The organism is Hyphomonas sp. (assembly GCF_046313735.1).
In the GTDB taxonomy this organism is placed as follows: domain Bacteria; phylum Pseudomonadota; class Alphaproteobacteria; order Caulobacterales; family Hyphomonadaceae; genus Hyphomonas.
Genome location: NZ_JBKBXW010000004.1, coordinates 1 through 55,929, shown reverse-complemented (window position 1 = coordinate 55,929; position 55,929 = coordinate 1). Strand labels below are relative to the sequence as shown.

General features: G+C 65.5%; 50 protein-coding genes and 1 pseudogene (1 of these 51 only partly in view). 23 read left to right on the top strand and 28 right to left on the bottom strand.

The genetic code is table 11. The features are described from left to right. Window positions 1–566: the final stretch of a 3-hydroxyacyl-CoA dehydrogenase NAD-binding domain-containing protein gene (locus tag ACK4SV_RS03315; RefSeq protein WP_409916375.1), read on the top strand. 1,666 nt of this gene lie to the left of the window's left edge; only the last 566 of its 2,232 coding nucleotides appear in the window; its start codon lies off the left edge, out of view; its stop codon occupies window positions 564–566. Between the two features lie 128 nt (window positions 567–694). On the opposite strand, the gene ACK4SV_RS03310 is transcribed toward ACK4SV_RS03315, so the two are convergent. Beyond that, window positions 695–3,499 (bottom strand): ribonuclease E/G, encoded by a 2,805-nt coding sequence (locus tag ACK4SV_RS03310; RefSeq protein WP_409916374.1) that lies wholly within the window; start codon window positions 3,497–3,499, stop codon window positions 695–697. A 427-nt stretch (window positions 3,500–3,926) separates the two neighbouring features. Here ACK4SV_RS03310 and ACK4SV_RS03305 point away from each other — a divergent pair, with 427 nt between their 5' ends. Genes ACK4SV_RS03305 through ACK4SV_RS03290 form a run of 4 tightly spaced genes read left to right on the top strand, consistent with a single transcriptional unit; the run spans window position 3,927 to window position 8,913 of the window. Beyond that, window positions 3,927–5,120, top strand: a complete 1,194-nt coding sequence (locus tag ACK4SV_RS03305) for an N-acetylmuramoyl-L-alanine amidase (protein WP_409916373.1) — start codon at window positions 3,927–3,929, stop codon at window positions 5,118–5,120. Between the two features lie 37 nt (window positions 5,121–5,157). Then, entirely contained in the window at window positions 5,158–6,900 is a 1,743-nt protein-coding gene (locus tag ACK4SV_RS03300; protein ID WP_409916372.1) for a tetratricopeptide repeat protein, read from the top strand. Between the two features lie 28 nt (window positions 6,901–6,928). Beyond that, window positions 6,929–7,810 carry a 4-(cytidine 5'-diphospho)-2-C-methyl-D-erythritol kinase gene (locus ACK4SV_RS03295; protein WP_409916371.1) on the top strand — a complete coding sequence of 294 codons (882 nt, stop codon included), beginning with the start codon at window positions 6,929–6,931 and terminating at the stop codon, window positions 7,808–7,810. Then, window positions 7,807–8,913, top strand: a complete 1,107-nt coding sequence (locus tag ACK4SV_RS03290; protein WP_409916370.1) for a glycosyltransferase family 4 protein — start codon at window positions 7,807–7,809, stop codon at window positions 8,911–8,913. The genes ACK4SV_RS03295 and ACK4SV_RS03290 overlap by 4 nt, the downstream gene beginning before the upstream one ends. Here the strand turns inward: ACK4SV_RS03290 and ACK4SV_RS03285 are convergent. Continuing rightward, window positions 8,907–9,920: a polyprenyl synthetase family protein gene (locus ACK4SV_RS03285; RefSeq protein ID WP_409916369.1), complete on the bottom strand. Its 1,014-nt coding sequence runs from the start codon at window positions 9,918–9,920 to the stop codon at window positions 8,907–8,909. The two genes, ACK4SV_RS03290 and ACK4SV_RS03285, sit on opposite strands and share 7 nt — an antisense overlap. Window positions 9,921–10,088: 168 nt before the next feature. On the opposite strand from ACK4SV_RS03285, the gene ACK4SV_RS03280 reads away from it, so the two are divergent. The 4 genes from ACK4SV_RS03280 (at window position 10,089) to ACK4SV_RS03265 (ending at window position 12,719) form a co-directional block, all read left to right on the top strand. After that, the gene (locus tag ACK4SV_RS03280; RefSeq protein ID WP_409916368.1) at window positions 10,089–10,586 is read left to right on the top strand and encodes a CC0125/CC1285 family lipoprotein; all 498 of its coding nucleotides are present in this window, start codon (window positions 10,089–10,091) and stop codon (window positions 10,584–10,586) included. After that, the gene (locus ACK4SV_RS03275; RefSeq protein WP_409916367.1) at window positions 10,587–10,793 is read left to right on the top strand and encodes a DUF2007 domain-containing protein; all 207 of its coding nucleotides are present in this window, start codon (window positions 10,587–10,589) and stop codon (window positions 10,791–10,793) included. Next, window positions 10,790–11,521 (top strand): tRNA1(Val) (adenine(37)-N6)-methyltransferase, encoded by a 732-nt coding sequence (locus ACK4SV_RS03270; protein ID WP_409916366.1) that lies wholly within the window; start codon window positions 10,790–10,792, stop codon window positions 11,519–11,521. Before ACK4SV_RS03275 ends, ACK4SV_RS03270 begins: the two co-directional genes overlap by 4 nt. 268 nt (window positions 11,522–11,789) lie before the next feature. Further along, on the top strand, window positions 11,790–12,719 hold the full coding sequence (locus ACK4SV_RS03265; RefSeq protein WP_409916365.1) for a glycine--tRNA ligase subunit alpha: 930 nt from the start codon (window positions 11,790–11,792) through the stop codon (window positions 12,717–12,719). On the opposite strand, the gene ACK4SV_RS03260 is transcribed toward ACK4SV_RS03265, so the two are convergent. Then, a complete protein-coding gene (locus tag ACK4SV_RS03260) occupies window positions 12,702–13,862 on the bottom strand; it encodes a glycosyltransferase family 4 protein (protein WP_409916364.1) in 1,161 nt (386 codons plus the stop codon). The genes ACK4SV_RS03265 and ACK4SV_RS03260 overlap by 18 nt on opposite strands. Window positions 13,863–14,067: 205 nt before the next feature. Between ACK4SV_RS03260 and glyS the strand changes: the two genes are divergently transcribed. From glyS to ACK4SV_RS03245, 3 genes are all read left to right on the top strand, one after another. After that, window positions 14,068–16,287, top strand: a complete 2,220-nt coding sequence (gene glyS, locus ACK4SV_RS03255; RefSeq protein WP_409916363.1) for a glycine--tRNA ligase subunit beta — start codon at window positions 14,068–14,070, stop codon at window positions 16,285–16,287. Window positions 16,288–16,449: 162 nt separating this feature from the next. Next, window positions 16,450–19,197, top strand: coding sequence for a pyruvate, phosphate dikinase (ppdK, locus tag ACK4SV_RS03250; RefSeq protein ID WP_409916362.1), 2,748 nt, complete (start codon window positions 16,450–16,452; stop codon window positions 19,195–19,197). Between the two features lie 447 nt (window positions 19,198–19,644). Then, window positions 19,645–20,781 (top strand): cell wall hydrolase, encoded by a 1,137-nt coding sequence (locus tag ACK4SV_RS03245; protein WP_409916361.1) that lies wholly within the window; start codon window positions 19,645–19,647, stop codon window positions 20,779–20,781. 16 nt (window positions 20,782–20,797) lie between these two features. Here ACK4SV_RS03245 and ACK4SV_RS03240 read toward each other — a convergent pair whose 3' ends face one another. The 10 genes from ACK4SV_RS03240 to xseA all read right to left on the bottom strand — a co-directional run bounded on the left by ACK4SV_RS03240 (window position 20,798) and on the right by xseA (window position 30,623). After that, window positions 20,798–21,607, bottom strand: coding sequence for an SDR family oxidoreductase (locus ACK4SV_RS03240; protein WP_409916360.1), 810 nt, complete (start codon window positions 21,605–21,607; stop codon window positions 20,798–20,800). Window positions 21,608–21,663: 56 nt separating this feature from the next. Next, window positions 21,664–22,518: a carboxylating nicotinate-nucleotide diphosphorylase gene (gene nadC, locus ACK4SV_RS03235; protein WP_409916359.1), complete on the bottom strand. Its 855-nt coding sequence runs from the start codon at window positions 22,516–22,518 to the stop codon at window positions 21,664–21,666. Then, window positions 22,515–24,053, bottom strand: a complete 1,539-nt coding sequence (locus ACK4SV_RS03230; protein ID WP_409916358.1) for an L-aspartate oxidase — start codon at window positions 24,051–24,053, stop codon at window positions 22,515–22,517. Before ACK4SV_RS03230 ends, nadC begins: the two co-directional genes overlap by 4 nt. 16 nt (window positions 24,054–24,069) lie before the next feature. Next, complete coding sequence (locus ACK4SV_RS03225; protein WP_409916357.1) at window positions 24,070–24,531, bottom strand: hypothetical protein; 462 nt, start codon at window positions 24,529–24,531, stop codon at window positions 24,070–24,072. Between the two features lie 80 nt (window positions 24,532–24,611). After that, window positions 24,612–25,754 carry a quinolinate synthase NadA gene (gene nadA, locus ACK4SV_RS03220; RefSeq protein ID WP_409916356.1) on the bottom strand — a complete coding sequence of 381 codons (1,143 nt, stop codon included), beginning with the start codon at window positions 25,752–25,754 and terminating at the stop codon, window positions 24,612–24,614. A 367-nt stretch (window positions 25,755–26,121) separates the two neighbouring features. After that, window positions 26,122–26,472 (bottom strand): DUF6614 family protein, encoded by a 351-nt coding sequence (locus ACK4SV_RS03215; protein ID WP_409916355.1) that lies wholly within the window; start codon window positions 26,470–26,472, stop codon window positions 26,122–26,124. A 307-nt stretch (window positions 26,473–26,779) separates the two neighbouring features. Beyond that, window positions 26,780–26,962, bottom strand: coding sequence for a CsbD family protein (locus ACK4SV_RS03210; RefSeq protein ID WP_409916354.1), 183 nt, complete (start codon window positions 26,960–26,962; stop codon window positions 26,780–26,782). A 154-nt stretch (window positions 26,963–27,116) separates the two neighbouring features. Next, on the bottom strand, window positions 27,117–28,415 hold the full coding sequence (locus ACK4SV_RS03205; protein WP_409916455.1) for a M20 family metallopeptidase: 1,299 nt from the start codon (window positions 28,413–28,415) through the stop codon (window positions 27,117–27,119). 215 nt (window positions 28,416–28,630) lie between these two features. Beyond that, entirely contained in the window at window positions 28,631–29,233 is a 603-nt protein-coding gene (locus tag ACK4SV_RS03200) for an FMN-binding negative transcriptional regulator (RefSeq protein WP_409916353.1), read from the bottom strand. Window positions 29,234–29,237: 4 nt separating this feature from the next. Beyond that, a complete protein-coding gene (gene xseA, locus ACK4SV_RS03195) occupies window positions 29,238–30,623 on the bottom strand; it encodes an exodeoxyribonuclease VII large subunit (RefSeq protein ID WP_409916352.1) in 1,386 nt (461 codons plus the stop codon). A gap of 43 nt (window positions 30,624–30,666) precedes the next feature. Here xseA and purD point away from each other — a divergent pair, with 43 nt between their 5' ends. Then, complete coding sequence (gene purD / locus ACK4SV_RS03190) at window positions 30,667–31,959, top strand: phosphoribosylamine--glycine ligase (protein WP_409916351.1); 1,293 nt, start codon at window positions 30,667–30,669, stop codon at window positions 31,957–31,959. 4 nt (window positions 31,960–31,963) lie between these two features. On the opposite strand, the gene ACK4SV_RS03185 is transcribed toward purD, so the two are convergent. Beyond that, the gene (locus tag ACK4SV_RS03185) at window positions 31,964–32,203 is read right to left on the bottom strand and encodes a DUF3297 family protein (RefSeq protein WP_409916350.1); all 240 of its coding nucleotides are present in this window, start codon (window positions 32,201–32,203) and stop codon (window positions 31,964–31,966) included. Window positions 32,204–32,255: 52 nt separating this feature from the next. Then, a complete protein-coding gene (locus ACK4SV_RS03180) occupies window positions 32,256–32,852 on the bottom strand; it encodes a murein L,D-transpeptidase catalytic domain-containing protein (protein WP_409916349.1) in 597 nt (198 codons plus the stop codon). 106 nt (window positions 32,853–32,958) lie between these two features. Between ACK4SV_RS03180 and ACK4SV_RS03175 the strand changes: the two genes are divergently transcribed. The 3 genes from ACK4SV_RS03175 (at window position 32,959) to ACK4SV_RS03165 (ending at window position 36,396) form a co-directional block, all read left to right on the top strand. Then, window positions 32,959–34,047, top strand: a complete 1,089-nt coding sequence (locus tag ACK4SV_RS03175; protein WP_409916348.1) for a phosphotransferase family protein — start codon at window positions 32,959–32,961, stop codon at window positions 34,045–34,047. A gap of 98 nt (window positions 34,048–34,145) precedes the next feature. Beyond that, window positions 34,146–35,423, top strand: coding sequence for an amidohydrolase family protein (locus ACK4SV_RS03170; protein WP_409916347.1), 1,278 nt, complete (start codon window positions 34,146–34,148; stop codon window positions 35,421–35,423). 112 nt (window positions 35,424–35,535) lie between these two features. Beyond that, a complete protein-coding gene (locus tag ACK4SV_RS03165; RefSeq protein ID WP_409916346.1) occupies window positions 35,536–36,396 on the top strand; it encodes an OmpA family protein in 861 nt (286 codons plus the stop codon). A 13-nt stretch (window positions 36,397–36,409) separates the two neighbouring features. Here the strand turns inward: ACK4SV_RS03165 and ACK4SV_RS03160 are convergent, their stop codons facing one another. The 5 genes from ACK4SV_RS03160 to ACK4SV_RS03140 are packed head-to-tail and all read right to left on the bottom strand — an operon-like array spanning window position 36,410 to window position 41,642. Then, window positions 36,410–37,480: a DUF2855 family protein gene (locus ACK4SV_RS03160; RefSeq protein ID WP_409916345.1), complete on the bottom strand. Its 1,071-nt coding sequence runs from the start codon at window positions 37,478–37,480 to the stop codon at window positions 36,410–36,412. A 50-nt stretch (window positions 37,481–37,530) separates the two neighbouring features. Further along, on the bottom strand, window positions 37,531–38,862 hold the full coding sequence (locus ACK4SV_RS03155; RefSeq protein WP_409916344.1) for a cytochrome P450: 1,332 nt from the start codon (window positions 38,860–38,862) through the stop codon (window positions 37,531–37,533). A 55-nt stretch (window positions 38,863–38,917) separates the two neighbouring features. Further along, window positions 38,918–40,255 (bottom strand): cytochrome P450, encoded by a 1,338-nt coding sequence (locus ACK4SV_RS03150; protein ID WP_409916343.1) that lies wholly within the window; start codon window positions 40,253–40,255, stop codon window positions 38,918–38,920. Window positions 40,256–40,281: 26 nt separating this feature from the next. Then, the gene (locus tag ACK4SV_RS03145; RefSeq protein ID WP_409916342.1) at window positions 40,282–41,205 is read right to left on the bottom strand and encodes a pseudouridine synthase; all 924 of its coding nucleotides are present in this window, start codon (window positions 41,203–41,205) and stop codon (window positions 40,282–40,284) included. 35 nt (window positions 41,206–41,240) lie between these two features. Further along, window positions 41,241–41,642 (bottom strand): hypothetical protein, encoded by a 402-nt coding sequence (locus tag ACK4SV_RS03140; RefSeq protein WP_409916341.1) that lies wholly within the window; start codon window positions 41,640–41,642, stop codon window positions 41,241–41,243. 212 nt (window positions 41,643–41,854) lie between these two features. Here ACK4SV_RS03140 and ACK4SV_RS03135 point away from each other — a divergent pair, with 212 nt between their 5' ends. From ACK4SV_RS03135 to ctrA, 3 genes are all read left to right on the top strand, one after another. Next, window positions 41,855–42,868 (top strand): flagellar biosynthesis protein FlhF-like protein, encoded by a 1,014-nt coding sequence (locus ACK4SV_RS03135; RefSeq protein WP_409916340.1) that lies wholly within the window; start codon window positions 41,855–41,857, stop codon window positions 42,866–42,868. A gap of 4 nt (window positions 42,869–42,872) precedes the next feature. After that, window positions 42,873–43,709 (top strand): AAA family ATPase, encoded by an 837-nt coding sequence (locus ACK4SV_RS03130; RefSeq protein WP_409916339.1) that lies wholly within the window; start codon window positions 42,873–42,875, stop codon window positions 43,707–43,709. A 149-nt stretch (window positions 43,710–43,858) separates the two neighbouring features. Continuing rightward, window positions 43,859–44,572, top strand: a complete 714-nt coding sequence (gene ctrA / locus ACK4SV_RS03125) for a response regulator transcription factor CtrA (RefSeq protein WP_409916338.1) — start codon at window positions 43,859–43,861, stop codon at window positions 44,570–44,572. Between the two features lie 84 nt (window positions 44,573–44,656). Here ctrA and rnhA read toward each other — a convergent pair whose 3' ends face one another. Genes rnhA through ACK4SV_RS03100 form a run of 5 tightly spaced genes read right to left on the bottom strand, consistent with a single transcriptional unit; the run spans window position 44,657 to window position 49,681 of the window. After that, the gene (gene rnhA, locus ACK4SV_RS03120; protein ID WP_409916337.1) at window positions 44,657–45,103 is read right to left on the bottom strand and encodes a ribonuclease HI; all 447 of its coding nucleotides are present in this window, start codon (window positions 45,101–45,103) and stop codon (window positions 44,657–44,659) included. Between the two features lie 42 nt (window positions 45,104–45,145). After that, the gene (locus ACK4SV_RS03115; protein WP_409916336.1) at window positions 45,146–45,700 is read right to left on the bottom strand and encodes a hypothetical protein; all 555 of its coding nucleotides are present in this window, start codon (window positions 45,698–45,700) and stop codon (window positions 45,146–45,148) included. 26 nt (window positions 45,701–45,726) lie between these two features. Then, window positions 45,727–46,713: a homoserine kinase gene (locus ACK4SV_RS03110; RefSeq protein WP_409916335.1), complete on the bottom strand. Its 987-nt coding sequence runs from the start codon at window positions 46,711–46,713 to the stop codon at window positions 45,727–45,729. A gap of 11 nt (window positions 46,714–46,724) precedes the next feature. Next, window positions 46,725–48,224, bottom strand: coding sequence for a spinster family MFS transporter (locus ACK4SV_RS03105; protein WP_409916334.1), 1,500 nt, complete (start codon window positions 48,222–48,224; stop codon window positions 46,725–46,727). Window positions 48,225–48,256: 32 nt separating this feature from the next. Then, complete coding sequence (locus ACK4SV_RS03100) at window positions 48,257–49,681, bottom strand: spinster family MFS transporter (protein ID WP_409916333.1); 1,425 nt, start codon at window positions 49,679–49,681, stop codon at window positions 48,257–48,259. A 269-nt stretch (window positions 49,682–49,950) separates the two neighbouring features. On the opposite strand from ACK4SV_RS03100, the gene ACK4SV_RS03095 reads away from it, so the two are divergent. Then, window positions 49,951–51,534, top strand: coding sequence for an ABC-F family ATP-binding cassette domain-containing protein (locus ACK4SV_RS03095; protein WP_409916332.1), 1,584 nt, complete (start codon window positions 49,951–49,953; stop codon window positions 51,532–51,534). Here ACK4SV_RS03095 and radC read toward each other — a convergent pair. Continuing rightward, complete coding sequence (gene radC, locus ACK4SV_RS03090) at window positions 51,527–52,213, bottom strand: RadC family protein (protein ID WP_409916331.1); 687 nt, start codon at window positions 52,211–52,213, stop codon at window positions 51,527–51,529. The two genes, ACK4SV_RS03095 and radC, sit on opposite strands and share 8 nt — an antisense overlap. Before the next feature lie 84 nt (window positions 52,214–52,297). Beyond that, window positions 52,298–52,864, bottom strand: coding sequence for a YqgE/AlgH family protein (locus ACK4SV_RS03085; RefSeq protein ID WP_409916330.1), 567 nt, complete (start codon window positions 52,862–52,864; stop codon window positions 52,298–52,300). Window positions 52,865–52,997: 133 nt separating this feature from the next. Here ACK4SV_RS03085 and ACK4SV_RS03080 point away from each other — a divergent pair, with 133 nt between their 5' ends. From ACK4SV_RS03080 to ACK4SV_RS03070, 3 genes are all read left to right on the top strand, one after another. After that, window positions 52,998–53,480 carry a peroxiredoxin gene (locus tag ACK4SV_RS03080; RefSeq protein ID WP_409916329.1) on the top strand — a complete coding sequence of 161 codons (483 nt, stop codon included), beginning with the start codon at window positions 52,998–53,000 and terminating at the stop codon, window positions 53,478–53,480. A 159-nt stretch (window positions 53,481–53,639) separates the two neighbouring features. After that, window positions 53,640–54,605 (top strand): SPFH domain-containing protein, encoded by a 966-nt coding sequence (locus ACK4SV_RS03075; protein WP_409916328.1) that lies wholly within the window; start codon window positions 53,640–53,642, stop codon window positions 54,603–54,605. 48 nt (window positions 54,606–54,653) lie between these two features. Further along, window positions 54,654–55,121: an NfeD family protein gene (locus ACK4SV_RS03070; protein ID WP_409916327.1), complete on the top strand. Its 468-nt coding sequence runs from the start codon at window positions 54,654–54,656 to the stop codon at window positions 55,119–55,121. A gap of 105 nt (window positions 55,122–55,226) precedes the next feature. Here ACK4SV_RS03070 and ACK4SV_RS03065 read toward each other — a convergent pair. Beyond that, window positions 55,227–55,796, bottom strand: a pseudogene (locus tag ACK4SV_RS03065) (DNA polymerase); the annotation flags it as partial. Window positions 55,797–55,929: the final 133 nt, after the last annotated feature.

Here is a 55,929-nt window from a genome sequence, read left to right as displayed (position 1 = left end):
CGGATTCGGTCGGCCTCGACACCGCCCTGAAGGTTGGCCGCGCGACGGCGAAGGCTGTCGGCTTCGACTATAACGAAGCGCCACTTGGCCGGATGATGGCCTGGATCGTGGAGGACAAGGGCCGTGTCGGGCGCAAGGCCGGCAAGGGCTTCTATGACTATAACGAGCAGGGCAAGCCGGACCGGCTGTGGCCGGGGCTGAACGAGCAGATCGAGGTGAAGATCGATGAATGCCCGCCGGCGCTGAAGAAGGAGCTGACCAACCGGCTGCTCATCCGGCAGGCCATTGAGGTCAGCCGCTGCTTCGAAGAGGGCGTCATCACCGATGCGCGCGACGCCGATATCGGCTCGATCCTCGCCTGGGGCTTTGCGCCCTACACAGGTGGCTGCGTCAGCTATATGGACCTGATCTGGGGCGTGCCGGCCTTTGTGGCCGAGGCAGACCGGCTGGCCAACAAGTATGGCGAGCGCTTCCGCCCGGGCAAACTCCTGCGCGAGATGGCAGAGAAGGGGCAGAGCTTCTATGAGCGCTTCCCGCCCGCCGGTGAGGCGAAGGCGGCCGCCTGATTTCCTGTTGAAGTTGCTACAGAAGGCCGGGGTCATGCCCCGGCCTTTTTTCTTGGATGGAAGACCCGGCCTGAATAGTGCGGAGGGCGGGGGCGGCCTGCCATCCGCTGGCAGGCCGCCGGAGCGGTTTACTTCTTGCCGCGATTCCACCAGCCGGATTTGCGCGGGCCAGGGGGCTCGGCAGGGGCCGGGGGTGGGGCTTCGGCGGCAGGCTCGGCGGCAAGCGGCGGTGCCTCTGCCATGGCGGGCGCAGGCTCAGCTTCCGGTTCAGGTTCTGGCGCAGCCTGCGGCGCGGGTTCCGATGACGTTGCTTCGGCGGCGGGTTCCGGGGCTGGCACAGGCACCGGCTCAGGAACCGGTTCTGGCGCGGGCGTTTCTGCCTCTGCGTCGGCGCTTGCCTCCGCTTCTGCTTCGGTCTCCGCCGGAGCGGCCTTGGCCGGGCGGCGGCTGCGGCTGCGCGGTTTCGGGGCGGGTGCTTCAGCCTCTTCTGCGGTGTCTGCAGCAGGTTCCTCTGCTTCGGCCTCTGCCGCCGGTTCGCCGGCGGGTTCAGGCTCAGCCGCTGGGGCCGACGTGTCTGCCGCGTCCACGAGGCCGATCGTGGGCTCCTCTTCGGAGAGCATCACTTCGGCGCTGACGGACAGGCCATCCAGGAAGGCCCCGCCATCGGTGATGCCGGCAAGCGCGGCGGCTTCCGGGCGGGCCTCGCCCGAGCGGCGGCGGCGACGGCCGCCCCGGCGTCCCCGGCGGCGGCGCTTGCGGCCACCCTCATCACCCTCTGCGCGCGATGCAGCGTCGCCATTGTCGCCAGCTTCGTCGCCGTCGTCATCGTCTTCGTCGCCGTCATCCTCGCCCTGGGAGGCGTCGGCATCGACCACTTCGAGGCCGGTGTCCCGGCTCTCTTCGCGGCCTTCCTCGCGCCCGCGTCCACCTTTGCGGCGGCGGCGGCGGCGCTTGCGGCCACCCTCGCGGGCCTCGCCATTGGCGGAGGCCGCAGGGGCGCCGTCTTCCTCGCCGGATTCGTCGTCTTCGGAGGCCTCGGCGAGATCCTCGTCCTCGATCTCCTCGCCGTCTTCATCCTCATCGCGCACCGAGGCCGGAGTCGGCTTCAGCAGCGAGCGCGGGGTCGCGCGCTTTTTCGGCTTCGCATTCGGATCGCGCTCGGCATCGAGATGGAAGTCGCCCGGCAGCATGTCTTCCGAGGAATGGATCGAGATGGCGAACCCCGCCACCCGCTCGATCTCGACCAGCGCTTCACGCTTGTGGTTGAGGATGTAGAGGGCGACATCGGTCGGCGCCTTGACGGAGATGGATTTGAGCCCGCCCATGGCGGCGCGGGCCTCGATGGCGCGGATCAGCTGCAGGGCTGCCGACGGGATCGAGCGGCGCCGCCCGGTGCCGTTGCAGGCCGGGCAGGGGTCGGAGGTCGCCTGCAGGACGCCCTGGCGGCGGCGCTGGCGGGAGATTTCCATGAGGCCGAACTGGGAAATGCGGCCATGCTGCACGCGCGCCCGGTCGACCTTCAGGCATTCCTTCAGGCGTTTTTCGACCGCGCGGTTGTTCTTGTTCTCCTCCATGTCGATGAAGTCGATCACGATGAGGCCGGCCAGGTCGCGCAGGCGCATCTGGCGGCAGGCCTCCTCGGCGGCCTCCAGATTGGTGCGCAGGGCCGTCTGCTCGATATTGCGCTCGCGCGTCGCCTTGCCGGAGTTCACGTCGATGGCGACGAGGGCTTCGGTCTGGTTGATGACGAGATAGCCGCCGGACTTCAGCTGGACAGTGGGAGAGTAGATGGAATCAAGCTGGTTCTCGACATTCTCCGCCACATAAAGCGGGTCTTCCTCTTTCCAGAGCTGAACCTTCTTGGACTGGCTGGGCATGATGATGCGGGCAAGGTCTTTCGCCTCGCGGTAAGCCGCATCGCCCTGCACCCAGACTTCCTCGATCTCCTTGTCGAACATGTCCCGCATGGCGCGGTGGACGAGGCCGCCTTCGGCATTGATCAGGGCCGGGGCTTCAGAAGCGAGCGTCTTCTCGACGATCTGCTCCCACAGCTTGGAGAGGTAATCATAGTCGCGCTTGATCTCGGCCTTGGTGCGCTTGGCGCCGGCCGTGCGCACGATGAGGCCCTGGCCCTCGGGCACATCCAGTTCGGAGACGATGGATTTGAGGCGCTTGCGGTCGGCCGAGTTGACGATCTTGCGGGAAATGCCGCCGCCCCGGGGGGTGTTGGGCATCAGGACCGAATAGCGCCCGGCGAGGGAGAGATAGGTGGTCAGCGCCGCGCCCTTGTTGCCGCGCTCTTCCTTGACGACCTGCACCAGCATCACCTGCCGGCGGCGGATCACTTCCTGGATTTTGTAGCGCTTGGAGATGGGGGTGCGCTGGGTCTTCTTCGGGCCATTGCTGCGGCGGGCGGGGCGGGCCGCGCGGCGGGGGGCTTCGCCGCCCTCGTCGCCGTCTTCGCTGTCCCCGGCAGAGGCGGCTTCGGACTCATCGTCTTCGCCCTCTTCGCCTTCGTCATCATCCTCGTCGGCAGAGAGGTCGTCCTCGGCGGGGACGTCGCCATTGCCTCCGCGCTCCAGCTCGGCGCTCATGCCGTGGGGCACATAGGGGCCGTCATCGTCTTCCTCGATGGCGGCAGCGGCCTCTTCGGCGGCCTCGCGCAGCAGGGCTTCGCGGTCTTCGGCAGGCAGCTGGTAATAGTCGGGATGGATCTCGCTGAAGGCGAGGAAGCCATGACGGTTGCCGCCATACTCGACGAAGGCGGCCTGGAGCGAGGGCTCCACCCGGGTCACCTTGGCGAGATAGATATTTCCGCGGAGTTGTTCGCTGCCGGTTGTCTCGAAATCGAAATCGTCAACCTGTCCGTTGTTGACGATGGCAACCCGGGTCTCTTCGCCATGGGCTGCATCGATCAGCATCAGTCTGCTCATGTAACAGAACCTTTCGGTCCGGCGCCGCCGGGCAGGGCGCAAGGCGCCTCTGGCGGGCTGGCAAGCCGGAATAAGTGGGGAGGAAAGCGCCTGCCGGACGCGGGGCTGCGAATCGCGGAAGCGATCCGGGCAAACCTGTAATCCTGGCGGCACTCGTGCGCATGTATCCTGCTTTCCGGAGCGCGCGCCTCCCGCTGCCGTTCCAGGGAAGCCGGGACGCAGGCGCGCTGTAAGGAAACCGATGGGCCGCCCGGATGGGACCGGCCACACCCAAATACTGCCCAATTTTGCCTTCAATTGAAAGAGGCAAATTCTGCAGGTGCGCGCCCGCTTCGTGCAGCAGGGTCAAGCCCGGGTTAATCTTCACGGGTTTATGGGGAGGAGGCGTGCTTTTTGCGGCCGCCTTGCCCCCGACCCGACAGAGCAGATGCTGAAACCCTTCCTCGCCGTTCTGTTAACCTTTTGCTTCAGCGCGGTTTTTGGCGCCGGGGCTGACATCACGCAGGTGCGCGTGGTGGGCGATGGCGCGCCGACACGGATTACCGCATGGTCAGATGTGGCGGAGCCGGGTGAGGCGTTCCTGGTCGAGACGGACGGGGTGCGGCGCATTGTAATACCGCTCGGGTTGAACGCCTATTCGGCGGAAGGCTTCGGGACCGGCGGGGTCGAGAGCTGGCAAGTGCGGCCCGGGCGGCTGGAATTCGTGCTCGACCGGCCGATGCAGGTCGCGCGGCTCCTGCGCCTGCCGCCGACCGGGGCCGAGCGCCAGCACCGGCTGATCCTCGACCTCGATACTGTTTCCGAGGCGCGCTTCTCACAGGCCGCAAGCCGGGATGTGCGCCGCCTTGCCGCCGCCGAAGCGCGCCCGGCGCCGGCTGCGCGGCCTGTTCAGCAGGCTGCGGCCCGCCCTGCGACGCCCGCACGTCCCGCTTCCGGGCGGGGCCATGTCGTGGTGATTGATCCCGGCCATGGCGGGCGCGACCCCGGCGCGCTGGCGATCAATGGCGGCGTGGAGAAGGAAATCACGCTGAAGGCCGCGCTGGAACTGAAACGCCTGCTGGAGGCCGATGGCCGCTACCAGGTGCGCCTGACCCGGGAGACTGACGTCTATGTCGACCATGAGGACCGGGTGACGATGGCGCGCAACTGGGGCGCGGAGCTGTTCATTTCGCTGCACGCGGACGCTGCCGGCTCGCCCAATGTGGCCGGTGCGTCGGTCTATACCATCTCTGCGCGCGGCGAAGGGCGGGTTGACCGGGAGGCACGCCGGAACAACTGGGTGATCCCGATTGAGGATGGCACGCCGGACCGGGTGACCGGCATCCTGACAGACCTCGTGAAGCGGGAGACACGGACCCGCTCGGCGGAGTTTGCCGAACTGCTGCTGCCGGAACTGGAGCGGGCAGGGCCTGTGCTGCGCAATACGCACCGGAATGCCGGCTTCTATGTGCTGCTGGCGCCGGATGTGCCGGCGGTGCTGCTGGAGCTGGGCTTCCTGACGAACGCCGCCGATGCGCGCCGGCTGCAGTCGGATGCGGGCCGGCGGGCGGCAACCGAGGCCATCAAGCGGGCCATCGACGCCTATTTCGAGCGCCAGGATGTCCGGCTTGCGGCGCAGTGACCAGCCGGAGGCCCTTGTGGGCTACCCCGGATGCTGCTTGTCTCTGCCGATGATCCTGCGCCTTTTCCTTCTACCGATCCTGATGGCCACCCTGCTGCTCGGGGGCTGTGCCAGCCGGGGTTTCCCGGGCAGTGCCTATGACCTCTGGGGCGATGACCGCCCGGCAGAGGCGAGCACCTATCGGGACTTCATGATCGCGCGGCTCGCCTCGATGTCGAACGATCCGCAATCGGCGGCGCGGCGCTATGCAGCGGTGATCGACCGGGTGCCGGAGCCGGCCGGGATTGCCGAGCGGGCGGTGTTCTCTGCGCTGCTCGCCGGGGAATATGGCACGGCGGCGGGGCTCGCCCGGCGGGCCGATGCGGCAGGCAGCGAGGCGGGCCTTGTCCGGCTGACGCTGGCGACGGACGCCATCGTGCGCGGGCGCCCGCAGCAGGCGGTGCCTTACCTGGATGAAACGCGCTTCATGGCGTTCAATCGCAATATTGCGCGCGGCATGGCGGCCTGGACGGCGCTGGACCGGCAGGGGATCGCGGCGGCGGAAGCGCTGATCGAGCCGGGACTGACCGGGGACGTGCGCTTCGACAGCCCGGCGCTCTACCAGCTGGCGCTTTTGCGCATTGCGGCGCGCGAGGATGACAAGGCGCTGGAAACGCTGGAGCGCATCTGGGACAGCGGCGCGCGCCTCGCCATCGGTGTGGAGGCCCATGCCGAACTGCTGGCAGCAAGGGGTGAGCGCGAACGGGCGCTGGAACTGCTGACCCGGTTCCGGAATGAGGTCGGCGCGAATACAAGCGTCACGGCACTGGCGGCGCGCATCGAGGCGGGACAGCGGATCCAGCCGCGCCGGCTGACATTGCGGCAGGGCGCGGCGCGGGCGGTGTATGTCTCGGCGGCGGCGCTGATGTACCAGACCGAGGACGATCTTTCCTCGGTCTATTTCGTGCTGGCCCTGGCGCTCGACCCGGACCTCGATGTGGCGCGCACGCTGTGGGCGCAGGCGCTCGACAATGCGAACCGGTATGACGATGCGATCCGGGTGCTGCAGGCGGTGCGGCCGGCGTCTGCCTATTATGCCAATGCGCGCGGCCAGATGGCGGGCGTGCTGCACCGGGCGGGCCGGAGTGAGGAAGCCCTGCAGGTGGCGGCGGTGGCCATCGCGGGCAATCCCGACCGGATGCTGAAGCTGCAGCTGGCTGACCTCTATATCGGGCTGGAACGGTTTGCTGATGCCGAGGCGGTGCTGACGGAAGTGTATGAAGCGGACGCGGTGGCAGGCCGGGAGGACTGGCGCATCCTGTTCTCGCGCGGGGCCGCGCGGGAGCGGCAGGGCAACTGGCCGGAGGCGGAAGCTGACCTGATCCGCGCGCTGGAGCTGCGCCCGGACAGTGCGACCGTGCTCAATTATCTCGGCTATTCCTGGATCGACCGGGGGGAGAACCTTGAGGAAGGGTTCGAGCTGATCCGGCGGGCCGTGATGCTGGAGCCGAATTCGGGGCATATCGTGGACAGCCTTGGTTGGGCCTATTTCCGGCTCGGCGAGTATGAGACGGCGGTGGACTATCTGGAGCGTGCGGTGGAGCTTCTGCCGGGCGACCCGATCCTGAACGACCATCTCGGCGATGCCTACTGGAAGGCCGGGCGGCGGCTGGAGGCTGGCTTCCAGTGGCGCCGGGCGCTGCGGCTGGATCCCACGGAGGCCGACCGGAAGAAAATCGAGATCAAGCTCGGCTCGCCGCTGGGGCCGGATGCGCCTGAATTGCAGGCTCCCGCCAGCTGATGGTGCGGGCCGGGGGTGAGGGGGTGTGATGCTGCGGGCGCATGCACCGGCGAAGGTGAACCTGTTCCTGCATGTCGGCCCGGTGAAGCCGAATGGCCGCCACGACCTCGACTCGCTTGTCGTGTTTGCAGATGAGGGCGCCGCGGACCGGCTGAGCGTAACGGCCTCCGATACGCTGGGCCTTGAGGTCGAGGGGCCGGGCGCGCGGGAGGCCGGGCCGGCGGGCGAGAACCTTGTGCTGCGCGCGGCGAGTGCGTTGAAGGAGGCTTCGGGCACACAGCAGGGCGCGTTCTTCAGGCTGCGCAAGGCGCTGCCGGTGGCGGCCGGGATCGGGGGCGGATCGTCGGATGCGGCGGCGGCGCTGCGTCTTCTGACCGAACTCTGGAATCTGGACCCGGCGATGGCCGAGGCGGTTGCGCCGGGGCTCGGCGGGGATGTGCCGGTGGCGCTCGCCGGTGTTGCCGCGCGGATGCAGGGCGAAGGCGAGCGCGTGACGCGGGCGGCGTTGCCGGGGCGGTGGCGATTGCCGGCGCTGCTGGTGAACCCGGGCGTGGCCTGCCCGACCGGGCCGGTGTTCCGCGCCTATGATGAGGCGGGCGGCGGGGCGGATTTCGCGGAGCTGCCGCATCTGCCGGAGTTCGGGACGCTGGAGGAGCTGACGGTCTGGCTGGGCACGCAGCGCAATGATCTGGAGGCCCCGGCCCTCAAACTCGTTCCGGAGATTGGCGAGGTGCTGGACTGGCTCGGCCTGCAGCCGGGCGTGCGGCTTGTGCGGATGAGTGGGTCTGGCGCGACCTGTTTTGCCCTGTTCGACAAGCTCGTAATTGCCAGAGACCTCGAAGCGAGGTTCCGCCGGGACTGGCCGAAGGGCTGGGCTGCGGCCTGCACGCTGGGAGATGCCCTGATATGACCGATCCGTTCCTTGTCTGGTTTGCGCTGCCGCTGAGCGTGAGCGCCGCAGTGTGCGCGCTGATGATCCGGCTGGGGCCGAAGGATGCACCCGATGGCGGGCGCAAGACGCAGGCCGCGCCGGTGCCGAGCGCGGGCGGTATCGGCATCCTGGCCGGGCTTGCGGCGGCGCTGATTGCCGGTGCGGTCGGGATGCCGGACCATGTGAGCGCAGGCTCGATTGCGCAGGCGGGCCTCGCCGGGCCGCTATTGTTCGTGCTGCTGGCAGGCGTGCTGGGCTTTGCGGATGACCGGTGGAGCCTGCCGGCGGGCCGCAAGCTGGCCGTGCTGGCCGCCGGGGCGGTCTTTGCGGCGCTCTATGGGCCGCACATCCATCATTTCTGGCTGCCGGGGGCGGAGGCGCCGGGTTATCCGCTGGCGCCGTTCCTGGCGGTGGCGGGGGCGGCGCTATGGCTGTTCGTGATGGCGAATGCGGTGAACTTCATGGACGGGGCGAACGGGATTGCGCTTGGCTCATCGGCGATCATGCTGACGACGCTGGCGCTGCTGGCCCTGCCACTGGCGCTCTATGCGACGGAGCCGGAGGCGGGGCTGCTGGTCTACCTGCTGCTCGGGGCGGCGGCGGCGGTCAGCGGTTTCCTGATCTGGAACCTCGCCGGGCGGCTCTATGCGGGAGATACGGGCTCGCTGGCGATCGGTGCGCTGATCGGCGGGGCGGGGCTGGCGCTGGCGGAGACCTATTCGGTCTGGGTGCCGGCGACGCTGGCGCTGCCCTTTCTGGTGGATGTGTTCCTGACGCTGCTGTGGCGGGCGCGAAAAGGCCGGCCGCTGATGCAGGCGCACCGCGACCATGCCTACCAGCTGTTCCTGCGGGCGGGCTGGCGGCATGGGCAGGTCGGGGCGCTGTGGTGGGCGATGACGGGCGTGTGTGCGGCGGCGGTGCTGGTGGGGCCTGCCGGAACGGTCTTTGGGCTGGGCGCGATGGGCGGCGCGCCGGGGGATGCGTTCGTGCTGTTCCTGTCGCTGCTGCTGGCTGGATGCGGGCTGTGGATCTGGCAGCGGGCGACGCTGGGGCGGCAGCTTGAAGCCGGCGAGGCTCAGTAAGCCCGGCTGACGCAGAAATCGGCGAGGTCTTCGAGCGCTTCACGGTAGGGCGAGGCCGGCAGGCCGCGCAGGGCGCCCTTGGCGAGGGCGGCATAGGCTTCAGCCTCCTGCACCGTGGCCTCGGCGGCGCCGGTTGCGCGGATCAGGTGGACGGCATGGGCGAGGTCTGAATCTTCCGGTGTGGCCGGGTTCAGGGCCCGGTCCCAGAAGGCGCGGTCTTCATCCGAGCCCCGGCGGCGGGCGATGATGACGGGCAGGGTCACCTTGCCTTCCCGGAAGTCGTCGCCGACCGATTTGCCGATAACGGAGGTGGTGCCGCCATAATCGAGCACGTCATCGATGATCTGGAAGGCGAGGCCGAGATTCTTGCCATAGGAGGCGAGCGCATCGGCATGGGCCGGGGCCCCCGCCGAGAGGGCGCCGGTTTCGGCAGCAGCCTCGAACAGGGCGCCGGTCTTGGCTTCGACGATGGCGAGGTATTCCTCGGTCGGCAGGTCGCGCGTCTGCATCGCGGCAAGCTGGCGCACTTCGCCCTCGGCGATCACGGTGGAGGCGGTGGCGAGGCGGTTTAGGATGGTCAGGCTGTTGGTCTCGACCAGCAGGTTGAAGGCGCGGGCGAACAGGAAATCCCCGACCAGGATCGAAGCCTTGTTGCCCCAGACGGCCTTGGCAGCGGGCTTGCCGCGGCGCAGGTCGCTCTCATCGACGACATCATCGTGGAGGAGGGTGGCGGTGTGGATGAATTCGACCGCAGCGGCGAGGGCATGAGTTGCGGCATTGGCGCGGCCGACTGCATTTGCCGAGATGAGCGTGATCAAAGGGCGGAGGCGCTTCCCTCCGGCCGATATGATATAGGCCGACAGGTCCGGGATGACGCTGACAGGGCTGGCTGCGCGCTCGGCCAGAAGGCGTTCCACCTCCGCCAGATCGGCGGCCGCAAGGGCCTGCATCCGCTCCATGATGGAGGCAAGGGCGGGCTTTGTCCTGGACTTCGGCGCGAGGGTCACCCGGGACGGCTCCTTTGTTTCGACACTGCAATAGGTAATGTACGCAATCTGTCCGGCAACTCGACGCGGCACCGGGCCGCAGACCTTTGAGCGTATCCCGGGCGGCCCGGCAATAGGCCGGTGTCAAGGCGGCTGACAGAGACCCCCGGAACGTGGTTTAATAGGCTCATGAAACCGATTGTCCTGATGCTTTCCGCTGCGCTGCTGGCCGCCTGCGCCACATCGCCTGCCGTTTATGGTCCCGCAAGCCGGGAGGGTGCGCTGGGTTACACCTCCCAGCAGATCGAGACGGGGCGTCACCGCGTGTCCTACACCGACGATGATCCCGTGAAGGCCCGCAACCTCGCCCTGCTGCGCGCGGCGGAGATTACGCTGATGGAAGGCCGCCAGTGGTTCGAGGTGACGGCCGAGTTTGCCGATGCCGGCCCGCCCCGCAGGAGCGGCGGCTCCTCGATCAGCATTGGCGGGGGCACGGGCTCGTATGGGCGCTCGTCCAGTGTCGGGGTGGGCGTCGGGATCGGCATTCCGCTGGGCGGGGGCAGTGCCGGCAGCGGGCGGGTGACCTCGACGCTGGAGATTGTAACGGGATCGGGCGAGAAGCCGGACCGCCCGACAGTCTATGATGCCCGCTCGGTCGATATGAACCTGCGTGGCAGCGGCCTCTAGATGGAAGAAGTGCTCCGGACCAATGATCCGGTCAAACTGTCCTATGCCGAGCACCTGCTGGGCGAGGCGGGGATCGATTACTTCGTCGCAGACCGGCATATCTCGGCCATCGAAGGCAATATCGGCATTTTCCCGCGCCGCATCCTGGTGGCGGAGGAAGACCTCCCCCGGGCGCGGTTTGCGCTGGCCGGGGTTGAGCCGGGGTGAATGGGGCAACCGAGGATACGGTCTATCAGGGCCGGGTGCGGCTGATCCAGCCGGAGCGGGGCTTCCGGGCGGGGTTTGATTCGCTGCTGCTGGCAGCGGCCCTGCCGGAGCTGGCGGGCGGCGAGGCGCTGGAGCTGGGCTGTGGCAGCGGCGGAGCGTTGCTGCCGGCGGCTTACCGGCTCAGCGGGGCGCAGTTTACCGGCATCGAGGTTGACCCGGCGATGGCGGAGCTCGCACGCGGCGGGGTCGCGGCGAACGGCTTCGAGGGGCGGGTGCGGGTTGAGACGGCGGAGGCGTCGGCCTGGGCCGCTCAGCATGAGAACCGGTTTGACCTGGTGTTTGCCAATCCGCCTTACTTCGAGCCGGGGAAAATCTCCGAGCCCGGCGAAGGCAAGTCGGGCGCCTATGTCGAGAGCCTGACGCTGGAGGACTGGCTGAAGGCGATGCTGCATGCCGCAAAGCCCCGGGCGCCGGTGATCCTCGTGCACCGGGCGGCGGAGCTGGCGCGCATCCTGGCGCGGCTGGACAGGCAAGCGGGAGAGATCACTGTGCTGCCAGTGGCCTCAAAGGCGGAGGAGCCGGCGCGGCGCGTGCTGGTGCGGGCGCGCAAGGGGCTGAAGCGCGGGCCGTTGACGCTTCTGCCGCCGCTGGTGACGCACCTCGCCGATGGCAGCGCGCGCACGCCGGAGGCGGAGCGGATCGTGCGCGGGGAGGCGCTCGGCTGGTAGGAGATCAGGGCCTCACGGGCCGATTTTGCTTGATCTGCCGGGGTATAGCCCCAAACTATAAAATTACAGCCGTCCTGACAGAGGGAGCCCCCCATGTTCACACTGCTGCTGATTGGGAGCCTTGTCCTGGGCCTGCTGATCGCGTTCATCGGCCTGCGCGGGACCCACGATCACAACCGCAACAAGAAGCGCTGAAGGCGGGCGAGGTTGCGTCCTGACCGGCGCCGCGCTAGGCGCTGGCGGGTCGAGCAACGAGCCGAGTGTTTCTATGCCTGCTGCCAAGGGCGCCCCGAAAGCCCATCCCAAGCCGAAATCCTTTCAGGACCTGATCCTGACGCTGCAGGCCTATTGGTCGGACCAGGGCTGCGCGATCCTGCAGCCCTATGACATGGAAGTCGGCGCCGGGACGCTGCATCCGGCGACTGTGCTGCGGGCGCTGGGGCCGAAGAACTGGCGGGCGGCCTATGTGCAGCCCTCGCGCCGGCCCAAGGATGGCCGCTATGGCGAGAACCCGAACCGGCTGGGTCATTATTACCAGTATCAGGTGATCCTTAAGCCGAACCCGCCGGACCTGCAGGACCTTTACCTCGAAAGCCTCTACCGGATCGGCATTGACCCATCGGTGCATGACATCCGCTTTGTGGAGGACGATTGGGAGAACCCGACCGTTGGCGCCTGGGGTCTTGGCTGGGAAGTCTGGTGCGACGGGATGGAAGTCTCGCAATACACCTATTTCCAGCAGGTCGGCGGCCTTGATGTGGCCCCGGTTTCGGGCGAGCTGACCTATGGGCTTGAGCGCCTCGCGATGTATGTGTTCGGTGTCGATAATGTGTACGACCTGCCGTTCAATGATCCGGCCTCGGCTGTGCCGCTGACCTATGGCGATGTGTTCCTGGAGAATGAGCGCCAGCAGAGCGCGTTCAATTTCGAGCATTCCGATGTCGAGATGCTGAAGCGCTGGTTTGCTGATTGCGAGAACCAGTCGAACGCGTTGCGGGAAGCGGGCAAGCCGCTGCCGGCGTATGATTATGCGCTGAAGGCCAGCCACACCTTCAACCTGATCGATGCGCGCGGGGCAATTTCGCCGACCGAGCGGCAGGCCTATATTGCCCGGGTGCGCGATCTGGCGCGCGGCGCGGCGGCTCAATGGGCGGAGCAGGAAGCGGCGCGGGCCGGAGCGTCAGGCGCCGGCGTTTAGGGCGTTCACATATTGCGCGCCGCTGGTGAAGGCGGCGACGCGGGCGTGGCCTGCGGCCCCGATCGTGTGGCGGAGCGCCGGGTCAGCTTCCAGCAATTCCAGCTTGCGGGCGGCGTCTGCGATGTCCGGCTCGGCCCAGCGGGAATGGGCATAGCCGCCGAACACGCCGAACCGGTCTTCTGCCGGCACCAGCGTGTAGGCCACGGGCAGGGCGCTGGCCTCGTCCATGAACTCCATATTGCCGGACCAGCCGGTGGCGATGACCGGTTTGCCGAGCATCATCGCCTCGGCCATTGTCAGGCCGAAGCCTTCGCTGCGATGGAGGGAGAGGAGCGCGTCGGCGGACTGGATCAGCCTGCGCGAGGCGCCGGCGGGCAGGTTGGCATCGAGCAGCTCGATGCGCGGATCGGCGGCAATCGCCTCGCGCACTTCGGCGGCGAAGGCAGGCCGGTCCGTCAGGCCGCGTGTTTTCAGGAGGAGGCGGGCCGGGCCGGCAAAGCGCGCCTGCCGGAAGGCCCGGAGCGCGCCGGCGACATTCTTGCGCTCGAACGAGGATTTGCCGTCGGCAAAGGTGATGACGGTGAAGCCCTCGAAGGGCGGGACGGGGGTTTCCAGATCCGGCGCGGGCGGGGGGTGGATGAAATGGGGAACGACACGCACCGGCTTGCCGGTGAGTTTTGATATGGCGGCGGCGGTGAACTCGCTCGGCACCCAGATTTCGGTGAGGTAACGGGCGGCGTCCTGCCAGCTGGCGGGGGCATCGGGCAGCTCCCAGGCCCAGTAGCCGATGACGCGCCGGCCGCTGCCCCGCCAATTCTGCAGCGCAAAACAGGCGCGCGGGAATTCCGGGGCATTCAGGTGCACGATCAGGGTGCGCGCATCCTGTCCTCGGGCGGTGGACGGAACGGGGCTGTCAAAATCCTGCTGGCCAAAGAGTGCGCTGAGATTGACCCGGCCGATAGTCCAGCCCGCTGCCTCAAACCCCGCTGCGCACAGGCGCGCCGAGGCACCGATGCCGCTGGCCGAGCCAAAGAGGCCGGCGACGAGCACGGGGCCGCGATGCTGGGCTGTGGAGGACGGGGGCCGGGACAGGATATGCCTGTGGGCCCGCCACAGGGCCCTCGACGCCAGGTCTTGCATCATGCTTGCGGCTCTTCTTCCGGGTGGAGCGTTCTGGCCGCATCGGGCGGTCTTGCATGTTTCCTATCACCGGCTGGCGGGCGAGGACAATCTGGCGCGCTGAAATGGCGCCCCAGGCGCGCCTCGCGGCTTTGCGGCGCCTCCCTTGACCCCGGCGCGCGGGTCTGTAAGCCGTGGCCACCTTGTTTCCGGCCCCTGACAGGTTCCCATGGCTGAGCTTCTGATCGAACTTTTCTCCGAGGAAATCCCTGCGCGGATGCAGGCGAAGGCGGAGGCAGACCTCCTGGCCGCGCTGACGCAGCGGCTGAAAGAGGCTGGCCTTGGCTGGACGCAGGCGTTTGCCGTGTCCGGGCCGCGCCGGCTGACGGCGGTGGTCGAAGGGCTGGACGCGCGCTCGGCCGATGTGCGCGAGGAGAAGAAGGGGCCGAAGGTCGGCGCGCCGGAACAGGCGGTTGCCGGCTTCCTGCGCGGGGCGGGGCTGAAGGATATCAGCGAGGCGGAAATCGTCTCCGACCCCAAGAAGGGCGATTTCTATGTCGCTTACATCTCCACGCCGGGGCGCGACGCGAAGGACATCATCGCCGAGGCTGTGCCGGAGATTGTGCGGAATTTCCACTGGCCGAAATCCATGCGGACGGCGGATGGCGATTTGCGCTGGGTGCGCCCGCTGCAGGGGATCGTCTGTGTGCTGGACGGCGCGGTCGTGCCATTTGACGTGGGCGGCGTGGCGAGCGGGAATGTGACCGAGGGTCACCGTGTGCACGGGCGTGGTCCGTATACGGTCAATGCCTGGAAGGATTACAAGGCGCAGCTGGAAGGGAAGGGGCATGTGATCCTCTCCCGCGATGACCGGCGCAATATGATCCTTGAAGGGATCAACAAGGTGTGCGCCGGCGCAGGGCTCGACTGGATCGAGGACAAGGGGCTCTTGGAAGAGGTGGTGGGCCTTGCCGAATGGCCGGTGGTCGTCCTTGGGCAGATGGATCCGGGATTCCTGGACCTGCCGCCGGAAGTCATCACGCTGTCGATGCGCACGCACCAGAAATACTTTGCGGCGAATGATGCGAAGTCCGGCAAGCTGGCGCCGGTGTTCATCGTGGTGGCGAACATTTCGGCCAGCGATGGCGGCGTGAAGATTGCCGAGGGCAATGCGCGGGTTCTCTCCGCGCGCCTGTCGGATGCGCGCTTCTTCTGGGAGAAGGACAAGGCAACGCCGCTGGAGGAGATGGCCGCGAAGCTGAAGACGATTGCGTTCAAGGAAGAGCTTGGCAGCCTGGGCGACAAGGTGGAGCGCGTGGCGGCGCTGGCGCGGGAGCTGGCGCCGAAGGTCGGGGCGGATCCTGATCTGGCGGAACGCGCGGCGCGGCTGGCGAAGGCCGACCTTGTGTCGGAGATGGTGGGCGAGTTTCCGGAGCTTCAGGGGGTGATGGGGCGGTATTATGCGTTGGCCGCGGGCGAGGACGCCCGCATCGCCGACGCCATCCGCGACCATTACAAACCTCAGGGCCCGAACGATTCCGTGCCCACCGATCCGGTCTCCATCGCTGTCGCCCTGGCGGACAAACTGGACACGCTGACCGGCTTCTGGGCCATCGACGAAAAGCCGACAGGATCGAAGGACCCGTTTGCGCTGCGGCGGGCGGCCCTCGGTGTGGTGCGCCTCATCCTCGAGAACAAGATCCGTTTCAGCCTCGACCGGTTCAATGACGCGCAGGTCCTGAAACACCAGATTGGTCCGCAGGCGGTCGATTGGTCCGCGCCGTCCCTGTCGGCGCTGTCGCGCGCGATCATGAACGAGGGCGTCTTCAGCGATGCGGCGCAGGGCGCTCTCGCTGCCATCGAGGGCGGTCTTCCGGACTGGGCACACCGTGTCTCGGCGCATGATCCGTCGGTCAGCGATGACCTGCTGGACTTCCTGCACGAGCGGCTGAAGGTCTACCTGCGCGACCGGGGCGCACGGCATGACTGGATCGATGCCTGCCTCGGCATGCCGGACCGGTGCGACCTCGTGCTCATCGTCAAGCGGGTTGAGGCGCTGGCCGCTTTCCTTGCGACCGAGGATGGGGCGACGCTGCTGGCGGGGTATCGCCGCGCGGCGAACATCCTGAAGGCGGAGGAGAAGAAGGGCGCGCTGCCGGAGGGACTCGCGGTGGATGCCAAGCTGATCTCCAAAGGGCCGGCGGAGGAGCAGGCGCTGTTTGCGGCGTTGAGCCGGGCTGAGGCTGCGCTGGAGGCGCCGCTGAGGGCAGAGGATTTTGCCGGGGCGATGCGCGTTCTGGCTGGCCTGCGCGCGCCGGTGGATGCGTTCTTCGAGGCGGTGATGGTGAATGATGCCGACCCGGCCGTGCGGGCGAACCGGCTGGCGCTGCTGGTGGCGGTGCGCGGGGCGCTGCACAAGGTGGCAGATTTCTCGAAAATCGAGGGCTGACTTTCGCCGGAATACAGGCGCGACAACATTGTCATCGCCCATGCGGGTTGCCGCGACATCCCCGTGGCTGGCAATTGTCTCGCGCATGCAGCATAGGACTTGCAAACCGCTGGCAGGGCCAACGCCTGCGATACCAGTTCAGAACACGGGGAATGCATCCATATGGGCAATGCAGCAGTGAAACAGGCAACCGAGACCTGGGTTTACGCCTTCGGCGGCGGCACCGCCGATGGCGATGCCTCAATGAAGAACCTGCTCGGCGGCAAGGGGGCAAACCTTGCGGAAATGGCCAAGCTCGGCCTGCCTGTGCCGCCCGGATTCACGATCTCGACTGCCGTCTGCACGGCCTATTATGACACAGGCCGCGCCTGGCCGGCGGGGCTGGAGGCGCAGGTGGACGCCGCGCTTTCGACGCTCGAAGCGAGCACCGGCAAGGGATTTGGCGACCCGGCCAATCCGCTGCTGGTCTCCGTGCGCTCGGGCGCGCGCGCCTCGATGCCGGGGATGATGGACACGGTGCTGAATCTCGGCCTGAACGAGGCGGTGGCTGCGGGCCTCGCCGAGAAGGCGGGCGGGCGGTTTGCCTATGACAGCTATCGCCGCTTCATCCACATGTATTCGAATGTCGTGCTCGGCCTCGACCATGAGGAATTCGAGCACATCCTGTCCTCCTACAAGGAGCGCAAGGAATTCGAACTCGACACCGAACTGGACGCCGATGACTGGAAAGAGATCATCGTGCGCTACAAGAAGGCGGTGGAGGAGGACCTCGGCCGTCCGTTCCCGGAGGATCCGCGCGAACAGCTCTGGGGCGCGATTTCGGCGGTGTTCAATTCCTGGATGAGCGACCGGGCGATCATCTATCGTAAGCTGAACGATATTCCCGAAAGCTGGGGCACGGCTGTGAACGTGCAGGCGATGGTGTTCGGCAATCTGGGGGATACGTCGGCAACCGGCGTTGCCTTCACGCGGGACCCGTCGAACGGTCAGGCGATCTTCTATGGCGAATACCTGATCAATGCGCAGGGCGAGGATGTCGTGGCCGGCATCCGCACACCGGCGCCGATCTCGCGCGAGCGTGCAGCGACGCTTGGCTCCTCCGATGCGCCGCTGGAAGATTCGATGCCGGAAGTCTACGCGCAGCTGCGCGAAGTGGCCGCAAAGCTCGAGAGCCACTACAAGGACATGCAGGATATCGAGTTTACCGTCGAGGACGGCAAGCTCTACATGCTGCAGACGCGCAGCGGCAAGCGGACGGCCGGGGCGGCGGTGAAGATCGCGGTCGACATGGTGCGCGAAGGTCTGATCACGGAAGAAGAGGGGCTGATGCGGATTGACCCGTCGGCGCTCGACCAGCTGCTGCATCCGCGCCTTCTGACGGACCAGGAATTTGCAGACCTCAACACGAAGCGCCGCAATTCCGGCCAGGAGGCGCTGCCGGTGTATGATGTGATCGTGCGCGGTTTGCCGGCGAGCCCGGGCGCTGCTGTGGGCAAGATCGTGTTCGATTCCGAAGAGGCCTTCCACCTCGCCAACAAGGGCGAGGATGTCATCCTTGTGCGGCTTGAGACGAGCCCGGACGACATTAAAGGAATGCATGCGGCGCGGGCGATCCTGACGGCGCGCGGCGGCATGACGAGCCATGCAGCCGTGGTGGCACGCGGCATGGGCCGGCCCTGCGTATGCGGGGCAAGCGGCATCCAGATCGACTATAACGCTGGCACGCTGACGGTCCGTGGGCGGACCTTCCGGGCGGGCGATGTGATCACGCTTGACGGCGCGAGCGGGCGTGTGATCGCGGGCGCTGCCGAGATGGTGCAGCCCGACCTTTCGGGTGATTTCGGCGAGCTGATGGGCTGGGCCGACAAGCGCCGCAAGCTGAAAGTGCGCGCCAATGCCGAGACGCCGGTGGACACGCGCACGGCGGTCGAATTCGGCGCGGAGGGCGTCGGCCTCTGCCGCACCGAGCATATGTTCTTCGAGGAGGAGCGCATCCCGGCGGTGCGCACGATGATCCTTTCCAATGACGAAAGAGGCCGCCGCGAAGCGCTGGCCAAGCTGCTGCCGATGCAGCGGTCCGATTTCGAGGAAATCTTCCGTATCCTGGGCGACCGGCCGGCGACGATCCGCCTGCTCGATCCGCCGCTGCATGAATTCCTGCCGCATACGGATGAGGATATTGCCGGCGTTGCCAAGGCATCCGGCCTCAGCGCTGAAGAGCTGAAGCGCCGCGCGAATGACCTGCACGAATCCAATCCGATGCTGGGCCATCGCGGTTGCCGGCTCGGCATCACCTATCCCGAAATCTATGAGATGCAGGCCCGCGCGATCTTCGAGGCGGCGGTGAATGTGGCCCGGGATGGCGGCGTGCAGCCCGTGCCGGAAGTCATGATCCCGCTTGTGGCCACCTATCGCGAGCTTGAGATTCTCAAGGCGCTGGTCGATGAAACCGCCAGGAAGGTCTTTGCCGAGATGGGCGTCACGCTGGACTATATGGTCGGTACCATGATCGAATTGCCGCGCGCGGCGCTGGCCGCGAAGGAAATTGCTCTGGCGGCGGAGTTCTTCTCTTTCGGCACCAATGACCTGACCCAGACAACGCTTGGCATCTCTCGCGATGATGCCGGCAAGTTCCTCACGGCCTATTCCGACAAGGGGATCTATGAGAAAGATCCCTTCGTGACGCTCGACCAGGAAGGCGTGGGCGAGCTTGTGAAAATGGCCGCCGAGCGGGGCCGGGCAGGGCGTCCGGGCATCAAGCTGGGCATCTGCGGGGAGCATGGCGGGGACCCGGCCTCTGTGGAATTCTGCCACCGGGTCGGGCTGGATTATGTGTCCTGCTCGCCTTACCGGGTGCCGATCGCGCGGCTTGCTGCGGCCCAGGCGGCGGTCCGGAATGGCACGAAATAGGCCTTTCCGGCGTTAACCGGTCATAAATACATGATGCTTGGGTGTTGCATAAGTGCAACATCCGGCTTTGTGGAGGCCGCGCGGAAAGCGGCCGGCAACAACCTATTTTGCCTGAAATTTCATTGAATTAGACCGGACCCGGGCCGTCATGTTCCTATGCTGCGGCGCGGGAAAAGTGTTTCAGCTTTCTGAATTGTCACTCAGAGAACTGGCTGGATTATTGCTAGATACAGGCGGGTGGGCCAAGTCCCGTCAGCCCTCGTCGAGGGCGGGCCGGCAAACGCGGCCTCAGACTGAAACAATCCAGACACTCCGGGGCATCAGGCGGAGCGATAACTGCCGGCCGGAGAAAGAGGAGCGGTGATGTTAAGGTTTTCGAAACCAGGCCGGGCGACTCTGCGCCCCTCTAAAGGGCTGCGGCACAAGCTCGCTCGGTGGTGGTTTGCAATGACGGATCAGGAACAGCGGGATGTGTATGTCCGCGGCGGCATGATCGCGATCATCGCTGTCAGCGCCACTGTGTCGCTTCCGGCAATCTCTGAAACCCAGGCCAGCCTGCGCGCCGATGCGGAATTCCGCGCCGAGGCCGAGCGGTTCGCTGTCTATGGCGATGGCGGCCTGGCCGTGCGCACCGCAGCTGATGCCCCGGCAGTGCTCGACTCGCCCTGGCTGCGCACGGTCGAGTATACGCTGAAGCGCGACATCGACTCCTCGATGAGCCGTTATGCCATGCGCGACCGCGATGGCGCGGCGCTGGCGACGCTCGCCTCTTTCCGCCCGGACCAGATCAAGCGCGCCGAGACGATCGAGACCGAACTGAAATGCATGGCGCAGGCGGTGTATTACGAATCCGCGCATGAGCCGCTCAATGGCCAGCTTGCGGTGGCCGAAGTCGTCGCCAACCGCGTGCGCGATCATCGCTATCCGGACTCGGTCTGCGGCGTTGTCTATCAGGGCGCGACCCGCACAACGGGCTGCCAGTTCACCTTTACCTGTGACGGCGCGCTCAACCGCGCGCCCGTGGGCGAGAACTGGGAACGCGCCAAGCGCATCGCCGCGCATGTCATGATGGAGCTGCATGAGGAGCGCACGGGCGGGGCGACCCATTACCATGCGACCTATGTGGACCCGGTCTGGAATGCCGGCCTTGTGAAGACCGACCGGATCGGCCTGCACATCTTCTACCGCTTCCCGCGCGGGGCCGAATGGGCCGCCGTCGAGCGCAATTTCGCTGCCCGCAAGCGCGAGACCGAGCTGCGCCTCGCCGCGCTGGACGCCAGCCGCGAGGCCGACATGGCCGCAATCGACGAAGCGCTTCTGTTCTCTGACCGGTCGTCTGCCGCGAATGACGGCTATTACACGATCACGCCGACCACCGCGCCCGCCGGCGTCACGACGTCTACGCGGACGGTTTCCAACGCCGCGCCGCGGCTGATGTCGGTGCAGACGGTTAAGGCCGATGAACCTGCAGCGCCGGCAGCAGTGCCAACAGCCGCCGGCGGGGAGAATCCGGTGGATGCCTATATGGCCCGTCAGATTGCAGGCGCGCTGGGCCAGGGCGCTGACACATCCAGCGCGCACTGACATTCTTGCTGAGGCGCTATTCGCGAGGCGGAACCTGTTTCCTTACGCCTTTGCGGAAAACTTCCGGTGCCCAGCGCGTCATGAAGCGCGCGCGTTCAGCCTCTCCGCCGACCATGTAATGGATGTCGTTGCCGTGGGCGGCGTCCCAGGCTTTTTCGGCGGCAAGCGAGACCGGATAGATCTTTGCGCCGCCCGCGCGCAGCTGGTCTGACATCTTTTCGTTGGCGCCTTCCTTTGCGCCCATGTCGAGGATCGGGGTTTCGACAAACCACGGCATCAGCGAGGTGACCCGGATGCCGAGATCGCGGAACTCCGCATCGAGCGCTTCCGTCAGCCCACGGACGGCCCATTTGGTGGCGGAGTAGACGGCCAGGCGCGGCGCGCCGACGATGCCGGCGGTGGAGGCTGTATTGACGATGCGCGCACCGGGCGTTTCGCGCAGCAGGGGCAGGGCGGCGTGGACGCCATTGATGACGCCCTTGATATTCACGTCCACCACCCAGTCATTGTCCTCAGGCGGAATATCCTCGAACCAGCCATGCCGGCCGACACCCGCATTGTTGAAGAGGACGTGCATCTTGCCGCCGGTCGCCGCACTGAAGCCGGCGACGGCGCGGGCCCAGTCCTCGCGGCTACGCACATCGAGGCGGGCGGAGTGGCTGCCGCCTTCGCCCAGCTCAGCGGCGATGGCGGCGAGGCCGGTCTCGTTCACATCATAGAGGCCGCAGAACCAGCCTTTGCGTGCGAAGTGGCGCGCAGTCTCGGCGCCGATGCCGGAGGCTGCGCCCGTGATGAAGATCGCCTTGCGGCCGCCCGCTGCTGACATGAAGTGCCTCCTGGTTTAACTCCGCCGCGGGTCTGGCGCCGCGCTTTGCCGGAGTGTCAGACCACATCGAGGCCGAGGTCAAGGTTCGGTGCAGAATGGGTCAGCGCGCCGGAGGAAATGAGGTCAACGCCGGTCTCTGCAATTGCCGCAACGGAAGCCAGCGTAACCCCGCCGGAGGCTTCCAGCGTAACCTTGCCGCCGGCCATGCGCACGGCCTCGCGCAGGTCTGAGAGTGTCATGTTGTCAAGAAGCACCGCATGCGGACCATGCTTCAGGGCTTCCTCAAGCTGGGCAATTGTGTCGACTTCAATCTCGATCATCCGCAAATGGCCTGCATAGGCCTTGGCGCGGGACATGGCATCCGCGATGGAGCCGCCACAGGCCGCGATGTGGTTATCCTTGATGAGGATAGCATCGTCGAGGCCATAGCGGTGGGAGGTGCCCCCGCCGCAGCGCACGGCGCGCTTTTCGAGGGCGCGGTGGCCGGGCGTTGTTTTCCGTGTACAGACGATCCTGGCGCTTGTGTGGGCGATGGCGTCGGCGTACTGGCGCGTCAGCGTTGCGACGCCTGACAGCCGGCCAAGGAAATTGAGCATTGTGCGCTCGGCCGTAAGGATAGACCGGGCGGAACCTTTTATGCTGAGTACCGTATCGCCGGCGGCAAGGCGGCTGCCGTCCGCTTTGTGGATATCGAGTGTCAGCGAGGGGTCGATCAGGTGCGCGGCGTAGGCGGCGGCGTCGAGGCCCGCGAGGACGCCGTCCTTGCGCGCGGCAATGACGACTGAAAGTTCCGTCTCCGGAGGGATTGTGGCATCGGTTGTCAGGTCGCCCGCGCGGCCAAGATCCTCGGCGAGCGCAAGGCGCACGATCGGATCAAGGATGATGGACGGCAGGGGCGGAATGGGGGTCATCGGGCAATCACTTCGCGGGGAGGGCTGAACAGGAACTGGCGCTCCGGCGCGCCGGTTGCGGGGAAATCACTGCGGAAATGGCCGCCGCGGCTTTCCCGGCGCGCGAGCGCTGCCGAGGCGATAAGGCGTGCACTCACAAGTTCTGGCGCGCCGGGTGCTGCAGGCTCGAGACCTGAGATGAGGTCAAGTAGGCGCTCAAGGCCCGCCGCATCGCGCACGACGCCGCAATTGGCCGACATCGATTCGCGCAGCGACAGGAGCGCGCCCGGGTCGAGACGCGGGGGCAGCGCGGCTTCGCTCAGTCGCGGCGCCTTGAGCGACGATCCGCCGATGCGGCGCGCGATCCGTTCGGCAAAAACGACCGCTTCGAGCAGGGAATTTGACGCCAGACGGTTTGCGCCGTGTGCGCCGGTGGCCGAGCATTCTCCGCATACGGACAGGCCTTCAAGGGTGGTCCGCCCCCAGATGTCCGAGACGATGCCTCCCATATGGTAATGCGCCGCCGGTGCGACCGGAATCATCATCGTGCGCGGGTCAATCCCGGCGCTCATGCAGGCGGCGAACACGGTCGGGAAGTGGTGCGGGAAGGCCTCGCCGATGGCGCGGCGGCAGTCGAGGAATGCGCCCCGGCCGGCGGCGCGTTCGGAATGGATGGCGCGGGCGACCTCATCACGCGGGGCAAGCTCTGCCTGCGGATGATAGTCTGCCATGAAGGCGCGCCCATCTGCATTGTGCAGCGTGGCGCCTTCGCCGCGAAGGGCCTCTGTCGCCAGCGGGGCGGGGTCGCGGCCGATATCGATGCCGGTCGGGTGGAATTGTACGAACTCGATATCGGCAAGCAGGGCGCCGGCCTGATGGGCCATGGCGATCGCTTCGCCAAGCGCCTCGCGCGGATTGGTGGTCACCTGGAACAGGCCGCCGGAGCCGCCGGTGCACATCACGGTCTCGCCTGCCGTGACCGGATAGACGGCGCCGTCCGGCCCGCGCAGCAGGGCGCCGGCGATGCGCCCATTTGCGTCCTGAAGGAGGTTTGGCGCGCGGGCGCCTTCGATCAGCGTGATGTGGCTGGCCGCACCGACTGCCGCGACGAGCGCGTCCATGATCGCCTTGCCGGCAAGGTCACCGGACACGCGCGCAACGCGGGGGAAGGAATGGGCAGCTTCCAGCGACAGCGCAAGCTGGCCATCGGGCGTGCGGTCGAAGGGCACGCCGAGAGAGACGAGGTCGCGCACCCGTCGGGGGCCATCCTCGGCGATCAGGCGGGCGATGACCGGATCCACGAGACCGGCGCCGGCGGCGACGGTGTCGGCGGCGTGCTGCGCGGGGCTGTCTTTCGGGTCGAGCGCCGCGGCGAGGCCGCCCTGCGCCCAGGCAGAGGAGGAGGCCTGACCCAGAGGGGCGGGCGAGATCACCGTGCAGGGGCGGGGGGCGAGTTTAAGCGCCAGGAACAGGCCGGCGAGGCCCGCGCCGATAATCAGCACATCGGTGCTGGCGCCGGCGCCAGCCTGATGGCGCTGCGCATCCCCCTCGAACATCTGGAAACCGTCCCGGTCAGGAAATACCGTCAGAGGCGCGGCGGAACTCAACCGGCGCAGTGACGGCAGAGACGAGCGCGCCGAACATGCGTTGCGGCGACTGGATCGTCAGGGTGAAGTTGTCGGGCACATAGAGGAGCCCCTCGAACTTGGATTCGAGCATCTCCTCGATCGTCGAGCGGATCGAGACCTGGTTGCCGAAGCGCGTTGCGTCGCAGGACTGGCGCACGACCGAGCGGCCCCACATCGAGCACATCTCCACGGCGGTCAGCTCGCAATTGTAGCGGCCACTGTCGGGATGGGGCGTGAGCCGCATTGTGCCGGTCATGACGCACTGGCCACCGCGATAAGGGCTGGTCTGGAAGCTCCAGTTGCCGAGGACGTCGGTGGAGTCCGAGCCATTCTTCGCCTGCGCCGGTAAAGCAGCCACCGCCGCAAGCGCCAGCGCCGCCATAAGGCCATGGACCATCCGCGCCATGCTCATCCTCCTGAATTCCGCCCCTTGTCTTTGCGTCAATTGAACGCCTGCGCGGTCCGGCTGGCAAGCCGGATTCCGCATTATACGACGAGTTCAAGCTCCCGAGGCTTCGCGCCGGTCACGAAATCGAGCGGGCGCTCCATTTTCGGCAGGGCGAGCATGGCATCCAGCGCCGCCTTGGCACGCAGGCGGACATCCTCCGGGATCGCCACTTCGTGCACGCCGGTTTTCAGGCAGTCATAGATGTTTTCCAGCGTGATGCGCTTCATGTGCGGGCAGAGATTGCAGGGGCGGACGAAGTCCACGCCCGGGTTTTCTGCCGCAACATTGTCGCTCATCGAGCATTCGGTAAGGAGGACGACCTTCGCCGGGCGCTTCTCTGCGACGTAATTGGCGAGCGCGGCGGTGGAGCCGGCATAGTCGGCCGCTTCCAGCACGTCCGGCGGGCATTCCGGGTGGGCGAGCACAATCACGCCGGGATGGGCCTCGCGCAGCTGGTGGACATCCTCGGCGGAGAACTGCTCATGAACCTCGCAGGCGCCCGGCCAGGTGAGAATCCGCAGGTCGGTCTGTGCAGCGACGTTCCGGGCGAGATACTGGTCCGGCACGAGGATCACCGTGTCGGTGTTCCATTCCTTCGCGATCGCCTCGACGACCTGCGCCGCATTGGAGCTGGTGCAGGTGATGTGGCACTCGGCCTTCACATCGGCCGTGCAGTTCACATAGGTGACGATGGGATAGTCCGGGTATTTCTGCTTGATCAGGCGCACATCCGCGCCCGTGATGGAGCTCGCGAGAGAGCAGCCGGCCTCCAGCGAGGGGATCAGCACGGTCTTTTCCGGCGCAAGGATCTTGGACGTCTCGGCCATGAAATGCACGCCGGCCTGAACGATGATTTTCGCGTCCGTCTGCGCCGCCTCACGGGCAAGCTGGAGGGAGTCGCCACGGAAGTCGCCGACGAGGCGGAAGATGTCCGGCGTCATGTAATTGTGGGCGAGGATGACGGCATCCTGCTCGCGCTTCAGCCGGTTGATGGCGGCCACCAGCGGGGCAATCGCGGGCCATTCCATGGGCGTGACGAAGTCTGCGACCAGCGGATAGAGCGCATCGGTTTCGGCGCGCACAGCGTCGTCATAGACAAGCCCGCGCGCTTCGGCGGCCGAGCGGCTGTGCAGCGGGGTCGGGGCCGGGCAACCGGGGCCGGCATCAATCAGGCGCGCCATTGTGAACCTCCTTGGATCAGACCGAGCGAGTTATGCTCGATTTGAGTATAAGTTAGGCCTGAGACCGGGCGTTTCAAGGGGCGGCCTTCAACGCTGCAGGGATCAGGGCTCTTGTGCGACAGGGACATGATGGTTTTGCGCAGTTTGAGCAAAAGTACGGTTAGCGAATCACCGCCCGGGACGCAAGCCCCGGCGCCTTAATCCTGCCTTTATTGAAACTGTGGCTGGCCAGGTGAGGCATGGCTCTGTTGGGTTGGTGCGAGGTATGCGCACGACCACCGGCTGAACGGCTTTCAGGTGCCGCCAAACCCGTGCACTGCCTTGGTCTCAGGCCGTGAAATGGTGAAGTTGAAAGCAGGTCCTGCCATCAAAGCAGTGAAATGCGCTCGCGCTGTGCGGGATCCGGATAGTTCCGGTACAATCCGACGTGCATGGATGAGATCATATTGTGCATCCGCTCGTACAGGCGTGTGCTTTCATCGTCCATCTTTGACAGGCTGCTGAAGGTTTCCTCCAGCTGAGCCATGCTCTCGACTTCAATCTCAATAAGGAAATCTGTGTGCGCGCCGGATGCCAGGCCGAACTTCCGCCTCATGATCCGCCAAGAACTGACCAGTTTTTCCTGCTCGAGAAATCCTAGCCAGGCCTGCGCTGCCGCAGCGAAAGCCAGCGAGCGATCAGGGTCCTTCAACTCAACCATGCAATGATAAAGGTTCATCTTCATGTCTCTTCTGCAGGATCGACGGGTCCATCAAACGCAGAAAGATGTTTCACAAGCCTTACCGCCGTCGTAAAGCCTGATCGGAGTTGCGGCACGCGCTGCTGCCTACTTTGCCAAGCTTTCAGTGGTTGGCTCGTGTGATTGCCGGACAAATGAGATGCCGGTGAAAGCATGGCGGCGGCGGCGGCAGGGGGGCTTCGCGGCAAAGCCGAATATGCCTCCTGCCCGAATTCGGGCATGCTTCATGCAAAAAAAGGGCTGCGGAAACCACAGCCCTTCTGCACTTGCTGCGCGGGACGAAGCGTCAGTCGCGCGTTGCCTTGCGCACAGCATCCTTCGCGTCGCCGGCAGCCTTGCGGGCTTCGCCTTGGAGCTTGTCAGCCTTGCCTTTTGCTTCAAGAGACTTGTCGCCGGTCATCTTGCCGGTGGCTTCCTTGACGCTGCCTTCCATTTTCTTTGCGGCGCCCTTGATATGTTCCTTGTCCATTTGGGTATCTCCCTGTCTGGCCGTTGCAGGGTCGCAACACCGGATCAACGCAGGGCGATGCCGAAGGTTCCGGGAGACTATCGTCTTTGTACGAATTACTTCAGTTCGGGTGGAGTGCCCTTGCGCGTATCTGCATTGCAATCGGAGTAGGCCGCTATTCCCCAAACAGGTCCAGCGCGGCGGCGGTCATGGCGGCGACGCCGGTGGCGATGGCGGGGTCGTAGTCCGGCGCGAAGAGGGGGGAGTGCAGCGAGGGCAGGGGCATTCCGTCGAGTTGTGAGGCGGCGAACCGCTCAGGTCTGACGGCCCCCAGCCAGAAGATGACGCCGGGAATGTTTTCCGGTGTGCGGGCGAACTGGCCGAAATCCTCTCCGCCCATCACCGGCGGAACCGCGCGGACATTGGCGTCCCCGATTTCGCGGGCGACGGCGCGCATGGCCCTTTCGGTAAGGGCCGGGTCGTTGAAGGTCGCAGGCGTGTAATCGCTCTCGATACGGATGACTGGCGCGGGCGCGCCAAAGGCCGCCGCCTGGCCCTCTGCGATGCGGCGGATGCCGTCGAGCAGCATCTGGCGGGTTGTATCCTCATAGGAGCGGACGGTGATGAGGAGCTCTGCTTCATCCGGGATGATGTTGTGCTTGGCGCCGGCCTTGATCGAGCCGACGGTGACCACAGCTGAATCCAGCGGGTTGGTGTTGCGCGAGACGAGCGATTGCAGCGCGACCACGATGTGGCTGGCGATGAGGACTGGGTCGCGGGTCGTGTGCGGATAGGCGCCGTGCCCGCCTGCGCCCCGGACAGTGATATCGACCGAATCGACATTGGCGAGTGCGAAGCCGGAGGAATAGTTGACGGTGCCGGACGGCGCCCCGGCAGAGACGTGCAGGGCGAGATTATAGTCCGGCTGCGGAAAGCGCGTGTAAAGACCATCTGCGATCATCGCCTGAGCGCCGAGGCCGATTTCCTCCGCAGGCTGAGCGATCATGACGAGCGTGCCCTGCCACTGGTCCTTTGCGGCCACCAACGCGCGGGCGGTGCCCACCCATACGGTCATATGGATATCGTGCCCGCAGGCGTGCATGACGGGGCTTTCCACGCCGGTATGGGTCTGCGAGACGACGCGGGAGGCAAAGTCAAATCCCGTCTGTTCCGGCACGGGCAGGCCGTCAGTGTCCGCCCGGATCAGTACGGTCGGCCCCTCGCCATTCTTCAGCACACCGACGACACCATAGCCGCCGACGCCGGGGCGAACCTCGCCGACATCGCGCATCACCTTCTCGCGCACCCAGGCATCGCCGACGCCTTCGGTGACGTCAAAGCCCAGCGCGCGCAATTCGCTGGCCATCAGCTTCGAGGACTCGGCTTCGCGGAAGGAGAGTTCCGGGTTCGCATGAAGGTGGCGATAGAGTTCGATGAGGGAAGCGTCCGCCGTGCGCAGCTCGCCCACGGGCATACCCGCGATGCCGGCGGGGGCGATGAGGCCGCCGCTGTCGCTGCCGGTTTTGGCTGCTTCGGCGCTTCCGGTGTCCGTGCCAGCGCCGCCGCAGGCTGCGAGCGCCAGTACGCTTGCCGCTATCATCAGTCCACGCATGCCCCGGCTCCTTCCAGTTCCCAGTTGGGGCAGCCTAGCGCAGGTCCGCGCCAAGTAAATGGCTGGCCGGATGCGAGTCAGCGCTCGGAGCGGCGCATCGCGGCGGCGATGGGGTGCTCGCCCAGCGCGTCCATCACGCCGGCGCGCATGTCCGGCGTCTTGTTCTGGCTGAGCTTGGTGATGCCTTCAAAGCGGTGCGGCACCATTTCGAAGGCGCGGATGGCGCGGACCATGCGGGCAAACGCGGCCGGATCCATCTTGCTGCGCGTCCAGGTCGGTTTCGGCAGCAGGCGGGCTTCGAATTCGGCCGAGACATCATCGAGGAAGGCTTCGGCGTCAGTGGGGACGACCGTGCCTTCCGCCTCGGCGGAGAGGTAGTTCCAGGTCGGCACCTGATCCGGAACAGGGCCGTACCAGTCGGGCGAGATATACGCCTCCGGCCCGGTGAACACGATGAGGGCGGCAGCGCCCGCTTCGAGGCGATGGGTCATAGGATTGCCGGCCGAAAGGTGGAAGCGGAGGCGCACGCTGCCATCGTCCAGCCGTGCGGCAAGTACCGGGGAGTGCGCGGCGAGCGGCGCAGGGCCGCCATTCAAGGTGATCAGGCCGAGCGGATAGGCGCGGATACGGGCGAGCAGGGCGTCCGTGTCTGCTTCCCGGAAGATGGGCGCGGGGTGCATGGGTTCAGAACAGGCTGCCCTGGTCGCCCTTGCGGACGGGGGGCTTCCGGGCCGGCGTCCCGCCGCCGCCGGGATGGGTGGTGACGTCGCCGTCTGAGAAGGTGAGGCGCAGGGCGTCCTCGCCGGCTGCGGTCGCGGCGGAGCGGATGAGCTGGCCATCGGCGCCGCGCACGATGGCGTAGCCGCGCTTCAAGGTCGCCTGATAGGACAGGGTTTCCAGCAGCTTGCCCTCGGAGGCGAGCGCGGTCTTCTTCTGCTCGATCAGCCGCATCAGGGCCGGCCGGGCGCGTACGGCGCTTTCGCGCAGGCGCTGGCGCTGGGCGCGGATCTCGGCGCGCAGGGTGGCGGGGGAGAGCTGCAGGCGGGAGAGGCGCACGCGCGCGCGCTGGGTCAGGGCAAGGGCGGCCCTGGGCAGGCTTGCGGCGGCATAGTCGAGGCGCTGGCGCTTCGACTGGAGCAGCGTTTCCGGCCGGGGCAGGCGGGCGGCGGCGAGCTTGTCTCCGGCGCGCCCGAGGCTGCGGGTCAGCGCACGCTTCAGCCGCTGGCCGGACTCCTCAACGCCGAGCAGGAGCTCTGTGCGCACGGGGACTGCCATTTCGGCGGCACCCGTAGGCGTAGGCGCGCGGCGGTCGGAGACGTAGTCGATGAGCGTCGTGTCGGTCTCATGGCCCACGGCGGAGATGAGGGGAATCTCGCTTGCGAAGGCCGCGCGCACGACGATTTCCTCATTGAACGGCCAGAGATCCTCGATGGAGCCGCCCCCCCGCGCGACGATGATCACATCCGGCCGGTCCGGCCCGCTCATGGCATTGAAGCCCTTTATGCCGGCGGTGACCTGCGCGGCGGCCTGTTCGCCCTGCACGAGCGCCGGCCAGACGATGACGCGCACCGGGAAACGCTCCCGGATACGGTGGAGAATGTCGCGGATAACCGCGCCGGTGGGGGAGGTGACGACACCGATGGTGCGCGGCAGGAAGGGGATCGGCTTCTTGTGGCGCGCCTCGAACAGGCCTTCGGCGGCGAGTTTCTTCTTGCGCTCCTCCAGCAGCTGCATCAGCGCGCCGGCGCCGGCCGGGCGCATGGAACTGGCGATCAGCTGGTAGGCGGAGCGGCCCTCATAGGTGGAGAGGCGGCCGGTGGCGACCACTTCGAGGCCTTCCTCCGGCCGGAAGGTCAGCCGGTCGACCTGGCCCTTCCACATCACCGCGTTCAGCACGGCGCGGTCGTCTTTCAGGTCGGCATACATATGGCCGGATTTTGCGATGGTGACCCGGCCCAGCTCGCCGCGCACGACGACATGGTCGAAATTCGTCTCGATCGTGCGCTTCAGGCTCGCGGCGAGCTCCGAGACGCTCTGTTCAGGCTGGTTCGAGGACGGCGAGTCGGGCATTTCCGCTTGATCCCATGCACGGCTCAGCGCATCAAGCCCGCCCATGAACATACTCCTGATCGGATCGGGCGGCCGTGAACACGCCCTGGCCTGGAAGATGGCGCAGTCGCCCCTAGCGGACACGGTGCATTCCGCGCCCGGCAATCCCGGCATGGACGAGATCAGCCCGTGCTTCGATGTGGCCGCTGATGATGTGGACGCGCTGGTGAAGCTCGCCCTGCAGGTGGAGCCGGACCTGGTCGTGATCGGGCCGGAGGCGCCGCTGGCGCTGGGCCTTGCGGATATCCTGCGGGCGCGCGGCTTTGATGTGTTCGGCCCCTCGCGTGAGGCGGCGCAGCTGGAAGCGTCCAAGGCCTTCTCCAAGGCGCGGATGGTGAAGTATGGCGTGCCGACGGCGGCCTATGGCGAGTTCACGGAGGCTGCGCCCGCCAAGGCGTTCCTGCGCAAGATGCAAGCCCCTTATGTCCTGAAGGCGGATGGTCTCGCCGCCGGCAAGGGCGTTGTCATCGCCGCAACGCTGGAAGAGGCAGACGCCGAGATCGACGAGATGCTGTCGGGCAAGTTCGGCTCGGCCTCGGCGACGCTGGTGATCGAGGAGTTCATGCATGGCGAGGAAGCGAGCGTGTTCGTCATCACCGATGGCGAAGGCGCGATCTATCTGCCCGCCGCGCAGGACCACAAGCGCGCGCATGATGGCGATACTGGCCCGAACACCGGCGGCATGGGCGCCTATGCGCCGGCCCCGGTCGTCAGTGAAGGGATCATGCACCGCGTGAAGCGCGAGATTGCCGAGCCGATGCTGCGCGGCATGGCGAAGGACGGGATACCGTATCAGGGCGTGCTCTATATCGGCATCATGGTGACGGACGAAGGCCCGAAAGTGGTCGAGTTCAATGCCCGCTTTGGCGATCCCGAATGCCAGGTGCTGATGAAGGGCCTTGCGGGGGATATCATGCCCGCCATCCTCGCCTCAGCCACCGGCGGCCTGAAAGGCAATGAAGCCGCGTTCGAGGCGCTGCTGGAGCTGGACCGGTTCCAGCCGGCCGCCGCGGTGGTTCTCGCCGCGAAGGGCTATCCCGGCGCATATGAGAAGGGCAGCGTCATCGAGGGCGTTGAGGCGGCCGGCGCGCTGCCGGGCGTCACCGTATTCCATGCGGGTACGGACATTGGGCCGGGCAACAGGCTCGTTGCCAAAGGCGGGCGGGTGCTGAATGTCACCGCCAGCGGCGCGACGCTGGAAGAAGCGGTGGCCCGCGCCTATGCCGGCGTTGATGCCATCAACTGGCCGGAAGGCTTCTGCCGCCGCGATATCGGCTGGCGGGCGCTCAAAGCGTAAAGCCCTAGGCGTCCTTGAACCAGACCTCGACGTCGCCCTTCAGGGTGAGGAGGAGGGGGCGGCCCTTGCGGTCGACAGCCTTGCCGGCGGCGACCTTGATCCAGCCTTCGGAGATGCAATACTCCTCGACATTGGTCTTTTCCTCGCCGCGAAAGCGCACGCCGATGCCGCGGGCCAGCGCGTCATAGTCGTAATGCGGGCTGTCGGGATAGATCGAGAGGCGGTCGGGAGGTGTGTCGGTCATGCGCGCCGGTTTAGCCGCCTGCGTGCCCGGCGATCAAGAGGGCGCATCCAGCCTATTTGCCGACGAAGATCAGAGCGCCTTCGGGGACCTCATCCAAGAACCGGGCAAGATCCGCCGCAGAGAAGACGATGCAGCCATTGGAGCGTCCGAGCTTGCCATGCCGGGCGAGGAAGCCGGGCTCGGCATACCAGGCGGCATGGATGACGATGGCGCGGGCCCGCGCATTGCGATTGCTGTCTTCCAGCCCGTCCATCCGTGCGGAGCGCCCATGCTGGCCATGATACGCCTCCGCAAGCCGGAACAGGCCCTCCGGGCTCGCCTGCGAGCCGGGGACGCTGGAGAAGCTGTCGAGATAGCCGTCATGATCGGGGTCAGAGCCGAGGCCATGGGCGGCGCGATAGGCCGTGACGGCGCCGGTTTCTAGATTGACGATGAACAGGCGTTCCTCGCTGGAGTGAAGGCTGTAATCGACGATGACGAGTTTGTCGGCTGTAGTCCGTTCCGGCGCGGCGGCGTCTCGCGCCTGCAGGGCGGCGGCGAGAAGCTCCGGGCGGATGCGGCCTTCGGGGTCTAGCGGGTTTGCCCATGCCGGGCTCACGATCGAAAAGGCCAGCAGAAACAAGGTGAACAAAAGTCCGGCTGTCTTCATTTCATAGCCTCCGGCGCTGGCGCGTGTACGTCGCGGCAGGTCTTGGCGTGCGCGCCTGCCCGGGTATGCTAAGCGCTAAAATCCGGCAGAATTGAGAGGGAACAACATGGCGGAAGCCCAGAGCGCGCAGGACCTGTTTTCCGGGACAAAGGAAGTCGCCGAATCCCACCGGTTCGATGAGGCAAAGCTCGCCGCATGGCTGGAAGCGAATGTCGAAGGCTATCAGGGCCCCTTGGAAGTGCGCCAGTTCAAGGGGGGCCAGTCCAACCCGACCTACCAGCTGGTGACACCAAACAAGAAATACGTCATGCGCCGCAAGCCGCCGGGCAAGCTCCTGCCGAGCGCTCATGCGGTCGACCGCGAATACCGCATCATCAGCGCGCTCCATCCGCTTGGCTATCCGGTCGCCCGGCCCTATGGGCTGTGTACGGATGAAAGCGTCGTCGGCACGATGTTCTATGTGATGGACTGTGTCGAAGGCCGCATCCTGTGGGATGGCACACTGCCGGACTATGCGCCAGCCGAGCGCCGCGCGATCTATGAGGCGAAGGTCAAGACCTTTGCCGAGCTTCACAATGTCGACTGGCGCAAGGCCGGACTCCAGGATTATGGCAAGGAAGGCGATTATGTTGCCCGCCAGATCCATCGCTGGACCAAGCAATACAAGGCATCGGAAACGATGCACATTCCGGAGATGGAGCAGCTGATCGACTGGCTGCCGAAGAACATCCCGCCGGGCGACACGACGACGATTGTGCATGGCGATTACCGCCTCGACAACATGATCCTGCATCCGACCGAGCCGAAGGTTATCGCGGTGCTCGACTGGGAACTCTGCACGCTGGGTGATCCGATTGCGGACTTTTCCTATCACCTGATGAACTGGGTGATGCCGCCGGGCGATTCAGCCCGCGGATCCATCATGGCGATCCCGGACCTGAAGGCCTGGGGCATCCCGACGATGGAAGAATATGTTGCGCTCTATTGCCAGCATACGGGCCGCAAGGGCCTGCCGGAGCTTGATTACTATTTCGCCTACAACGCCTTCCGCCTCGCCGGCATTCTTCAAGGCATCATCGGGCGTGTGCGCGATGGCACGGCCAACAGCGCGAATGCCGAGTCCAATGCGGCGCGCGTCGTGCCGCTGGCGAAATTTGCCTATGAATACGCGCGCCGGGCCGGGATGCCGGGCTGAGGCGCAGCCCCCGGTTCAATTTCAGAAGCGAGCTGGCTCGCCCGATTGTTTCCGGTTGCGGACGCGGTAGGGTCTCCGCCTGTCTGGGAGGATATGCCATGAAAAAGTTCGTGAGCGCTGTGCTGGGCGCAATGATTGCCGCCATGCTCGTACTAGCGCAGGACGCCGTGATCCATGCCGGCCACGTCCTCGCCAAGCCCGGCGAGGGATACCTGACCCGCCAGACGATCCTGGTCGAGGGCGGTCGGATCGTGTCGGTGACGCCCGGCTATTCCACGCCGCGGAGCTATCCCGTCATCAACCTGCGCGACGCTTATGTGCTGCCCGGGCTGATCGACAGCCATGTGCACATCACCAGCGAGAACGGACCGAACAGCCGGTTTCGGGTGTTCGAGAATTCCGAGGTCGATACGGCGTTCGACGGCGCGGCCTATGCGCTGCGCACCCTGCGGGCGGGCTTCACCACGGTGCAGGATGTCGGCGGGAACAATTCGGCTGTGTTCGGGCTGCGGGATGCAATTGCGCGCGGCGCCGTGCCGGGCCCGCGCATTCGCGCCTCGGGCCGGTCGGTCGCGGTCACGGGCGGGCATGGCGACATGAATGGCTGGGCGCCCGAAGTCATGGCGCGCTTTACCGGCACGAATATCTGCAACGGCGCCGACGACTGCCGCCGCGCCGTGCGCCAGCAGATCAAGGACGGCGCCGACCTCATCAAGATCACCGCAACCGGCGGTGTCCTGTCGAACACTGCGGCGGGGCTCGAGCAGCAATTCTCGGACGCTGAGCTCGCCGCAATCGTCGAGGCAGCCCATTCGATGGGCCGCAAGGTCACCGCACATGCCCATGGCAAGGGCGGGATCGAGTCCGCCCTTCGCGCCGGTGTCGATTCCATCGAGCACGGCACGTATCTGGACACCGAGACGATTGCGCTGTTCCGCGAGCGGGGCGCCGTGCTGGTGCCGACGGTGCTGGCAGGCGTCACGGTGACCGGCTGGACGAACGAGCCCTGGTTGCCGGCGGCCTCGCGCGCCAAGGCGGCCGAAGTCGGCCCGCTGATGCTGGACATGCTGCGCCGGGCGCGGGAAGGCGGGGTCACCATCGCCTTCGGCACAGATACCGGCGTCTCCCGGCATGGTGACAATGCTGGCGAGCTTGCCCTGATGGTTGAGGCAGGCTTCACGGCGGAGGAAGCGATCCGATCTGCGACCGTCGTGGCCGCCCGCCATGTCCAGATGGACCGGGACATCGGCACGATCGAGGCCGGCAAGTTCGCCGATATCATCGCGGTGGCGGCAGATCCGCTGCGCGACATCAGCCGCCTCGGGGACGTCTCCTTCGTCATGAAGGGCGGCGAGGTCTACAAGTCCGGCAGGTAATTTGCATGGCAGACAGCGAGTGCCTGTGCGTTTTGACCGCGCGCGGGCAGTGTCCTATGCAGGAATGAGGGTAAACCCTGAAGAATCGGGGTGTCCCGCGATGAGGAAAAACATGCGCTTTCGCCCTGGCCTCCTGGCCGTTTCGGCCCTGATCTCGCTGGCTGCCTGCAGCGCGCCGGAGGGCGACCCGGCTCAGCCCGGGGCCCGTTCAGCCGCCAGCAGCGTTGCCGGATCGGAGGACTGTGTTCCGATTGCCGATGGGCTTTATGAGTTCCGCGATGGCCGTTTCCTCGCTGTAACCACCCCGCCGGAAGCCTTTGCAGCCAGCCCGGCGGTATGGGTTGAGGAAATCCAGTCCGGGCTGCAGGCCGCTGGCTTCAGCTGGGCGCAGCTCATCGTTCGCGACAGTGTCGCCATTATGGCCGGCAGCGCCCCCAGCGCAGAAGTTCGCCAGCGCGGCCTCGCTGCGGCGCGCGCCTCGCTGACGGCGCATCCGCGCGCCTCCGAAGTGCGCCTGATCATCCTCGACGGGATTGAAGTGGAAGGCGGCGAGACCGGCCCCGGCGCGCCAGTGGCCATGCTCGCGCGGCGCACAGTGACCCCCGATGCCTGTGAAGCGACCTTCCGGCGGGTGCTCGAGGGGCGCGAGATCATCTTCGTGGCGGACGCCGCGACGATCTCGCCCGTCAGCCTGCCGCTGCTGGATGCCCTCGCGGGCACAGCCAGCCTCTGCCAGTCCTTCTCTGTCGAGATTGGCAACCATACCGGCTCGCGCGGGCTGGCGGACTATAATCTGCGGCTCTCGCAGGACCGCGCCAATGCGATCCGCGATCACTTCACGGGGCTGGGCGTACCGGCGGACGCGCTTGCCCCCGTGGGCTATGGTGCAAGCCGGCTGCTCGACACGGGCACATCGGCAGAGGCCCAGGCCCGCAACCGGCGCACAGAGTTCAAGGTCACCGCCCGCCGCTGAGCGCCGCCCCGCTTCAGAAGCCGAGGATGAGGCCGGTATCCGGCGCAATCGCCGCATCGAGCGTGCGCGTCCAGGCAGCCTCGATCGCGCTCGGGCCCCGGGCTTCGACAGGTGTGACATATTTTGCGGAGGCCGCATAAAAGCCCGAGAGCGCGCGCGCCGTTCGGGCATTCAGCTCGTCTGCACCAAGGGCCTTGGCCCGCTCGGCAGCATAGGTGGGCACGAAGAAGAATTCAGGCGCAGGGCCCGGCGCCTCGACCGGCTTGCGGCTGGCTTCCCAGTCCGTCACGCCGATGACGAGGCTGCGCACCAGCCGGTCCTTCAGCGCGTGGTGCACATCTGCCGTCAGGGCCGGCCGGCCGACGAAGTCCACATAGGCGGCAAGGCCGCGCGCGTGCAGCTGGTCGACATCCTCGTAGGGGATCGTCCGCGCATAAAGACCGGTAGCCTCGACCCATTCACGGTTGGCATCGGATGTTAGCGCAACAGCCTCGACGGTTCCGCGCTGCTTCAGGCAGTGAGCGAGGGCGAGGGCGGTTTTCGACGATGCGCTGGAGACGACCACGGTTTCGGGGATCGCTGCGCCGCTCTCCATCAGGCAGTCGTCAATCATCCAGCCCGTCGTGAAGAGTGGCCGGAACAGCATCTGCTGCGCCTCGAAGGCCGGGTCATAGGAGGGGTCGGCATCATTGCGGATATAGGTGTTGTAGATCGCCGCGAGGCCCTGCCGGTGGGCAGCGCCATCCAGAAACCCGGCCGCGCTGATGCGGGCAGGGGTCACATCAAACACTTCGGAAATCGGCAGGTAGCCATAAAGCCGGGTGCCGGGTTCAACACCCGCTGCCCGGGATTCGATCACTGTCGCGAACCCCCAGACCGGCACGCGGCCCCAGGACGGGTCGGCTGCCGGAAAGAAGTTCCAATAGCCCATCGCCTCGCCAAAGGCGGCATAGGTCACATTGTTTGACGTCAGCGCGAAGGCATCGACGCGCAACCTCGCGGCGCCCTCTGCCAGGGGGGCGGGTATCACGTCGGTCCAGCTTGTTTCCCGAAGATTGCCCCGCCGGATCAGAAAATCGCTCATGATTATCCCCTTTGCGCGTGTCCCGTCCGCGCCACTCGCCTGTCGCGCGATTAGGAGCCGAGGTCAACCGTCAGGGATGATATGGCATGAACGAAATTGTTCGGGGCAAGGACTTGTTCGCCGGTCCAGCGGACATTCGGGAACCGCCCGAGAATCTGGCGATAGGCGGCCTCCAGCTGCATGTTGGCAACCCGCTGGCCAAGGCAGACATGCGGTCCGTGGCCGAAGGAGAGGTGCTCCTTCGCATTGGCGCGGTCGATGTCGAAACGGTGCGGATCGTCGAACTTTGACGGATCGCGATTGGCGGCAGGATAATACATCACCACTTTCTCGCCTTCGCCGATCTTCTGGCCGCCGAGGTCCGTGTCGGTTGTTGCCGTGCGCCGCATATAGGTGACCGGTGTCACCATCCGGATAGCTTCGTGCACGAAATTGGGGAAGCGTTCCGCCTTTTCCTTCAGCTGTTCGCGGATTTCCGGAAACTCCGTGATCAGGCGCATCGTGCCGGAGAGCGAGTTGCGCGTTGTGTCATTGCCCGCGAACACGATCAGCAGCCAGGAGCCGTCCAGGAATTCAGGTGACAGCGGCTTGCCGTCAATCTCGACATTGGCGATGGCCGAGAGAAGATCAGCCTGCGGATTTTTCCGGCGCTCGTCCAGCAGGTAGCGGCCATACTCGAACATCGCCTGGATTTCAGTCATGAAGGTCATGATCTGCTCGGGCGTGACATTGCCGAGGCCTTCCTGCTGCGCCTGGTATTGCGACGTCTCGAGGAAGTGCATCCAGTGGACGAGCTTTGGCCGGTCTTCTGGTGGCACGCCGAGAATTTCGCACAGCGTGAACAGCGGCAGTTCGGCGGAAAACATTTCCACCATATCGACCACAGGGCCACGGGCCTGCATGGCATCGAGCAGCCGGGTGACTTCCGCCTCGACGCGCTTCCTCAGTTCAGAGACGAAATCGGCGCGGAAGTATGCCATATGCTCCATGCGAAGGGGCGTATGGTAGGGCCGGTCGAGGTTGATCAGCGAGTTCAAGGAGGATGAATGCAGCAGGGGATGGCGTGGCACGCCCTCCATGCCGTAATTCATCAGGATACCGCCTTTCTGCGAGGAGAAAGTGCCTGGATCGAGCTCAACCTTCTTCACAAGGTCATAGCTCGTCACGGCCCAGAAACCGGCCCCCATGATTTCCGGATGCCACATCACCGGCGCATGGGCGCGCATCTCGGCGAAGGCGTCATGCGTGTAGCCGCCATGGCGGGAAAAGACTTCCGGATCAGTGAGGTTCACCGGGGGCGTAAAGTCAAACGCCCGGCCAAACTTAGGGTCCTTCGGGGGGCTTTCGACCTGATAGGTGTCGGTCACATTCACCAGGGCCATGGTTGCCTCCTGAACGGTGGGGATTGCAGGCGCGCCGGGCGGCGCTCCACAAGGATCAGAACTTGTACCGTACCGGGATCGATTTCGGCCCGCCGACGAAGTTTGCCTTGATGAAGGTCGGCTCGCCGGCAAGCTCGATCGATTTCACGCGGCTGAACAGCTCCTCATAGATCGCCTGCATTTCAAGCCGTGCGAGGTGCATGCCCAGGCACATATGCCCGCCATAGCCGAAGGAGATCAGCCGGTTCGGGCTTCGGTCGGCCTTGAAGGTGAAGGGGTCGTCGAAGACTTCCTCGTCGCGGTTGCCGGACGGGTAGCACAGCAGCAGGCTTTCGCCTTTCAGGATGTTCTTGCCACGGAGGGTATAATCCTCCTGCGCGGTGCGCATGAAATGCTTCACAGGCGTCGTCCAGCGGATCGCTTCATCGACCGCCGTGCGAGAGATGGCCTTGGGATCAGCCATCATCTTCTTCAACTCAGCCGGGTTCTGCAGCATCCCGAGCACGCCGCCGCCGGTTGAGGCACTCGTCGTGTCATGGCCGGCGGCCGCGACGATGATGTAATAGCTCATCGCTTCGAGCTGGCCGATGGGTTCGTCGTCCACCATGCCGTTGGCGATCACGGTGGACACATCATCCTTCGGATTGGCGCGCCGGTCGGCGGTGATCGAGGTGAAATACATGAAGAATTCGGCGAGTGTCGCCTGAATGGAGGCGAGGCCTTTCTCCACATCGCGCTCCTCGGCGAGCGACTTGTCGCGCATCAGGTCTTCATCCTGCGCGCCGAAAATCTCCTGCGTCAGTTTCAGCATCATCGGCTCGTCCGATTCCGGAACGCCAAGGATCTGCATGATCACGCGCAGCGGGTAATACAGCGCCACATCGCGCTGGAAATCACATTCGCCGCCGAGGTCTTCCATCCGGTCGACATACTGCTTTGCGATGGATTTGACCGCGTCTTCGCGCTTCTTCACATTCTGCGGCATGAACCATTCCTGGGTCAGGTGGCGCAGCTTGTAGTGCAGCGGGTCGTCGAGCTGGACGAGGGTCTTGAGAAGGTGGGGCTGGCCGAACTTGGCGTAAACGCCCTTTTCGGCCTCATGATAGGACAGCATCTCGCGCTGGCCGTTGGTGAACAGCTGGTTCTGGCGCGACACTTCCATGATGTCGGCATGTTTGGTCACCGCCCAGAAGGGCCGGAACGCCTCCGGCTCGCACCAGGCGAGCGGATCCTCGGCGCGCAGGCGGGCGAAGGCGGCGTCGAGCACTTTCTGATCGGCATAGACTGCCGGGGTCACGATCTGGTCGCATGTCGCTGCCGCTGCTGCGGTCATCGTGCGGGAGGGATCTTTCTTCGTGTCCGGCGGTACTGCCAGAACAGCCGTATCAGACATCGCGTGCGTATCCTTCGGGTCCGGGGTTACGGCTTCGCTCGCCGCTTGCCCTTCAATTTATCCGAAGGCCCCCGCCTGCCAAGGCGTGACTTTGGGTCAGCTTGTGGCTTTGCCGGTGCGGCACCTGGCGTGAAGCCGAGAATTCCGAGTGTTTCGGAAAGGATATCTCCCGGGATTTCGTCCACCTGGCCGGGCCTGAGATCGGTCAGCAGGAACGGGCCATAGCTGACCCGGATCAGCCGGTTGACGGTCAGGCCGACCGACTCAAGCGCCTTGCGCACTTCGCGGTTCTTCCCCTCGGTCAGCGTCACCGTCAGCCAGGAGTTTGCGCCGAGCTCGCGGTCGAAAACGGCCTTGATCGGCTGGTACTTTACGCCCTCGACCGTGATGCCGGCTGCGAGTTCATCTATCTTCAGCTGGGTGACGGTGCCTTTCGCGCGGACGCGGTAAGTGCGCTCCAGCGCGTTCTTCGGGAGCTCCAGGAAGCGCGCCAGCTCCCCGTCATTGGTCAGCAGCAGGAGGCCCTCGGTCGTCAGGTCGAGCCGGCCGATGGTGACCACGCGGGGCAGGGATTTGGGCAGTTCGTCAAAGATCGTGCGCCGCCCGGCCGGGTCGTTGGTTGTGGTGATGAGGCCGGAGGGCTTGTGATAGCGCCAGAGCCGGGTGGCATCCGGCGCCTTGACCGTGCGCCGGCCGACCTTGATCAGCTCCCGGCCCGTCACCTTGAAGGCGGGTGATGTCAGTTTCTGGCCGTTGACGCTCACATCGCCGGCTTCGATCAGCCGCTCGATCTCGCGGCGCGAGGCGATGCCGGCGCGCGCGAGATATTTGGCGATGCGCTCGCCCTCGCTCCAGTCTGCCGGCGTGGCAGCAGGTTTGCGGGGCAGGGCGGTCCGTTTCGGGCCGGAGGGTTTCCGGCGGGGGCGGGCCGTCTCACGACGTTCCGGCATGGCAATGTCTTTCTGTGGGCCGCAGGGCGTGCGGGCTAACCCAGCAAGTGCAGGACAGGCGCCCCGATGGCAAGGCCGAGCGCCACCTCCGTCGCCATCCAGATCGGGATGATGCGGGCGCCGGCGACCTGCTCGCGGTCGAGCAGTAGCGACAGGGCCCGCCCGAGGGCTGCGCCGAGCCAGCCTGCGGCCACAGGCAGGGTCGCCAATGCAGACGCCGTGGGCGGCGTTGCCAGCACAATCGCCAGCGCAACGGCGTGCACCATGAAGAACAGGCCGCCATAGGTTCCCCGGAATTCTGAATATCCCCCGGGCTTTGCGGGATCTGCCACCAGCCTGACGACCCCGGAGGCCCAGCGCGGGGAGATCATCGCCCCGAGGCCCATCAGGGCGCCGAGGCTGAGGCCGATGACGGCGGCGATCTCGGTGAGCTGCATCGGGTTGCTTTCTCTGCTGCAAGTTCTGTGGTGCCAGCCCGCCAGAAGGAACGCCTGCAAAACGCAGCTGGTTTCCTGAATTTCTCGTAAACCCTAACGCAATTTTCCAGAAAATTAACCTTTTGGGCGGCTCAATCTCCTTGAGTACGCCGGCATCCGGGCCCTGGTTCAGGCCGTTGCCGCGCCCCGCGTAAGCACGAGGACGCCCGCCCATGCGCATGAAGATGTTCGCCGCAGAATCCATGGAAGCTGCCAAGGCGATGATCTTTGCTGAGATGGGCGAGGACGCCGTGATCCTGTCCGAGCGCGAAGTGGATGGCGGCGGCGTGGAAGTGCGCGCCGCGACCGAGCGGGCAGGGCAGGCCGCCATCGGGAATGAGCCTGTCTTCCTGCGTGAAGCGCGCGGCATGGGTCATGGCCGCGGCCTGGATAATCCGGTCTTTGCCCGGGTGCGCGATGCGCTCCTCTGGCACGGCGCGCCGCAGCGCTTTGCAGAGCGCGTGGCCAATGAGGGTGCAGGGCGCCTGCCGGGCGGCTTTGCGACGCCGGAAGAAGCCATGGCGGAGGGGCTCGACCGGCTCGTCACCTGCGATCCGGTTCCGGCCCGTCTTGACCGCGATATCCTGCTGGTCGGCCCGCCGGGTCATGGCCGTACGTCGGTGGCTGCCAAGCTGACGCGCCGGGCCTCGGTGGCGCGCACCGAAATTACTCCGCTTGCGGCCGATCTCGATGGCTCTGCCGGCGGAGAGCAGCTTGCGGCCTATCTGGAGCGGGAGCGCAGCCAGATCCGCATTGCCGAGACGCCGGATGCCTTGTTTGCTCAATTGCGGGAGTTGCGCGATGCCAGCCGGCGCTGCGTGATCGACCTGCCGGCCATCAATCCGTTCGAGGGCGAGGATCTGGCAAGCCTTGGCGACCTTGTCGCCGCGATCCGCGCCGAGCCGGTTCTGGTGCTCTCGGCGGAGGGCCATCCGGACGATCTTTCCGAATCCGCTCGCGCCTTCTACCGCGCCGGCGTGCGCCGCGCTGTGCTGACCAAGCTGGATGTGGTGCGCCGCCGGGGCGGGGCGATTGCAGCGCTGACATCTGCCGGCATTGCCTTCTCGCACCTTGCAATATCCCCTTTCATCGGCGGCGGGCTCGTTCCGGCTGCCCCCTCCCGCCTCGCTGCCCTTCTGATGGAAGACGCACGAGGCGACGTGATCTCCCTCAAAGGAGCTGCCTGATCCCATGAGTTTCGCGCTTCGCAGATCCCAGGACCGCCCGCCCGTGCGCCCGCCCCCCCGTGTGACCCCCGCTTCCTTCATCGCCGTTGCCAGCGGCAAGGGCGGGGTCGGCAAGACTTTCGTGTCGATTTCCCTCTCCTCGGCGCTCGCCCAGCTGGGCCGCAGGGTGCTGCTGGTTGATGGCGACCTTGGCCTTGCCAATGTCGACGTGCAGCTTGGCATCGCTCCGGAAACAGACCTCGCGGCGGTCGTCGCAGGATGGGTCGAGCTCGAGGATGCCGTTACACCGATTGATGGCGGTGCTGGCCATGGCGGGTTCGATGTGCTGCCCGGCCGCTCCGGCTCCGGCGCACTCGCCGAGCTGCCGACCGACCAGGTCGCGCGGCTTGCCGCCGGTCTCTCCGCCCTGTCGCTGCAGTATGACCATGTCGTCATGGATCTTGGCGCCGGGATCGAGGCGAACTGTATGCGCCTTGCCCGTACCGGCGACCGCGCGCTGATCGTGATTACCGACGATCCCTCTTCAATGACGGATGGGTATGCCTTCATCAAGGTGCTGCGCGGCTATGACCCGCGCGTTGAGCCGCTCATCTGCATCAACCTTGCTGACACGCGCGCCGCCGGCCAGCGCACCTATGAAGCCGTCGCCCGCGCCTGCCAGACCTTCCTCGGATTCCGGCCGCGCCTTGCCGGCATCGTGATGAACGATCCGAAGGTGCGCAACGCGGTACGCTGCCAGAAAACACTGATTTCCTCGGACCCGGCTGCGCAGCCGGTTCAGGACGTGCTTGCGATCGCACAGGTCGTGATCGGACAATCTCATGCCGAGCTCGGGAACTGATCCGTGCCGGGAAGTATGAAGAATTATTCAGGGGTTTTGGGGCTGCGTTTACCCCTTGAAAACCTTTCATGTGGAAAAAGGTAAACGCTGGGATTCACAGTTCGGGCCAATCCGGCTACTGATGTTTAAGTTGATTCGGGAGACGAGCCATGCGCGTCCTGCTAATTGAAGATGACCGGGCCCTGGCGCGCTCGATCGAATTGATGCTCAAAGCTGCGGGCTTCAATGTCTATCTCACAGACCTCGGCGAAGACGGTGTCGATATCGGCAAGGTCTATGAATTCGACATGATCCTGCTGGATCTGACGCTGCCCGACATTACCGGCTTTGACGTGCTGAAACAGCTGCGCATGAGCCGTGTGAACACGCCGGTCATGATCCTCTCCGGCAATCCGGACATCGAAGCGAAGGTCAAGACGCTCGGCTACGGCGCGGACGACTACCTGACCAAGCCGTTCAACAAGGACGAACTGATTGCGCGCATCACCGCGATCGTGCGCCGCTCCAAGGGTCATGCCGAGAGCGTCATCCGCACCGGCGAAATCCTCGTCAATCTCGACGCCAAGACGGTCGAGGTTGAGGGTGAGCGCGTGCACCTCACCGGCAAGGAATATGCGATGTTCGAGCTGTTGTCGCTCCGCAAGGGCACGACGCTGACGAAAGAGATGTTCCTCAACCACCTTTATGGCGGCCTGGACGAGCCGGAACTCAAGATCATCGACGTGTTCATCTGTAAGCTGAGGAAAAAGCTGCAGCAGGCGACAGGCGGCAACCACTACATCGAGACGGTCTGGGGCCGCGGCTATGTGCTGAGGGACCCACGACCCGGCCAGAAAGCTGGTGAAGTCGGGCAGGCGGCCTGATCTCCGGAATGGTTCTGGCCTGATCGGCAGTACCCTGAACAAAGCGCCCGGCCCCTCAATGGCCGGGCCTTTTCATTTCCGGGTTCATTTCCGGGCGCGCGCTTCTTCCGTACCCTGACGGGCGAGCGCATCGGCGCGTTCATTGCCTTCGTCGCCGGCATGGCCCTTGACCCATTTCCAGGTGATGTCATGGCGCGCGCACGCCTCTTCCATCGCCATCCAGAGATCCTGGTTCTTCACCGGCTTCTTGTCAGCGGTTTTCCAGCCATTGCGTTTCCAGCCCTTGATCCATTTGGTCAGGCCGTCCTTCACATAGGTGGAGTCGACATGCAGCGTGACCTTCGAGGGGCGTTTCAGCGCGTTCAGCGCCTCGATCACGGCCATCATTTCCATGCGGTTGTTGGTCGTCGCCGGATCGCCGCCGAAGAGTTCCTTTTCATGTCCGTTCCAGCGGATCAGCGCGCCCCAGCCGCCGGGTCCGGGATTGCCGCTGCAGGCGCCGTCCGTCCAGATTTCAATCACATCAGTCATGCATGCGGGGTGGGGGGCTTTGGCCGCGCCGTCAAGCGCGCGTCAGAAAACGGAAATGTCTTCCTGTGAAAGCTGGCGCGCCGGGCGCACGATCGAATGGAAGACAAGGCCGCAGAAGAGGCCCGCAAGCCCGCCGATCAGGCCGCCTGTGATGAAAGCCCCAATCCCCGCCAGCACATCCACGAACAGCCCGAACAGGGCGGTTGTCACACTGACCAGCACACCGCCCCAGATGCCGCCCCAGCGCAGGTAAGGCTTGCCCGCCGTGATGCCGCGCCCAGGCAGGCGCGCGATCGACAGACCGAGGGCAATCGCCGCCGCCGGGATGGTCAGGAAAAAAAGGATGAAATTCAGCATCGAGAGCTGCGCGGCCAGTATGGCCCCGCCGACCGGGCCGCCCTGCGCGATGGTCACGCCGAGGTCGCGGCCCACGGCGCCGCCGATCAGGTCGAACAGCCCGAGGGTGAGGCCCCCGATGATGCTCACGGCGACACTGGCGATCATCGAGGCGCAGAACAGGGCGAGTTTCACCCGCTTCACCCGGCGCGGGCGCGCGGGCTCGGCATAGGCGGGTCTGGCCGCGTCTTCTGTTGCCAACAAACCGGTCTCCCCAGCTGCCCCTGTCAGGCACCATACCCTTCGGCGCTCTCCATCCGTGAATGGAATGCAAGGCGCGCGGCATATTCAAGCGGATTCTTGGGCTTTACGAGGGCCCCTGCCGGCGTCGACGACCAGTCCGCCAGCCGGGTCAGGAAGAAGCGCATCGCTGCCCCAAGGCAGAGCGCAGGCAGGGCCTCCAGCTCGGCAGGCTCAAGAATGCGGACAGACTGATAGCCCGCGATCAGCGCAGCGCCCTTGGAGAAATTGTATTCGAGGCGTGAGGCGTCGGTCGCATTGCCCTCGTCAAACGCCCAGGCGTTGAGGCAGACTGCGATGTCATAGGCGAGCGCGTCGGTGCAGGCGAAGTAGAAGTCGATGGCGCCGGAGAAGCGGTCGCCCAGGAAGAAGGCGTTGTCGGGAAACAGGTCCGCGTGGATCGTCCCGCGGGGCAGGCTTCCGGAAAAGGCACGCGCCGTGCGGATGCGCGCGAAGGCGGCGTCCACCGTTGCGGCAAGGCCGGGCTGCAGGGCGTCAGCCGCCTCGCTGCGCCCCTGCCACATCGGCGCCCAGGCTTTCGGCCCGAGCGAGTTTTCGCGCACCATCGCGAAGTCCTGAAGCGCCAGGTGCATCCGCGCGAGCCCCGCGCCCAGCTCGCGGCACTGACGCACATTCGGGCGGCGCGGCGACAGGCCTTCAAGGAAGGTCACGATCACCGCCGGGCGCCCTTCGAGGCTACGCAGCGCTTCGCCGTCGCGCCCCATCACGGGCTGCGGACAGGGATAGCCCTTGGCCGCAAGGTGCTGTTTCAGGCCGATGAAGAAGGGCAGGTCCGCCGCGTTCACCCGCTTCTCGAAGAGGGTGAGGATGAACCTGCCTTTTTCTGTTTCGAGATAGTAATTTGAGTTCTCGACGCCCTCGGCGATCCCCTTGAAGGAAAGGGCATCGCCGAGATCATACTCCGCCAGAAAGGCCGAGAGCGCTTCGTCAGAGACCTGCGTGTAGACCGCCATAGGCGGGCGCCTTACGCAGTTTTCGCGATCATGTCACGCTGCAGCGTCTTGCCCGCGATCAGGTAGTGGATCGCCGCCCAGCCATAAAGCGAGGCGAAGACGATGATCGACCATTGCAGCCCGCGCGAGTCGGCGCTGCGGCATTCGGCGACCTGTTCAGGCGACAGGACAGTGAGGTCGCGGCAGATCTGCAGCGTCAGGCCAAGATCGTTGCCGCTCAGGAAGGTGGTCTTCAGGAAGGTCGACAGGAAACCGATCATCGTCGGGCCAAGGCCGATACCGATCAGGTTCACCGCGAACAGCGTGATGGCCACCGCCGTTGCGCGCGTGCGGGCATCAACGACGCCGGCAGAGACCGCATACATCGGGCCGAGATAGAAATAGTGCAGCGTCGCTGCCAGCATCAGTGGCGGGATCATCAGCGGCACGCTCGGGGCGAGGTAGCCTATCCAATAGAGCGGCACCGAGAGGCCCATGCCGAGCGCCGGCAGCCAGGAGAGGGATTTCGGAAACCGCACGGCCCATTTATCCGCCAGGTAGCCCGACAGGAACACGCCGAGCGCCGCCATCAGGCCGAGCACAAGCGAGAAGATCAGCGCGGCTTCCGTCAGCGTCAGGCCGTGGGTGCGCAGCAGGAAAGAGGTGGAGAACGCCCCGACTGCGTATCCGGCGAAGGAGGCAATCGCGGCCCCGGCAACGACGTGCACATAAGTCGGCTTGTTCATCAGTTCCTTGAGAACCGTTCCGAATCCATCCGGCACGGCTTTTTTCGGCGCGCCCGGCGGATCGGAATAGCCGCGCGGCGGTTCCTTGACGGTGAAATGAAGGATGATGGCGAACACGACGCCGGGCAGGCCGACCGCGATAAAGGCGATGCGCCAGCCTTCAAGGCTCTTCCAGTCGAACAGGCCGAGCACCCAGGTCCAGCCCCAGGATTCGAGAAGGTGGTGGACGTTCTCGCCGGTGACGTAATCATTGATCGGGCCGGCGGCGAGGCCTGCAAACATGCCGCCGAGCGGAACACCGAGGGCGTAGATCGAGGCGGCTGTCGCGCGGCTGGTAGGCTTGAAATAGTCCGCGATGACCGACTGCGCGGGCGGCGTGCAGCCGGCTTCGCCAACACCCACGAGCATCCGGAAAATGAACAGCGTCAGGAAGCTGACGGCAAAGCCGCACATCACGGTCATAAGGCTCCACAGGGCGAGCGAGATGACGATGATCAGCATACGGCTGCGGCGCTCGGCGATGCGCGCGATCGGGATGCCGAGCGTCGTGTAGAAGATCGCAAAGGCAAGGCCGCCCAGCACGCCCATGTGCCAGTCTTCCAGCTTCAGCGAGATCTTCATCGGCTCGACCAGGATGTTGAAGATCGACCGGTCGATGAAATTGAAGATGTAGACGATCAGCAGCGAGCTGAGCACATAGGCGCGGTACTGGGGCGTACCGTAGCCCGTCAGGTAACCAGCGGGCGCCGCAATGGGCGCCTCGCTTTTGGCAGCAGCATCAGACATCTGCGAGGGTCCCGTAATGCGTGTTGGGTGGATCAGGTAGCAGGGGCGTTGGACCAGCGGTCCTTCACGAAGGTTCGGGCGCAAATCAGGAAGCAGACGCCTGCAACTCCGAACATCGCTGTCGCAAGCGCGCAGGCTTGCCGGATGCCGATGCCTTTCAGCTCCCGGCAGGCTGCGGCGAGTTCTTCGCCCGCCGAGGCGACCGACACGCTACACCGGTTCGTCAATATGTCGGCATAGGCGCTGGAATTGATGGCTTGGGTCGTCAGGAAGTCGGCAATCGAGCCGATCACCGGCGGGCCGGCGCCATAGCCGATCAGGTTCGCGATGAACAGCAGGATGGCGACAGACGTCGCGCGGGCCCGCACACTCACCACCGCGGTGGCGATATTGTACTGGGCGCTGAGATAGAAATACTGGAACAGGTTCGCGATGAGGAACAGGCCGAACATGACCGCAACGCCAGCATCGACAAGGAAACCGGCAGCATAGATCGGGAAGCAGGCGAGCAGGGCCAACCCCGGCACCCAGGCACCGGCGCTGGGCGAGAAGCGGGTGGCTTTCTCGGTCAGGAAGCCGCCGAGGAAGGCGCCGAGCGTACCCATCAGGCCGAGAATAGCCATGAAGCGGATGGCTGTTTCGCCAGCGGTATAGCCAAAGACATACTGGATGTAGAGCGGCTGGAAGCCCACGAGCGAGTAGCCTGCGAAAGCTGCCAGCGTGGCGCCTGCCGACATCATCCAGAAGGTGCGCTTGCTGAAAATCTCCTTCACCGCATCGCGGAAGGGCAATTTGTCTACAATCTTGGCGCCGGGAGGTTCGGTATATCCGCGGGGTGGTTCCTTGATGGTCATCAGCACGAGGATGCCAACGAGGACGCCCGGCGCGCCGACATAGATGAAGGCCTCGCGCCAGGTGAAGTTCTGGACGATCCAGCCGCCGAATACCTGCGCCAGCACGCCGCCGATGGTGATGCCCATGGCGTAGATCCCGAGCGCGGTCGGGCGTGATAGCGGTTTGTAATAGTCCGTAATGATCGAATTGGCCGGCGGCGTGCAGCCTGCCTCGCCGACACCCACAGCCAGGCGCGCGAGGAGCAGCGTCAGGAAGCCGACACTGTAGCCGCAAAGCACGGTCGCAATCGACCACAGGATGACGCAGATGCCGATGATGCGGACGCGGTTGTATCGCTCTGAGAAGCTCGCAATCGGAATGCCGAGCAGAGTGTAGAACAATGCGAAGCCAATGCCCGACAGGATGCCGAACTGGAAATTCGTCAGCTGGAATTCTTCGATGATCGGGCCGCCTACGACGCTGATCAGGATCCGGTCGACGAAATTGAGCGTGTAAACAAGGGTCAGCGTCAGAAGCACATAAGTGCGATAAGAAAACGTCCCATACCCCGTGAGGTGGCCCTGGCCAGACTCGGCCGTGCCACTGCCTGCCGCTGACTGCATACGCGCTCCTCTTTCCTGTTGAACGTCCGCTGCTTCTTGCGGCGCGGCTGTGATGACAGGACGGTAACCGACCGCTCGCAGCCTGCAAGTGTTATCGTTAGGGAAGCAGCTGCGCTTGCTGGCGCCAGCCCCCGAAGGCTTGAATTTTTCGCGCCGCGCGTGTACCCGGCCAGCGCGGCGCAGTGCGCCCGGCGAACAGGCAGGACCTCCCATGAACACGATCCGGAAAACAGCCGCCCTTGGATCAGTTTCCCGGATGAGTCGCGTCAATGCCTGCTTCGATCACCGTCACCTCGGTTACCTTCGCACTTCCGGATAGCCGGGTTCTTTTTTCAGATCTCGGATTCGTTCTCGGCGCAGAGCGCATCGGACTTGTCGGCCGCAATGGCATCGGCAAGTCGTGCCTGCTGCATCTTGTCAGCGGCGCGCTGAGGCCAACTGCCGGAACCATCCGGGTCGAGGGGCGCACAGCGATGCTCCGCCAGTTTGCAGTTGAGGGCCCCGGCGACACACTAGCCTCGCTTTTCGGGCTCGAGGGCGCGCTCGCGCAGCTGGAACGGATCGTTGCCGGAAGCGCCGATGAGGCGGACCTGAACGCGGCGGACTGGACGCTGGAGGCGCGTCTTGAAGCGGCCCTCGCCCGCGCCGGGCTCAGCGGCATTGGGCCGGGCACACCGCTCGCGAGGCTCTCAGGCGGGCAGCGGACGCGGGCGGCGCTTGCGGCGCTGGTGTTTGACGAGCCGGATTTCCTGTTGCTGGACGAGCCGACCAACAATCTCGACCGGGAAGGGCGCGCCGCAGTGTCGGACCTGCTCTCGGGCTGGCGCGGCGGCGCGCTGGTCGTCAGCCATGACCGGGAGCTGCTCGAAGGCATGGACGCCATCCTCGAACTCACCTCGCTGGGCGCATCGCGCCATGGTGGCGGCTGGAGCGCATTTGAGGCGATCAAGGCGCGCGAACTTGCCGCTGCTGAAGCCGCGCTCGACAGCGCGCAGCGGGACGTCGAAGCCGTCCATGACAAGGCCCGCCTCGCAGCAGAGCGCAAGGCGCGCCGCGACGGGGCCGGCGCCCGCAAGGCCGCGAAGGGCGGGGCGCCGAAGATCCTTCTCGGCGCGCAGAAGCGCCGGGCGGAAGCCTCATCCGGATCGCTGGACCGGCTCGCGGAGCGCCAGCGGCATGAGGCAGAAGCCGCCGCCGCAGAGGCAAGGTCAAGGGTCGAAGTGGTGCAACCGTTCACCGTTGCCCTCGCCCCGGCTGGCCTGCCTGCGGGGCGGGCCGTGCTCATGGCAGAGGGCCTGTCGGTGGGCTATCCGGGGGCGCCGCCGGTGGTCTCCGGCCTCACTTTCGAAATCAGGGGGCCGGAGCGGGTTGCGATCACCGGGCCGAATGGCGCGGGCAAGTCGACCCTGCTTCGCACGGTTGCGGGCGGCCTGTCTCCTCTGGCGGGGAGCGTAAAGGTCCAGGTCGCAATGGCGATGCTGGACCAGGATGTCAGCCTGCTGGCCCCGTCGGAGACGATCCTTGCGGCGTTCCGCCGGCTCAACCCGGAGGCCGGCGAGCAGGATTGCCGCGCCGCGCTCGCCCGCTTCCGCTTCCGGGCGGGCGCAGCTTTGCAGGTGGCCAGCACGCTCAGCGGCGGCGAACGCCTGCGCGCCGGGCTCGCAGCGGTGCTCGGCGGCGCGCGCCCGCCGCAACTCCTGTTCCTGGACGAGCCGACCAACCATCTCGACATCGCCTCGATGGAAACTGTCGAAGCCGGCCTGAGGGGCTATAACGGCGCGCTCATGGTGGTCAGCCATGACGAGACATTTCTGGAGCGGATCGGCATTATCCGGCGCCTCAGCCTCAGATGAGGCCGGATGATCTAAGGCTGACGACGCCCTTGGTGCCGACGATCAGATGGTCGTGGACATTGATGTCGAAGGGTTCGAGCGCGTCGATCAGCCCGCGGGTTATGTCGATATCGGCGCGCGAGGGCTGGGGGTCGCCGGAGGGGTGATTGTGGACCAGCACGAGGCTGGAGGCCTGCACCTCCAGCGCGCGGCGCGCCACCTCGCGCGGATAGACCGGCGCATGGTCGACCGTGCCCCGGCCCATGACCTCGTCGAGGATCAGCTGGTTCTTTCGGTCGAGGAACAGCACGCGGAACTGCTCGCGCGGCTCATGCTGCATCTCCCGCCGAACATAGGCCACGAGCACGGTCCAGGACGAGATGACTTCGCGCGCCTTGATCTCTTCCCGGCCCGCGCGGCTGTGCATCTCGCTGATGGCGCGAAAGTAGGCGGCAACGGTCTCACCGATGCCATCGACTTTCACGAGATCGGCGGCCGGTGCGGCGAGGATGGCGGACAGCCCGCCGAAGCGCGCCAGCAGCGCCTTGGCGATCGGCTTGACGTCCCGGCGCGGAATGAAGGCCATGAGGATGACTTCCAGGACTTCATAATCGTCGAGCGCCTCGGCGCCCCGATTGAGCAGCTTGGAGCGCAGCCGGTCGCGGTGGCCGTGCCAGTGGGGAGGCGGGGTCTCGGTCATGGCTGCCTGTGGTAGCTGAGGATGCCGGCCTGCGCGAGAGGGGCTGCGCGAGAGGGGCCGCGCGAGGACAGGCGGGCGAGACGCTCAAGCGTTTCCCGCATCCGATTGCAGCCGCGAAAGGTCAACGCCCATCCGGGTCAGGGCATGGCGCCATTTGTGTTCATGCGCCTCCCCGAAAATCAGGTCCGCATCCGGTGCGCCGACGAGCCAGGCATTCTGGGCCAGTTCGCGTTCCAGCTGTCCCGCTCCCCAGCCGGCATAGCCGAGCGCCATCACGAACTTGCGCGGCGGTGTAGCCGAAGCGATGGCGGCGAGGATCTCGCGCGTCGCGGTCATGCACAGCTCGTCATCCACTTCCATGGTCGCGCCGTCGCAGATCACATCATCGGTGTGCAGCACGAAGCCGCGTTCCGCAGCCACCGGACCGCCTTCAAGGACCGTCACGCCGTCCAGCACGGTCTCCTGCGGAATGTCCATCTGGTCGATCACGGTCTGCAGGTCGATGCCGTCCATCGGCCGGTTCACGACGAGGCCCATCGCAAAGTCCGGAGAGTGCGCGCAGACGAGGATCACGGTGCGGTCGAAGCGCGGATCGCCGATACCGGGCATGGCAATCAGCAGCTTGCCGGTGAGGTCAGTCTCCATCTGCATGGTGCGGGCTCCCGAGGCGTCACGCTGGGACACCGTGGCGGATTTGGCAAGCCTTGATTGGCCCCTCTCAGGGCATTGCAGCCCGGGGGAGAGCGTCCTATGAGCGAGACGCCTAATCAAGGAGCGCGCTGACATGTCGATCAAAGTGGGTGACAAACTGCCTGAAGCCACATTCATGGAAATGACCGCCGACGGCCCGAAGCCGGTGACCACCGCGCAGGTGTTCGGTGGCAAGACGGTCGCGCTGTTTGCCGTGCCGGGCGCCTACACGCCGACCTGCTCTGCCCGCCACCTGCCGGGTTTTGTCGACAAGTCCGGCGACCTGAAAGCCAAGGGCGTCGATGACATCGTCTGCACTTCGGTCAATGACGTGTTCGTCATGGGCGCCTGGGGCAAGTCTTCCGGCGCCGGCGAGACGGTGCGGATGCTGGCAGATGGCAACGGCGCATTCGCGAAGGCCATCGGCCTTGAGCTCGACGCCTCCGGCTTCGGCATGGGCCAGCGCTCCCAGCGCTACTCGATGCTGGTCAAGGACGGCGTCGTGGCGGAGCTGAATGTCGAGCAGGGCGGGGAGTTCAAGGTCTCCAGCGCCGACTATCTGCTCGGCCAGCTCTGACGGTTCGCGCCCCGGCCAGAGGGCGTTAACAAAGATTTACCGAATTGACCGATGATCGGCCTGTTCCGGGTTGGGACAGGCCGATTTTCGTGCCGTATTTATTGAAAAACGGAAAATCGCCACCCATCTCAGACTGACGAAACCTATGGAGAGGGACCCATGGACATCATTCTTTCGGTCATGCTGCTGATCGCGGTTGTCGCGCTCATTCTTGTTTTCTCGGCGTTCAAATTCGTGCCGCAAGGCCATAACTGGACCGTCGAACGCTTCGGCCGCTACACCCGCACGCTGACCCCCGGAATGTCCGTGATCACCCCCTTCATCGAGCGGGTGGGCCGGCGCATCAACATGATGGAAACCGTGCTGGACGTGCCCCAGCAGGAAGTCATCACCAAGGACAATGCGATGGTGTCCTGCGATGCCATCGTCTTCATCCAGGTGATCGACGCGATGTCGGCCGCCTATGAGGTCAACAATCTCAACTTCGCGATCACCAACCTCTCCATGACGAACATCCGGACCGTGGTCGGCTCGATGGACCTCGATGAGGTTCTCTCGAACCGCGACGAGATCAATGCCCGCCTCCTCGGCACCATTGATGCGGCGACCACCCCCTGGGGCGTGAAGGTGACCCGGATCGAGATAAAGGACCTGACCCCGCCCCTCGAGATCACCGAGGCGATGGCCCGGCAGATGAAGGCAGAGCGTTTCCGCCGCGCCGAAGTCCTCCAGGCAGAGGGCGAGAAACAGTCCGCCATCCTGCGCGCGGAAGGCCAGAAGCAGGCCGCCATCCTCGAAGCTGAGGGCCGCAAGGAGGCCGCCTTCCGCGACGCCGAAGCGCGCGAGCGCGAAGCAGAAGCCGAAGCGAAAGCGACCGCCATGGTCTCCGAGGCGATCGCGCGCGGCGATGTGAACGCCATCAACTACTTTCTCGGCCAGGCCTATGTCGCCGCCTTCGAGAAGCTCGCAACCTCCAGCCAGCAGCGCACCGTCATCATCCCGGCGGAGTTCTCGTCCATCATCGGCACCATCGAAGGCATTCGCGGGCTGACCGATGCGGCCCAGTCTACGGCAAGTACCCCGCGCGGCTCCGGCGCGGTGCCCCCGACCCGGTCCGGCGGCTGACGTTTCGGGATCATTTCAGGCCAGTTTATTTCAGGGAGGACCTGACCGATGGAAACCTTGCTCACCCAACTAACCTGGTGGCACTGGCTGGCGCTGGCGCTGATCCTGTTCGGCATCGAGATGATGACCGGCACGTTCGATCTTCTGATGATCTTCATCGCAGCGATCGTGACGGCGCTGTTTGCGGGTCTCGCCCCGGAGGCTGCCGCCGGATGGCAGGGCCAGCTGGTCGTGTTCGGCGTCTCCTCCGCCGTTCTCGTGGCCGGGGGGCGGATGTTCTTCTCCGGCGCGCGGCGCCAGGCGAGCGAGCATCCGACGCTCAATCGCCGCATGGAAGGCCTTGTCGGCCAGCGGGGGTCGGCGACGAAGGATTTTTCCGCCGGCAATGGGCAGGTGAAGATAGGTGACACCGTCTGGGCCGCTGAAGCTGCGGCAGGCGAGGGGGCGATCCTTGCCGGTGACACCATCGTGGTCGAGACGACGCGGTCCAACCTGGCTGTCGTGCGCAAGGGGTAGGGGCCCCTCCGCCCTTCGGGCACCTCCCCCGCTTCGCAGGGGGGGGTATAGTGATGTCTAGGAAAAATTGTCGCGTAGAGAAGTGTTTGGCACTTGTCCAGGAGTCTAGGCGGCAAAAACCCCAAGGCTCGCTTTTCCTGTGACTCTTTTTTCCAGCGTCTCGGTCATTGCTTGCTTCATACAATCGACCACTGCTTGAGGTGTATTCTTGTCCGAGTGCTCGAATAAAAACGCATCGTGCATCGGCAGCAATATCCGGCAGTCTGGCAGCGATGAAAGCTTGAGCAGCGCCTTCTTGAAAATCAGAGATCCAGTTCCCTGAACACACTGACTAATCATGGAACGCATTTCGCGTTTTCCAAATGGCGGGGTAGTGTTGGCGACGATATAGTTCCCGAGCACAGTCGAGATTCTCGAGTCTAGTTCGTATTTTTGAGCCATCTCACCTTTCCAAGCTTCGTATCGACTGAACTGTGCGAAGGCTGCCTTCGCCTTGCTTCTCTCCACGCCCAAGGATACGGCAGCATCCACTACCGCTTTTCTGGGCATGCCATAAGCGTACGACAGAAACAGCTGCTTCGCCTGCTTTCGAAAGCTGGTCATCCCCAAATACTTTTGAGCAAAGCTGTCGTACATATCACTGGAGTTGAACAGATTGATAAGCTCCTCATCGCCTGAAAGTGCCGCTGACCCAGCCCCCTGATCCGGGCCGTTTAATTGGAGACTCTGTTCGCCTTTCTTTCTGGTTGGGGGTGGGTGGTCAAGGCCCGCTGAGCGGAGCTCTTGCGTAGCTCAGGCGAAGCGGGCC

What these genes read in the sequence shown, in the direction of transcription:
- ACK4SV_RS03310 (WP_409916374.1), bottom strand. Translation starts at nt 3,499, where the DNA reads ATGAGCAGACTGATGCTGATCGATGCAGCCCATGGCGAAGAGACCCGG.
- ACK4SV_RS03305 (WP_409916373.1), top strand. Translation starts at nt 3,927, where the DNA reads ATGCTGAAACCCTTCCTCGCCGTTCTGTTAACCTTTTGCTTCAGCGCG.
- ACK4SV_RS03295 (WP_409916371.1), top strand. Translation starts at nt 6,929, where the DNA reads ATGCTGCGGGCGCATGCACCGGCGAAGGTGAACCTGTTCCTGCATGTC.
- ACK4SV_RS03290 (WP_409916370.1), top strand. Translation starts at nt 7,807, where the DNA reads ATGACCGATCCGTTCCTTGTCTGGTTTGCGCTGCCGCTGAGCGTGAGC.
- ACK4SV_RS03280 (WP_409916368.1), top strand. Translation starts at nt 10,089, where the DNA reads ATGAAACCGATTGTCCTGATGCTTTCCGCTGCGCTGCTGGCCGCCTGC.
- ACK4SV_RS03275 (WP_409916367.1), top strand. Translation starts at nt 10,587, where the DNA reads ATGGAAGAAGTGCTCCGGACCAATGATCCGGTCAAACTGTCCTATGCC.
- ACK4SV_RS03265 (WP_409916365.1), top strand. Translation starts at nt 11,790, where the DNA reads ATGCCTGCTGCCAAGGGCGCCCCGAAAGCCCATCCCAAGCCGAAATCC.
- ACK4SV_RS03260 (WP_409916364.1), bottom strand. Translation starts at nt 13,862, where the DNA reads ATGATGCAAGACCTGGCGTCGAGGGCCCTGTGGCGGGCCCACAGGCAT.
- glyS (WP_409916363.1), top strand. Translation starts at nt 14,068, where the DNA reads ATGGCTGAGCTTCTGATCGAACTTTTCTCCGAGGAAATCCCTGCGCGG.
- ppdK (WP_409916362.1), top strand. Translation starts at nt 16,450, where the DNA reads ATGGGCAATGCAGCAGTGAAACAGGCAACCGAGACCTGGGTTTACGCC.
- ACK4SV_RS03245 (WP_409916361.1), top strand. Translation starts at nt 19,645, where the DNA reads ATGACGGATCAGGAACAGCGGGATGTGTATGTCCGCGGCGGCATGATC.
- ACK4SV_RS03240 (WP_409916360.1), bottom strand. Translation starts at nt 21,607, where the DNA reads ATGTCAGCAGCGGGCGGCCGCAAGGCGATCTTCATCACGGGCGCAGCC.
- nadC (WP_409916359.1), bottom strand. Translation starts at nt 22,518, where the DNA reads ATGACCCCCATTCCGCCCCTGCCGTCCATCATCCTTGATCCGATCGTG.
- ACK4SV_RS03230 (WP_409916358.1), bottom strand. Translation starts at nt 24,053, where the DNA reads ATGTTCGAGGGGGATGCGCAGCGCCATCAGGCTGGCGCCGGCGCCAGC.
- ACK4SV_RS03225 (WP_409916357.1), bottom strand. Translation starts at nt 24,531, where the DNA reads ATGGCGCGGATGGTCCATGGCCTTATGGCGGCGCTGGCGCTTGCGGCG.
- nadA (WP_409916356.1), bottom strand. Translation starts at nt 25,754, where the DNA reads ATGGCGCGCCTGATTGATGCCGGCCCCGGTTGCCCGGCCCCGACCCCG.
- ACK4SV_RS03215 (WP_409916355.1), bottom strand. Translation starts at nt 26,472, where the DNA reads ATGAACCTTTATCATTGCATGGTTGAGTTGAAGGACCCTGATCGCTCG.
- ACK4SV_RS03210 (WP_409916354.1), bottom strand. Translation starts at nt 26,962, where the DNA reads ATGGACAAGGAACATATCAAGGGCGCCGCAAAGAAAATGGAAGGCAGC.
- ACK4SV_RS03205 (WP_409916455.1), bottom strand. Translation starts at nt 28,415, where the DNA reads ATGCCCGTGGGCGAGCTGCGCACGGCGGACGCTTCCCTCATCGAACTC.
- ACK4SV_RS03200 (WP_409916353.1), bottom strand. Translation starts at nt 29,233, where the DNA reads ATGCACCCCGCGCCCATCTTCCGGGAAGCAGACACGGACGCCCTGCTC.
- xseA (WP_409916352.1), bottom strand. Translation starts at nt 30,623, where the DNA reads ATGCCCGACTCGCCGTCCTCGAACCAGCCTGAACAGAGCGTCTCGGAG.
- purD (WP_409916351.1), top strand. Translation starts at nt 30,667, where the DNA reads ATGAACATACTCCTGATCGGATCGGGCGGCCGTGAACACGCCCTGGCC.
- ACK4SV_RS03185 (WP_409916350.1), bottom strand. Translation starts at nt 32,203, where the DNA reads ATGACCGACACACCTCCCGACCGCCTCTCGATCTATCCCGACAGCCCG.
- ACK4SV_RS03180 (WP_409916349.1), bottom strand. Translation starts at nt 32,852, where the DNA reads ATGAAGACAGCCGGACTTTTGTTCACCTTGTTTCTGCTGGCCTTTTCG.
- ACK4SV_RS03175 (WP_409916348.1), top strand. Translation starts at nt 32,959, where the DNA reads ATGGCGGAAGCCCAGAGCGCGCAGGACCTGTTTTCCGGGACAAAGGAA.
- ACK4SV_RS03170 (WP_409916347.1), top strand. Translation starts at nt 34,146, where the DNA reads ATGAAAAAGTTCGTGAGCGCTGTGCTGGGCGCAATGATTGCCGCCATG.
- ACK4SV_RS03165 (WP_409916346.1), top strand. Translation starts at nt 35,536, where the DNA reads ATGCGCTTTCGCCCTGGCCTCCTGGCCGTTTCGGCCCTGATCTCGCTG.
- ACK4SV_RS03160 (WP_409916345.1), bottom strand. Translation starts at nt 37,480, where the DNA reads ATGAGCGATTTTCTGATCCGGCGGGGCAATCTTCGGGAAACAAGCTGG.
- ACK4SV_RS03155 (WP_409916344.1), bottom strand. Translation starts at nt 38,862, where the DNA reads ATGGCCCTGGTGAATGTGACCGACACCTATCAGGTCGAAAGCCCCCCG.
- ACK4SV_RS03150 (WP_409916343.1), bottom strand. Translation starts at nt 40,255, where the DNA reads ATGTCTGATACGGCTGTTCTGGCAGTACCGCCGGACACGAAGAAAGAT.
- ACK4SV_RS03145 (WP_409916342.1), bottom strand. Translation starts at nt 41,205, where the DNA reads ATGCCGGAACGTCGTGAGACGGCCCGCCCCCGCCGGAAACCCTCCGGC.
- ACK4SV_RS03140 (WP_409916341.1), bottom strand. Translation starts at nt 41,642, where the DNA reads ATGCAGCTCACCGAGATCGCCGCCGTCATCGGCCTCAGCCTCGGCGCC.
- ACK4SV_RS03135 (WP_409916340.1), top strand. Translation starts at nt 41,855, where the DNA reads ATGCGCATGAAGATGTTCGCCGCAGAATCCATGGAAGCTGCCAAGGCG.
- ACK4SV_RS03130 (WP_409916339.1), top strand. Translation starts at nt 42,873, where the DNA reads ATGAGTTTCGCGCTTCGCAGATCCCAGGACCGCCCGCCCGTGCGCCCG.
- ctrA (WP_409916338.1), top strand. Translation starts at nt 43,859, where the DNA reads ATGCGCGTCCTGCTAATTGAAGATGACCGGGCCCTGGCGCGCTCGATC.
- rnhA (WP_409916337.1), bottom strand. Translation starts at nt 45,103, where the DNA reads ATGACTGATGTGATTGAAATCTGGACGGACGGCGCCTGCAGCGGCAAT.
- ACK4SV_RS03110 (WP_409916335.1), bottom strand. Translation starts at nt 46,713, where the DNA reads ATGGCGGTCTACACGCAGGTCTCTGACGAAGCGCTCTCGGCCTTTCTG.
- ACK4SV_RS03105 (WP_409916334.1), bottom strand. Translation starts at nt 48,224, where the DNA reads ATGTCTGATGCTGCTGCCAAAAGCGAGGCGCCCATTGCGGCGCCCGCT.
- ACK4SV_RS03100 (WP_409916333.1), bottom strand. Translation starts at nt 49,681, where the DNA reads ATGCAGTCAGCGGCAGGCAGTGGCACGGCCGAGTCTGGCCAGGGCCAC.
- ACK4SV_RS03095 (WP_409916332.1), top strand. Translation starts at nt 49,951, where the DNA reads ATGCCTGCTTCGATCACCGTCACCTCGGTTACCTTCGCACTTCCGGAT.
- radC (WP_409916331.1), bottom strand. Translation starts at nt 52,213, where the DNA reads ATGACCGAGACCCCGCCTCCCCACTGGCACGGCCACCGCGACCGGCTG.
- ACK4SV_RS03085 (WP_409916330.1), bottom strand. Translation starts at nt 52,864, where the DNA reads ATGCAGATGGAGACTGACCTCACCGGCAAGCTGCTGATTGCCATGCCC.
- ACK4SV_RS03080 (WP_409916329.1), top strand. Translation starts at nt 52,998, where the DNA reads ATGTCGATCAAAGTGGGTGACAAACTGCCTGAAGCCACATTCATGGAA.
- ACK4SV_RS03075 (WP_409916328.1), top strand. Translation starts at nt 53,640, where the DNA reads ATGGACATCATTCTTTCGGTCATGCTGCTGATCGCGGTTGTCGCGCTC.
- ACK4SV_RS03070 (WP_409916327.1), top strand. Translation starts at nt 54,654, where the DNA reads ATGGAAACCTTGCTCACCCAACTAACCTGGTGGCACTGGCTGGCGCTG.